Raw genomic sequence first — 40,598 nt, 5'->3', positions numbered from 1 at the left:
AGCCTCGGCCGCGGGGGCCGGCGAGGAAGGCGGCGCCACCCGCTTGCGCGGCGGCGGCGCCGGAGCCGCCTCGGCAGAGCCGCCCGCAGCCACACCCGTACCCGTACCTGGACCTTGGGCCACACGTGCCGGACGCGAGGGCCTCGCTTGCGAGAGAGAAGAAGCAGGCACGCCCGCCCCTTCCCCTGCGGCCGCGGCCGGCGCCGGCAGCGGGAGTCGCGAGGGTGACGCCACGACCGGCGGCGCCTCCGGGAGATCGGCCAGCAGGACATACTGGCGCGTAGACTTCGCCACGCAACCGGCGGTGAGTTTCACCGTGACGACCGGCTCCTCGACGGCGCGCGTGGTACGCAAGCGCACCCTCGGGGCGTCGGGGCTCGGGCCAGGGTCGAGCGAAAGGGTCACCCGCTTGTCGTCCAGACGGGCCTCGCCTTGCAGCACATCCGCTTCAAGGCACAGACTGTCGCCCGACTCGCTGCGATCCAGTTCGAGCGGAATCACCAGGTCCAGCGGCTTGCCTATCCAGGCGCTGCCCGCCGGCCGCCCGATGGTCAGGGCCGAAGACTGGAACGCAGCGCCGATCAAGAGAAGGCCGGCAGTGAGTCGCAAAGCTTGCAAGGGAGCGGACAGTAATAAAAGGTAAACACATTCTGACACGTCGGCCAGCACTTAACACTTACGTAGAGACATTCAAAAAATGACTGTGACCTTTTCCAAGATTGGCGTTGTTGGCGCAGGCGCGATGGGGCGCGGGATTGCCCAGATTGCCGCGCAGGCCGGCAGCGACGTCCTGCTCGTGGACAGCCAGCCCGGCGCGGCCCAGCGTGGCCTCGAGGCCATCACCGCCCAGTGGGCCAGACTCCAGGAAAAAGGCAAGCTGGACGCGGCGACCCAGGCCGCGCTGGCCACCCGGCTCCATGCCGTGGAGTCGATCCAGGCGCTGGCCGAGTGCGACCTGGTGATCGAAGCCGTCGTGGAAAACCTGGAGGTCAAGCGCAACCTCTTTCGCGAACTGGAGTCGGTCGTTTCGGAAGGCGCTGCGCTGGTGACCAACACCTCGTCGCTCTCGGTCACCGCCATCGCGGCCGGCCTGGCGCGGCCGGAGCGCTTTGCCGGCTACCACTTCTTCAACCCGGTGCCGCTGATGAAGGTGGTCGAGGTGGTCGCGGGCTTCAAGACCGAACGCGCCCTGTGCGGCCGGCTGGCCACCTACGCCAAGGAAATGGGGCACAGCGCCGTGCACACGCAGGATACGCCCGGCTTCATCGTCAACCATGCCGGCCGGGGCTACGGCACGGAGGCCCTGCGCATCGCCTCAGAAGGCGTGGCGGATTTCGCCACCATCGACCGCATCCTCAAGGACCAGGCCGGTTTTCGCCTCGGCCCCTTCGAGTTGCTGGACCTGACGGCGCTGGACGTGTCGCACCCCGTCATGGAGTCCATCTACCACCAGTACTATGAAGAGCCGCGCTTTCGCCCCAGCGTGATCACCGCCCAGCGCCTGGCGGCCGGCGCCCTGGGCCGCAAGACCGGCGAAGGTTTCTACCGCTACGTCGACGGTGTGCAGCAGGTCCCGGCCGAGCCGCCCGCGCCCACCCTCGACAAGTTGCCGGCCGTCTGGGTGTCGCCGCGCGCGGCACGCCGGCCGGAACTGCTGCGGCTGGTGCACGACCTGGGCGCCCAGATCGAAACTGGTGCCGGGCCCTCTTCCGCTGCGCTCATCCTTGTGGCGCCGCTTGGCTTCGATGTCACGACTGTGGCGGCCGTCGACCGGCTCGACGCCACGCGCACAGTGGGCATCGACATGCTGGTGGACGACGCCGCCACCAAGCGCCGCGTGCTGGCCGGCACGCCCGCCACCCGCCGCGACATTCGGGAAGCCGCGCATGCCCTGTTCGCGCGTGACGGCAAGGCCGTGAGCGTGATCCGCGACTCCGGCGGCTTCGTCACGCAACGCGTGGTGGCCACCATTGTCAACATCGCGTCCGACATGTGCCAGCAGCAGGTCTGTTCGCCCGCCGACCTGGAAACCGCGGTGCGCCTGGGCCTGGGCTACCCGCAAGGCCCGCTCGCCATGGGCGACCTGTACGGGCCGACCAACATGCTCGAGGTGCTGTTCAACATGCAGACGGTGTACGGCGACCCGCGCTACCGCCCCAGCCCGTGGCTGCGCCGCCGCGGCGCCCTGGGCCTGAGCCTCACCCACCAGGAAGACTGAACAACCGAAGGCAACCCCATGACCGCACAACTCAAGAGCAGCACGCAGGACGGCACCATGGTGCTGACGATTTCCAACCCCTCGCAGCGCAACGCGCTCGGGCCGGAGATCTACGCCGCCGGCATCGAGACACTCAATCGCGCAGGCACCAGCGCCGAGGTGCGCAGCGTGGTGCTGACCGGCGAAGGCCCCTGGTTCTGCGCCGGTGGCTCTTTGCAGCGCCTGCAGGCCAATCGCGAGCGCGAACCCGAGTTCCAGGCGCAGAGCATCGAGAGCCTGCACAACTGGATCGATGCGATGCGGGCCTTTCCCAAGCCGATCATCGCGGCGGTGGAAGGCGCAGCGGCCGGCGCCGGCTTTTCGCTCACGCTGGCGTGCGACTTCATCGTGGCAGCGCGCGACGCCATCTTTGCTGCCTCGTACAGCAACATTGCCCTGTCACCCGACGGCGGCATGAGCTGGCACCTGTCGCAATTCCTGCCGCGGCAGATCGTCAGCGAATGGATGATGCTGGGCGAGCGCATCGGCGCCGAGCGGCTGCACGCGCTGGGCGTGGTCAACCGCCTCGCCGAAAGCGGCCAGGCCTTGAATGATGCACTGGCGCTCGCTGCCCAGTTGAATGGCCGCGCGCCCAATGCGCTGGCCAGCGCCAAGGAACTGCTCAACGAAGGCCGCGGCGCCAGCCTGTCCGGGCAGCTTGATGCCGAGCGCGACCATTTCGTGCGCAATCTTCACCATGCCAACGCCGGCATCGGCATCGCTGCCTTCCTGGCGAAGGAGAAGCCGCGCTACGCCTGAAGAAAAGCCACGAGGTCACCCTCGTGACAAGCACGCAGATTTCAGTCGCGGACAGGACAGACCATGGACGACCCCATTCTTACCATCGAGGAACGTGAAGCGATCAACAGTGGTCGCTGGTTCAGTTCCCTTTCCCCCTCGCTACGGCACGACATTCTTCGATGCGCATTCGTCAAACGCTACAAGGACGGCGAGCTGATCGCCGCGCGTGGCGATCCGCCGGAATCGTGGATCGCCTGCGCCAGGGGCGCCGTGCGGGTGAGTTCGACGGCGGTGTCGGGCAAGCAGATCACCTTCACCTACGTGGAGCCGGGCATCTGGTTCGGCGACGTGGCGATGTTCGACGGAGACCGGCGCACGCACGATGCCTATGCGCACGGCGACACCACCATCCTGTGCGTGGCGCGTGCCGACTTCAACAAGATCCTTGCCACGCACATCGAGCTGTACGAAGCGCTCATGCGGCTGCAGGCGCGGCGCATCCGCCAACTCTTCGGCCTGGTGGAAGACCTCAACACGCTGCCCTTGCGTGCGCGCCTGGCCAAGCAGCTCATCCACCTGGTGCGCAGCTACGGCGTCCCGAACCTCGCGGACGGAAGCCAGATGCGCATCGGCCTGCATCTGGCGCAGGAAGAACTGGCGCAGTTGCTGGGCGCTTCGCGCCAACGGGTGAATCAGGAACTCAAGGCCATGGAGCGCGAGGAAGCCATTCGCATCGAACCGGGTGGACTGGTCGTGCTGGATCGCGCGGCGCTGATGCGCATTTCCGAAGCAGCAGAGCAATAAGAAGCCAGACATGACACAGCAGGACTTCAGCAATTTCATCGGGACGCGCGCCGTTTCCAGCCAGCACGCATTCGATACTGGCGCACTCGCGGCCTGGCTCGACAAAAACCTGCCCGGCTTCAAGGGGCCGCTCACGGTGGAGATGTTCAAGGGCGGCCAGTCCAACCCGACCTACAAGCTCGTCACGCCGACGAAGAGCTACGTGATGCGCGCCAAGCCCGGGCCGGTCGCCAAGCTGCTGCCTTCGGCGCACGCCATCGAGCGGGAGTACAAGGTGATGAGCGGCCTGGCCGGCACCGACGTGCCCGTGCCCGAGATGTACTGCCTGTGCGAAGACGAATCGGTGATCGGCCGCGCCTTCTACGTCATGGAGTTCATGCAGGGCCGCGTGCTGTGGGACCAGTCGCTGCCCGGCATGAGCAATGCCGAACGTGCGGCCCACTACGACGAGATGAACCGCGTCATTTCGGCGCTGCACACGGTGAAGTTCGCCGAACGCGGCCTGGCCGACTACGGCAAGCCCGGCAACTATTTCGAGCGCCAGATCGGCCGCTGGAGCAAACAGTACAAGGCCTCGGCCGACGGCGCCGGCGAACTGTCACAGCCCATCGACGAGATGGAGCGGCTGATCGACTGGCTGCCCGCCAACATGCCCGCCAGCGCACGCGACGAAAGCAAGGTGTCGATCGTGCACGGCGACTACCGCCTCGACAATGTGATGTTCCATGCCACCGAGCCGCGCATCATCGCGGTGCTGGACTGGGAGCTGTCGACGCTGGGCCACCCTCTGGCCGACTTCGCCTACCACTGCATGTCCTGGCACATGCCCCCCACCACGGGCCGCGGCATCGGCGGCGTGGACGTGGCGGCGCTGGGCATTCCGACCGAGAGCCAGTACATCCGCCGCTACTGCGAGCGCACCGGCATCAGCACGCCCGAGGCGCTGGCGCCCGACTGGAACTTCTACCAGGCCTACAACCTGTTCCGCATGGCCGCGATCCTGCAAGGCATTGCCAAGCGCGTCGAGGCCGGCACCGCCTCGAGCGAACAGGCCGTGGCCTCCGCCCGCGGCGCGCGACCCATGGCGCAGATGGCCTGGCAATTCGCCCAGCGCGCCTGACCCCTTCCCCACCTGGAGACATCTCATGGACTTCGACTATTCCGCCAAAACCAAGGACCTGCAGAAGCGCGTCACCGCCTTCATGGAGGACAACATCTACCCCGCGGAAGCCGAATACTCGGCCGAAATGGCCGCCAACACCGCCGCCGGCAAGCGCTGGAGCGCCCTGCAGACGGTGGAAAAGCTCAAGGTCAAGGCCAAGGCGCAAGGCCTGTGGAACCTGTTCCTGCCGGTGGACAGCGCGCATGCGTCGGGCTACGAAGGCGCAGGCCTGACCAACATGGAATACGCACCGCTGGCCGAGATCATGGGCCGCGTGCCATGGGCCAGCGAAGCCTTCAACTGCTCCGCGCCCGATACCGGCAACATGGAGACCATCGCCCGCTACGGCTCGGAAGAGATCAAGGCGCGCTGGCTCAAGCCGCTGCTCGAAGGCGAGATCCGCTCGGCCTTCGCCATGACCGAGCCCGAAGTGGCGTCGAGCGACGCCACCAACATCTGCACCCGCATCGAGCGCCAGGGCGACGAGTACGTCATCAACGGCCACAAGTGGTGGATCTCGGGGGCGGCCGATCCGCGCTGCAAGGTGTTCATCACCATGGGCAAGTCCGATCCGGACGCGCCCAAGCACTCGCAGCAGAGCATGATCATCGTGCCGGCCGACGCCAAGGGCATCCGCATCGTGCGGCCCCTGAACGTGATGGGCTACGACGATGCGCCGCACGGCCACGTCGAGATGTACTTCGAGAACGTGCGCGTGCCCGCCTCCAACATGCTGCTGGGCGAAGGCCGCGGCTTCGAGATCGCGCAAGGGCGCCTGGGCCCCGGCCGCATCCACCACTGCATGCGCCTGATCGGCCTGGCCGAGCGCGCGCTGGAGCTGATGTGCAAGCGCGCCTCCTCGCGCGTGGCCTTCGGCAAGACCGTGGCATCGCAGACGGTGACGCAGGAGCGCATTGCCGAAGCCCGCTGCAAGATCGACATGGCCCGCCTGCTCACGCTCAAGGCCGCCTGGCTGATGGACGTGGCCGGCAACAAGGTCGCCAAGAACGACATCGCCATGATCAAGGTGGTGGCGCCCAGCATGGCCTGCCAGGTGATCGACTGGGCCATGCAGGTGCACGGCGGCGGCGGCATGTGCGACGACTTCCCGCTGGCCAACGCCTACGCCCACGCCCGCACGCTGCGTTTTGCCGACGGCCCGGACGAGGTGCACCGCAACGCCATCGCCAAGTGGGAGCTGGGCAAGTACTCGGCCAACCACAAGGACGAGCCGATGCCCGTCACGCGCTTCTGATCGGCCGGACGCAAAGAAAAAAGGCCCGCAGCGCTCGACGCTGCGGGCCTTTTTCTATTCTCGATCTAGAGCTTCTTCTGCATGAAGGTGGCGGTGCCGAAGCTCGGGTCGAGCTGGTAGCCGGCAAAGCCTTCCCTCTCGTACGACTTCATCGCCTGGGTGTTTCCGGTGAGCACCTCGAGCGTGAGCTTGCAGGCGCCCCGCTCGCGCGCCAGTTCCTCCACCTTGGCCAGCATCATCGGCGCAATGCGCCGGCCCCGGTGGCTTTCGAGCACCACCACGTCGTGCACGTTGACCAGCGGCTTGCTGGCGAAGGTGGAAAATCCCTCGAAGCAGTTGACCAGCCCCACCGCCTGCTCGCCCTCGAAGGCCAGCACGCTGAATGCGTAGGGACGCCGGGCCAGCTCATCCAGCAGATGGCGCCGGACATACTCGCCCAGCGGCGCGCCACCGCCTGCAGGATCGCGGGCATAGGCATCGAGCAAGAACAGCAGCGCCTCGCGATGCGCCGGGTCGGCGTAGTCGGCCAGGCGGACGTCGATCTGCGCCACCTCAGGCCGCCCCGACCGTTGCAGCCAGGCGGCGCGCGCAGGCTTCGGCCTGCTGCGGATCGCGCGCTTCCACCATCACGCGAAGCAGCGGCTCGGTGCCGCTGGCGCGAATGAGCACGCGGCCGCTGTCGCCCAGTTCGTCTTCCACCTTGCGGGTTTCGTCCTGCAGGGCGCCGTTGCGCTGCCAGTCCTGGCCATTGGACATGCGCACATTGATGAGCGTCTGCGGAAAGAGCTGAACGTCGGCCAGCAACTGAGCCACGGTCTTGCCGCTGCGCTGGCAGGCCTGCAGCACCTGCAGCGCGCTGACGATGCCGTCGCCGGTGGTCTGCTTGTCCAGCGCCAGCAGGTGGCCCGAACCCTCGCCGCCCAGAAGCCATCCGCGCTTGTCCAGTTCCTCGAGCACGTAGCGGTCGCCCACCTTGGCGCGCACGAAGTCGATGCCGCGCTCGCGCAAGGCCACTTCCACGGCCTTGTTGGTCATCAGCGTGCCGACCACGCCCGCCACGCGTTCGCCGCGGCCGAGGCGTTCGGACACCATCAGGTACAGCAGTTCGTCGCCATTGAACAGGCGCCCATCCGCATCCACGAGCTGCAGGCGGTCCGCATCGCCGTCCAGCGCAATGCCGTAGTGCGCGCCCTGCGCCTTGACCGCCTCGATCAGGGCTTGGGGGTGCGTGGCGCCGACGCCCTTGTTGATGTTCAAGCCATCCGGCGCACAGCCGATGCTCGTGACATCGGCCCCGAGCTCGTGGAACACCTTGGGCGCCACCTGGTAGGCCGCGCCGTGCGCGCCATCCACCACCAGCTTCATGCCGCGCAGGGTCAGGTCGTTGGCAAAGGTGCTCTTGCAGAACTCGATGTAGCGGCCGGCCGCGTCGTCCAGCCGGCGCGCCTTGCCGAGGTTGGCCGAATCCGCCCACACGGGTGCGTCGTCGAGGATGTCTTCCACCGCCAGCTCCCAGGCGTCGTCGAGCTTGGTGCCCTGGGCGCTGAAGAACTTGATGCCGTTGTCCGGATAGGCGTTGTGGCTGGCACTGATGACCACGCCGAGGTCCGCACGCAGCGCCCGCGTGAGATAGGCCACGCCGGGCGTGGGCAGCGGGCCGAGCAGCACCACATCCACGCCGGCAGAGTTGAAGCCCGATTCGAGCGCGCTTTCCAGCATGTAGCCGGAGATCCGCGTGTCCTTGCCGATCAGCACCTTGGGGCGCGGCTCGCTGCGCTTGAGCACGCGGCCCACCGCGTGCGCCAGCCGGAGCACGAAATCCGGCGTGATGGGGGCGGTGCCCACCGTGCCGCGAATGCCGTCGGTACCGAAGTATTGGCGACTGCTCATCTGGAAGATCCTTCCTGTTGTTGTGTTTGCATGCCGTGGACGGCCCGCCAGACAGCGAGGGCCGCCACCGTTTCCTTGACGTCGTGCACGCGCACGATGCGCGCGCCGCGCTCGACGGCCAGCAGCGCTGCTGCCACGCTGGGCACCATGCGCTCGGCCGCGTTCTGGATGCCGCTGACCGCGCCAAGCGAACTCTTGCGCGACCACCCCGCCAGCAGCGGATAGCCCAGGGCCAGCAGTTCGGCCTGCTTTTCGAGCAGCTCGAAATTCTGCATCACTGTCTTGCCGAAACCGATGCCCGGATCGATGACGATGCGCGATGGGTGCACGCCCGCAGCCCTCAAAGCGGTGGCCCGTTCAGCCAGAAAGGCCTGCACCGCGCCCAGCACCTCGCCGCTCATGGGGGCAGCCTGCATGGTCTGCGGATCGCGGTGCATGTGCATCAGGCAGACGCCGCAGTCGGGGTAGGAGGCGACCGCTTCCAGCGCCCCCGGCTGCCGCAGCGCCCAGATGTCGTTGACGATGTCGGCACCGGCATCGAGCACCTCGCGCATCACCTGCGGCTTGTAGGTATCGACCGAGACTGGCACGCCCAGCTTCACCGCCTCGCGGACCACCGGCATCACCCGGGCCAATTCTTCGTTGAGGGGCACGGCAGGGCTGCCTGGCCGGGTCGATTCGCCGCCGATGTCCAGGATGTGGCAGCCCTCACGCAGCAATTGCTCGCAATGCGCCAGCGCCTGCGACGCGGTGCCGTGCGTGCCGCCGTCGGAAAACGAATCGGGCGTGACGTTGACGATGCCCATCACGCGCGGCTGCGCGAGGTCGATGAGGAAGCGCGAGGTCTGCCAGTTCATGCCCATGCCAATGATCTCGCCGCGCCATGCGGGCGGCCACGAAAAACGGGGCGCGAGGCCCCGTCTTGATTGTCGCTTTTGCCTTCAGGCCACCGTCGGCGACGGGTCGGGCTTGACGGCGGGCGATCCGCCGCTGCCGCCGCCATCCGCCGAAGGCGGCACGCGCGGCGTCCAGTCCTTGGGCGGACGGGGCTCGCGGCCGGCCATGATGTCGTCCAGCTGCTCGGTGTCGATGGTTTCCCATTCCAGCAGGGCCTTGGCCATCGCGTGCATCTTGTCCGAGTTTTCCTCGATCAGGCGGCGCGCCAGGGCGTACTGCTCGTCGATGATGCGGCGTACCTCGGCGTCGACCTTCTGCATGGTCGATTCGCTCATGTTGGTGGTCTTGGTGACCGAACGGCCCAGGAACACTTCGCCTTCGTTCTCGGCGTACACCATGGGGCCCAGCGCCTCGCTCATGCCGTACTTCATCACCATGTCGCGCGCCAGGTTGGTGGCGCGCTCGAAGTCGTTGGAAGCACCCGTGGTCATCTGGTGCATAAACACTTCTTCGGCAATGCGGCCGCCGAACAGCATGCTGATCTGGTTGAGCATGTATTCGCGGTCGTAGCTGTAGCGGTCGTTCTCGGGCAGGCTCATGGTCACGCCCAGCGCACGGCCGCGCGGGATGATGGTGACCTTGTGGACCGGGTCGCACTTGGGCAGCAGCTTGCCGATGAGGGCGTGGCCGGACTCGTGGTAGGCCGTGTTGCGGCGCTCTTCCTCGGGCATGACCATGCTCTTGCGCTCGGGGCCCATGAAGATCTTGTCCTTGGCCTTCTCGAAGTCCTGCATCTCGACCACGCGGGCATTGCGGCGCGCTGCCATCAGCGCGGCTTCGTTGCAGAGGTTGGCCAAGTCGGCGCCGGACATGCCGGGCGTGCCGCGGGCGATGATCGCCGGGTTCACGTCCTGGCCCAGCGGCACCTTGCGCATGTGCACGTTCAGGATCTGCTCGCGGCCCCGGATGTCGGGCAGCGTCACGTAGACCTGGCGGTCGAAGCGGCCCGGGCGCAGCAAGGCGGCGTCCAGGATGTCCGGGCGGTTGGTGGCGGCCACCACGATCACACCCAGGTTGGTCTCGAAGCCGTCCATCTCGACCAGCATCTGGTTGAGGGTCTGCTCGCGCTCGTCGTTGCCGCCACCCAGGCCGGCGCCACGCTGGCGGCCCACGGCGTCGATTTCGTCGATGAAGATGATGCAGGGCGCGTTCTTCTTGGCGTTCTCGAACATGTCGCGCACGCGCGCCGCGCCCACGCCGACGAACATTTCGACGAAGTCGGAGCCGGAAATGGAGAAGAACGGCACCTTGGCTTCGCCCGCGATGGACTTGGCCAGCAGCGTCTTGCCGGTACCCGGGGGGCCGACCAGCAGCAGGCCGCGCGGAATGCGGCCGCCCAGCTTCTGGAATTTGGCCGGGTCCTTCAGGAAGTCGACAACCTCCTTGACTTCTTCCTTGGCCTCGTCGCAGCCGGCGACGTCGGCGAAGGTGACCTGGTTGTTGTTCTCGTCGAGCATGCGCGCCTTGCTCTTGCCGAAGCTGAAGGCGCCGCCCTTGCCGCCGCCCTGCATCTGGCGCATGAAGTAGACCCACACGCCGATCAGCAGCAGCATCGGGCCCCAGCTGACCAGCAGGGTCATGAGCAGGGAGCCTTCTTCGCGCGGCTTGACGTCGAACTTGACGTTGTTGTTGATCAGGTCGCCCACCAGGCCCCGGTCGAGGTAGGTGGCGGTGGTGCGGATCTTCCGGTCGTCCGTGGTGACTGCGACGATCTCGCTGCCGCCCTGGCCTTCCTGGATGGTGGCGCTCTTGATGCGGTTGGAGCGCACCTCTTCAAGGAAATCGGAGTACCCGACATAGCCGGCCCCGGCGGCGCCGCGGGTGTCGAACTGCTTGAACACAGTGAACAACACCATGGCGATGACGAGCCAGACGGCAACTTTGGAAAACCACTGATTGTTCAAACGAAGCTCCAGTCGGGAAAAGCGCGGGCACGCCCAAAATGAGGATGCCGGCATGCCGATAGTCGGCAATTGGCGCTCATTTTAGGCTTTTCAAGCTGCGAAACCTTTGGAAAAGCCCATAGCAGCCATAGGTTGCTCCAGGATTTCAGCACGCCCGGCCCGTATCAATTGGTATCGGCCTTCTTCAGGCCCACCCCCACCAGGAAGGTTTCGGACGACTTGTCCCGCGAAGCCTTGGGCTTGAATGGTTTCACGACGCGGAAATGCACCTTGAAAAGGGCAACCAATTCGTTGTAGCCGCTGCCGTGAAAAACCTTGGCCACCAGCGCGCCCTCGGGCTTGAGGTGGTGCTGGGCGAAATCCACCGCCAGTTCGATCAGGTGCGCCACCCGGGCGGTATCGGCCGACTCGATGCCCGACAGGTTGGGCGCCATGTCCGAGACCACGACGTCGGCCTTGCGCCCGGCCATGGCTTCCTCGAGCTGGCCAAGCACCGCTTCTTCGCGGAAATCGCCGTGGATGAAGTGCACACCTTCGATCGGCTCCATGGGCAGGATGTCCAGCGCGATGATGGTGCCGTGCAGTTCACCCACGGCTGCGCCGGCCGGCGACAGGCGGCGCCGCACGTACTGGCTCCAGGCCCCAGGCGTCGACCCCAGGTCGACCACCACGTGCCCGGGCTTGATCAGGCCCAGCGTCTCGTCGATTTCCTTGAGCTTGTAGGCGGCGCGCGCGCGGTAGCCCTCCCGCGTGGCCAGTTTCACCCACGGGTCGTTGACGTGGTCGTTGAGCCACGCTTTATTGATCTTCTTGCTTTTGGTTTTGACCTTCATCTGCGCCCCGATAATACGGGGATGCCCGCCATTCAACTTACCCCCGCCCAGCGCAAGGTGCACCGTGCCGAAGCGCACCATCTGGATCCGATCGTGATGGTCGGCGGCGACGGGCTCACGCCAGCCGTCAAAAAAGAAGCCGACGCCGCCCTCAAGGCCCACGGCCTGATCAAGATCCGCGTCTTCTCGGACGACCGCCTCGCACGCGACGCCATGCTGCAGACCCTGGCCGACGAGCTCGACGCCGCGCCCATCCAGCACATCGGCAAGCTGCTGGTGCTGTGGCGCCCCAAGCCCGAGAAGGAACGCACGGTCGACGAAGACCGCATGCCCGGCCCGCGCGACGTGAAGATCCTCAAGTACAGCAAGCGCGGCGGCCAGCGCCCCGAAGTCAAGATGCTGCGCGTGCTGGGCAACCAGCGCCTGACGGCCGGCGGCACCATCAAGCGCGCCAAGCCGAAGAAGATCTCGACCAAGAAGCGCCGCCAGGCCGACTGACGACGCATGATGCGCCACATCATCTGCATGAAATGGGGCACGAAGTACGAGCCCTATTACGTCAACAACCTCTATGCGATGGCTCGCCGGCACCTGACCGGCGAGTTTCGCTTCATCTGCCTCACCGACGATGCCAAGGGCATCCGCAGCGAGGTCGAGTGTTTTCCCATTCCGCCGGTGGAGATCGCCCCTGAGGCGGCCGGCGTGCGCGACCGCGCCTGGAAGAAGCTCACCACCTTCAGCCCTGTGCTGAAGGATGAATACGGGCTGGAGGGCACCGCCCTCTTCCTGGACCTGGACGTGGTGGTCGTGGGCAGCCTCGACGACTTCTTCACCCAGCCCGGCGAGTTCCTGATCATCAAGGACTACCGCCGGCCCTGGCGCGTGACGGGCAACTCGTCGGTCTACCGCTTCGAGATCGGCGCCCTGCCCGACGTGCTGCAGTACTTCCGCGACCACGAAGTGGAACTGCGCGAGCGCTTTCGCAACGAGCAGACCTACCTCTCGGACTACCTGCACAACAAGGGCAAGCTCAAGTACTGGCCGAGCGAGTGGTGCCCGAGCTTCAAGTACCACGGCATTCCCTTGTGGCCCAGCAACTACTGGCGCCGCCCCTTCGTGCCCGAGGGTGCGCGCATCGTGATCTTCCACGGGGAATGCAATCCGCCGGATGCGCTGGCGGGGCGCCGCAACCGGCGCTTTCGCTTCATCCGCCCGGCCACTTGGGTGGCCGAGCACTGGCACGAATAAGGCGGAAGAAGGCGCTCAGGCCGGCGGCGGCCTGAGCACGCGCCACAGCACCGTGGCGGCGCAGGCCCACTGGACCAGGTAGGCACCGCTGCCGAGCGCGTGCCAGAACTTGAGGTTCTCGCGGGCGATGATGCGCGGCGCAATGCCGAACTCCCCCACCAGGGCCAGCAGCAAGCCGAGAATCACGAAGAGGATGGCGCGGTCCACCGCCTTGGCCGCATCCCCCATCCGCTCCGAACGCGAAACGCCCAGAAGCAACAGCGCGCAGGCGATCGACACCCAGGCCTGGGCCGTGAAAAGCCGCGCCGCCATGCGCCCCGCCTCGGCCGGCGTCGGCAGGTTCTGGAACAGCATCGGCACCACGATGAAGCCGATGACCGACAGGCTCACCCACCAGAAGGCGGCGGCCAGGGCGGGGAGGCGTGCGCTCAAGGCTTGCCGCGTCTTCAGACGTAGGAAACGCCGACGATCTCGTAGCGCTTGACCCCGCCGGGTGCCTGCACCTCGGCAGTGTCGCCTTCTTCCTTGCCGATGAGGGCGCGGGCGATCGGGCTGCCGACGTTGATGCGGCCTTCCTTCAGGTCGGCCTCGTCTTCGCCGACGATCTGGTAGCGCACCGCCTCGCCGGAATCTTCCTCTTCCAGCTCGACCGTGGCACCGAACACGACCTTGCCGCCGCCGTCGAGCGCGCTGGGGTCGATGACCTGCGCAATGGACAGCTTGCCTTCGATTTCCTGGATGCGGCCCTCGATGAAGCCCTGGCGGTCCTTGGCCGCGTCGTAGTCGGCGTTTTCGCTCAAGTCACCCTGCGCGCGCGCTTCGGCAATGGCGTTGATGACCCAGGGGCGATCGACGGTCTTCAAGCGGTGCAGCTCTTCCTTGAGCTTTTCTGCACCGCGCTTGGTGATGGGAATGGTTGCCATGATTTCTTGTAGCGTCAAAAAGCGAAACCGCCGAACGTCGCCGTTCGGCGGTAACTTGGTTGCGAACTTGTCTCGGGGAAATTCTAGACCAGCGTGCGGCCGGTGAGACGGCTGAGGATGGCCAGCGGGCTTGCACCCGGATTGTATTGGCTGTCAGCCGGCAGGTGCAGGGTCTGTTCCATCATGAATTGCCCTGACATGACGGCGTGCGAGGTCTGGTCGGAGAAGCATACCCACACGGAACCTGCGGGAAATGGCACCGTTTCCTGGACCGAGTCGCGCTGGTAGTCCAGGTCGGACTTCATGCCGTCGTGCAGTTGCAGCATGAGGTGGTCGTACTCGCTGCGAAAGGACTTGGTCACGTGCAGCGCCTGCAGCACCTTGGCCTGCCATGCCGAATAGGGCTTGGCCCGCGGCAGGAAGCGCCTGGCCACGTCCTCGAAAGGCTCGCCGACGCGCCACACGCGCGGTGCGCCGTCGGGATTGACGTTGGTGAAGACGCGCAGGATGCGCTCACCGTAGTTGGGCCGCGACGGAAACGAATCGACGTGCAGCCGGCGGTCGTCCGCGCGCCAGGACTGGACGCGCGTTTCCACTTGCGCCGGCCGAAAGCTCGTGGGCGCCATGCGCAGATGCGGACCGTAGGCCGGCAACAGGCCGTCGATGAGCGCCCTGGCCTGCTGGCGAAAGCGCCCGATCATGGCCGCCACGTCGTGCTGGATCTTTTCGTCGCCCACCACGCCCTTGAGCTTGCCGTTGCCGTCCAGGCTGATGTTGCGCACCTTGGGCGCGAGCAGCCTGGGGTCGAGAAAGGCGCGCTCTTCAGGCTTGAACTCGAAGCCGAGCTTGGGAAAGAAGAGCACCTTGCCCGCCTCGAGCGCCTCGATCCAGGACTCGTTGGGCGTGGGAACGCGCCATTCGTTCAGATCGAGTTCGACGATTTGCGATGCCATGGTGACCTGCTCTCCTGTCGCCTGCCTCAGGCGGCTGCCAACTGGTCGTGCATCTCCTGCACGGAGATCACGCTCAGCTCGTTCATGTGCTTCATGCCTTCCACCGCGGCTTCGGCGCCGAAGATGGTGGTGATGGTGGTCACGCGGGCCAGCAGCGCCGACGTGCGGATCTGGCGCGAGTCAGCAATGGCGTTGCGGCGCTCTTCCACCGTGTTGATGACCAAGGCAATCTCGTTGTTCTTGATCATGTCCACGATGTGCGGGCGGCCTTCGGTGACCTTGTTGACCACTTCGCACTTGACGCCGCCGGCCTGGATGGCCGCCTGCGTCCCCTTGGTGGCGATCAGCTCGAAGCCCAGCGCCGCCAGGCCGCGCGCCACTTCGACGGCACGCGCCTTGTCGTTGTTCTTCACCGAGATGAAGACCTTGCCCGACTTGGGCAGGTGCGTGCCGGCGCCCAGCTGCGACTTCACGAAGGCTTCGCCGAAGGTCTTGCCCACGCCCATCACTTCACCGGTGGACTTCATCTCGGGGCCGAGGATGGTGTCCACGCCCGGGAACTTGACGAAGGGGAACACGGCCTCCTTCACGCTGAAGTAAGGCGGCGTGACTTCCTTGGTGATGCCCTGCTTGGCCAGCGAGGTGCCCGCCATGCAGCGCGCCGCCACCTTGGCCAGCTGGATGCCGGTGGCCTTGCTCACATAGGGCACGGTGCGCGAAGCACGCGGGTTCACTTCGAGCACGTAGATCACGTCCTTGCCATCCACTTCCTGGATGGCGAACTGCACGTTCATCAGGCCCACCACGTTCAGGGCCTTGGCCATGGCAGCGCTCTGGCGCTTGAGCTCGGCCACCGTCTCGGCGCGCAGGCTATAGGGCGGCAGCGAGCAGGCCGAGTCGCCCGAGTGCACACCCGCCTGTTCGATGTGCTCCATCACGCCGCCGATGAGCGTGGCGCCTTCGGCGTCACGCAGGCAGTCGACGTCGCACTCGATGGCGTCGTTCAGGAAGCGGTCCAGCAGCACCGGCGAATCGTTGCTCACCTTGACGGCCTCGCGCATGTAGCGCTCCAGGTCGCGCTGCTCGTGCACGATTTCCATGGCGCGGCCGCCCAGCACGTAGCTGGGACGCACCACCAGCGGGTAGCCCAGCGACGCGGCCTTTTCCAGGGCCTCGGCTTCGGTGCGGGCGGTGGCGTTGGGCGGCTGGCGCAGGCCCAGCTCGTGCAGCAGCTTCTGGAAGCGCTCGCGGTCTTCTGCGGCGTCGATCATGTCGGGCGTGGTGCCGATGATCGGAACGCCGTTGGCTTCCAGGTCGAGCGCGAGCTTCAGCGGCGTCTGGCCGCCGTACTGAACGATCACGCCGGTGGGCTTTTCCTTGTCGACGATCTCCAGCACGTCCTCGAGCGTGAGCGGCTCGAAGTACAGGCGGTCGGAGGTGTCGTAGTCGGTGGACACGGTCTCCGGGTTGCAGTTGACCATGATGGTCTCGTAGCCGTCCTCGCGCATGGCGAGCGCAGCATGCACGCAGCAATAGTCGAACTCGATGCCCTGGCCGATGCGGTTGGGGCCGCCGCCGAGCACCATGATCTTCTTCTTGTTGGTCGGCGCGGCCTCGCACTCTTCCTCGTAGGTCGAGTACATGTAGGCGGTGTTCGTGGCGAACTCGGCCGCGCAGGTGTCCACGCGCTTGTAGACCGGGCGTACACCCAGGGCGCGGCGCTTTTCGCGCACGGCCGTGTCGGTGGTGCGCAGCTGCTTGGCCAGGCGGCGGTCGGAGAAGCCCTTCTGCTTCAGGATGCGCAGCGTGGCAGCGTCGATCTCTTGAAGCGTCTTGGTTTCCAGCTCGAGCTCGATCTTCACGATCTCCTCGATCTGCACCAGGAACCAGCGGTCGATCTTGGTGAGGGCGAACACTTCGTCCACCGTCATGCCTTGTGCGAACGCGTCACCCACGTACCAGATGCGCTCGGGCCCGGGCTCGCCCAGTTCCTTCTCGAGCACTTCGCGGTCCTGCGTCTTCTCGTTCATGCCGTCGACGCCAACCTCGAGGCCACGCAGCGCCTTCTGGAACGATTCCTGGAAAGTGCGGCCCATGGCCATCACTTCGCCGACGGACTTCATCTGCGTGGTCAGGCGCGAATCGGCCTGCGGGAACTTCTCGAAGGCGAAGCGTGGGATCTTGGTGACCACGTAGTCGATCGAGGGCTCGAACGACGCCGGCGTGGCGCCGCCGGTGATCTCGTTGCGCAGCTCATCGAGCGTGTAGCCGATGGCCAGCTTGGCGGCGACCTTGGCAATCGGGAAGCCGGTGGCCTTGGAGGCCAGCGCCGACGAACGCGACACACGCGGGTTCATCTCGATGACGATCATGCGGCCGTCCTTCGGATTGACCGAGAACTGCACGTTGGAGCCGCCCGTGTCCACGCCGATCTCGCGCAGCACCGCCAGCGAGGCGTTGCGCATGATCTGGTATTCCTTGTCCGTCAGCGTCTGCGCCGGGGCCACGGTGATCGAGTCGCCGGTGTGCACGCCCATCGGGTCGAGGTTCTCGATGGAGCACACGATGATGCAGTTGTCCGCCTTGTCGCGGACCACTTCCATCTCGTACTCCTTCCAGCCGAGCAGCGACTCTTCGATCAGCAACTCGTTGGTGGGCGAGGCTTCCAGGCCGCGCTTGCAGATGATCTCGAACTCTTCCGGGTTGTAGGCGATGCCGCCACCGGTGCCGCCCAGCGTGAAGCTGGGGCGGATGACGGTGGGGAAGCCCACGTTCTTCTGCACCGCCCAGGCCTCGTCCATGGAGTGCGCAATGCCCGAACGCGCCGAGCCCAGGCCGATCTTGGTCATCGCGTCCTTGAACTTCAGGCGGTCTTCGGCCTTGTCGATGGCCTCGGGCGAGGCGCCGATCAGCTCGACCTTGTACTTGTCGAGCACGCCGTTGCGCCACAGGTCGAGGGCGCAGTTCAGCGCCGTCTGGCCGCCCATGGTCGGCAGGATCGCGTCGGGGCGCTCCTTGGCGATGATCTTCTCGACCGTCTGCCAGGTGATGGGCTCGATGTAGGTGACGTCGGCCGTGGCCGGGTCGGTCATGATCGTGGCGGGGTTGCTGTTGATCAGGATGACCTTGTAGCCCTCTTCGCGCAGCGCCTTGCAGGCCTGCACGCCCGAGTAGTCGAACTCGCAGGCCTGGCCGATGATGATCGGGCCGGCGCCGATGATGAGGATGCTCTTGATGTCTGAACGCTTAGGCATTCTTGTTCTCCGTCGTCTTGTGCTTTTCCATCAATGCCGCGAAGCGATCGAACAAGTAAGCAATGTCGTGCGGGCCGGGCGAGGCTTCCGGATGGCCCTGGAAGCAGAAGGCCGGCTTGCTGGTGTGGGCCAGGCCCTGCAGCGTGTTGTCGAACAGGCTGATGTGCGTGGGGCGCAGCGTGGCGGGCAGCGACTTCTCGTCCACCGCGAAGCCGTGGTTCTGGCTGGTGATGCTCACGCGGCCGTTGTCCAGGTCCTTCACCGGATGGTTCGCGCCGTGGTGGCCGAACTTCATCTTGTAGGTCTTGGCGCCCAGGGCCAGCGCCATGATCTGGTGGCCCAGGCAGATGCCGAAGGTGGGGATGCCGGTCTCGATGAGTTCCTTGACGGCCGAAATGGCGTAGTCGCAAGGCTCCGGGTCGCCGGGGCCGTTGGCCAGGAAGATGCCGTCCGGCTTGAGCTTGAGCACGTCGGCCGCGGGCGTCTGCGCCGGCACCACCGTGATGCGCGCGCCGCGCTGGGCGATCATGCGCAGGATGTTCTTCTTCACGCCGAAGTCGAAGGCCACGACGTGGAACTTGGGCGTGATCTGCACGCCGTAGCCGGCGCCGAGCTTCCACTCGGTCTGCGTCCACTCGTAGGTTTCCTTGACCGACACCACCTTGGCGAGGTCGAGGCCCGACATGCTCGGCGCGCCCTTGGCCGCCGCGATGGCCTTGTCGATGAGCGCCTGCGTGACCGCTTCGCCGTCCTTCAGGCCCAGGATGCAGCCGTTCTGCGCGCCGTTGGTGCGCAGGTGGCGGGTCAGCTTTCGGGTGTCGATGTTGGCGATGGCCACCGTGTTCCCTGCACGCAGGTACTCGGTCAGCGTGGCCGTCTTGCGGAAGTTGGACGCCACCAGCGGCAGGTCGCGGATGATGAGGCCAGCGGCATGGATCTTGTCGGCCTCGATGTCTTCCTCGTTGACGCCGTAGTTGCCGATGTGCGGATACGTCAGGGTGACGATCTGCTGGCAGTAGCTGGGGTCGGTGAGGATTTCCTGGTAGCCGGTGATGGCGGTGTTGAACACCACTTCACCAACCGTGGTGCCGGCGGCACCGATCGACTGACCGAGAAAGACCGTGCCGTCTGCAAGCGCCAGGATGGCGGGCGGGAAAGTTCCCTGAAGAGACAAAAGCACTGGGTTCTCCGGATGGATGACGCCCACAGCGAACCCAAGATGCCAACATGTCGTGCGACAAGGCGGCGGGGTTGCAACTTTCGTCGAAGGTAGAGCTTGCGTGCGCGGCGGGCTAGGTATGAGCGGGAAAGCCTCTCATTATAGCCAGTGCTTTCGGTGTTTCTACTGAGAAGCCAGTCCGATGGCCGCACTGGCGTGCAGGCATATGGCCGCCGCGGCGGCGACATTGAGCGATTCTTCCCCGCCAGGCTGGGCGATGCGGATCAATTTGGATGCGCGCCGCTGCAATTCGGGCGAAACGCCCTGCCCTTCGTGCCCCATCAGCCAGGCGCAGGGGTTGGGCAGGCTCCGGTTGGCCTGCGCCTCGTGCAGCCACTGGCCGTCGTGCGAGCTGGTGGCCAGCATGGGCAACCGCAACGCATCGAGGGCGTCCAGTGTCACGCCCTCGATCAGCCGCAGGCCGAAATGGGCCCCCATGCCGGCGCGAAGCACCTTGGGCGCCCACAAGGCCGCGGTGCCCTTGAGCGCAACCACCTGCTGGAAGCCGAAGGCCGCCGCGCTGCGCAGGATCGAGCCGACATTGCCGGCGTCCTGCAGGCGGTCCAGCACCACGGTGGCCGCATCGGCCCGAAGTTCGGCCGGTGCCGGCGTGCCGATCACGAAGCCCATGGGCGCCGGCGACTCGAGCCCGCTGACGCCGTGCAGCAGCGCATCGGGCAGCACGACGGTCTTGGGGGCGCAGCCCTCCCACTCGTGGCGCCGCGCCTGCCAGAACGACTCCGTGAACACGGCGATGGCGGGCCGCACGCCGCGTTCGCGCGCCGCCCGGCAAAGATGGTCGCCCTCCAGCCAGACCCGGCCGAGCTTGCGGTATGCGCCGGGATCCTGCGCCAACTTGCGCAAGTCCTTGAGCAGCGGGTTGTCGCGCGAGGTGATCGACGTGATGTCGGGACTGGTCATGGTGCAGCCGGCGAGCCCGCCTTGGCGGCCAGCACGTCGATGGCGATGCCGGGATTCGTCATCACCGCCGCCACAGGGCTGAAGGAGCGACGGTGATGCACGCACGCGCCGTGGACGCGAAGCGCCTCCAGGTGCTCCGGCGTACCGTAGCCCTTGTGGGAGGCAAAACCGTAGCTCGGAAACTGGCTGTGCAGCTCCTCGCAGAGCCGGTCCCGATGAACCTTGGCCAGGATGGAAGCGGCGGAGATCGCCTTGATGCGCGCATCGCCCCCCACCACCGCCTCGGCCAGCACATCGAGCGTCGGCAGGCGGTTGCCGTCGACCAGCACCTTGGCCGGCTTCAGGCGCAGGCCCTCGACGGCGCGGCGCATGGCCAGCATGGTGGCCTGCAGGATGTTGTGCGTGTCGATCTCTTCCACGCTGGCAAGGGCGACCGAGCAGCACAGCGACTTGGCCATGATCTGGTCGTACAGGCGCTCGCGCTGCTTGGGCGTGAGGGCCTTCGAATCGGCCAGGCCGCGAATCGGACGCATGTCGTCCAGGATCACGGCGGCGGCCACCACGGGGCCCGCCAGCGGACCACGGCCCGCCTCGTCCACGCCAGCCACGAGGCCCGGGACGTCCCAGGCCAGCGGGGCCTGCTTAGCCTTCAAGAACTTGCTCGATCGCATCGGCACACAGTGTGGGCGTATCGCGCAGCAATTCGGCATGCAGCGCGGTGAATCTTTGTTGCAATGCCTGCACCTTGTCAGGCGAGCGCAGCCAAGCGAGCGTGGCCTGCGCCAGGGCCTGCGGCGTGGCTTCGTGCTGGATCAGCTCGGGCACCACAAATTCGCGGCACAGGATATTGGGCAGGCCGACCCAGGGCTGTAACTGCTTGCGGATCATCAGCCGCCAGGTCAGCGAATTCATGTTGTAGGCAATGACCATCGGCCGCTTGAACAGCGCCGCCTCCAGCGTGGCCGTGCCGCTGGCGATGAGCGTGGCGTCGCAGGCGGCCAGCACCGCATGTGATTGGCCGTTGAGCAACATCACGTGCTCGGCCATGCCGCTCGCCCGAAGCATTTGCTCGGCCTCGGCGCGAAGGGCGGGCAAGGTCGGCAGCACGAAGCGGATGCTCGGGTCTTCCTTGCGAATCAGCGCTGCAGCCTCCAGAAAGCGCGAAGCGATGTAGCGCAGCTCGGACTGCCGGCTGCCCGGGAGCAGCGCCACCACCGGCGCATCGGCCGGCAGGCCGAGCGCGGCGCGTGCGGCGGCGCGGTCGGGCTCCTTCGGAATCACCTGGGCCAGCGGATGGCCCACGTAGCTGCCGGCCACGCCCTTTTCCGCCAGCAGCGCCGGCTCGAAGGGGAAGATGCACAGCACGCGGTCGGCCGCCGCGCGGATCTTCTCGATGCGTTCGGGGCGCCAGGCCCAGATCGACGGGCAGACGAAGTGCACCGTCTTCACGCCCTGGGCACGCAAGCCCGCCTCCAGGTCGAGATTGAAGTCCGGGGCATCGACGCCGATGAAGATATCGGGCCGCTCGCTCAGCAGGCGCGCCTTGAGTTTTCGGCGGATGCCCGCGATTTCGGGATAGTGGCGCAGCACCTCGATGTAGCCGCGCACCGCCAGCTTTTCCTGCGGCCACCAGCTCTGGAAGCCCCGCTCCAGCATTCGCGGCCCGCCGATGCCCGCCGCCTGCATGCCCGGCCAGCGCGCCTTCAAGCCGTCGAGCATGAGTCCGGCCAGCAGGTCGCCGGATGCCTCACCCGCGACCAGCGCGAACTGTCGCTGCTGCCCCGTGCTCACGGCCGCCTCAGCGCGCGATGCCGCGCGTGGCGTCGGCCAGGAAGCCGCTCATCAGGGCCACGTCGGGCGCGGCCTCCGGGCTCTGGGCGGCCAGTGCGTCGATGGCCTCGCGCGCCTCCTGCAGGGTCTTGCCCTCGCGGTACAGAATGCGGTGCATCTGCTTCACTGCGGCAAGGCGCGCTGCTGAAAATCCCCGGCGCTTGAGGCCCACGGTGTTGAAGCCGCGCACCGCCAGCGGATTGCCATCCACCAGCATGAAGGGCGGCACGTCCTGCGTCACGGCACTGGCAAAGCCGAGCATGGCGTGCGCACCGACTTTGACGAACTGGTGGATGCCGGTGAGTCCGCCCACGGTGACCCAGTCGCCGATCAGCACATGCCCGGCCAGCGTGGTGTTGTTGGCCATGGTCGTGTTGTTGGCGATATGGCAATCGTGCGCAATGTGGCAGTAGGCCATGATCCAGTTGTCGTCGCCGATGGTGGTGCGTCCACCGGCGCCGGGCACGCCGCGATTGAAGGTGCAGAACTCACGCACCGTGTTGCGGTCGCCGATGATGAGTTCGGTGTCCTCGCCCTTGTATTTCTTGTCCTGCGGATCGGCCCCGATCGAACTGAACTGGAAAAAGCGATTGTCCCGGCCAATGGTGGTGCGGCCCTCGACCACGCAGTGCGCGCCAATCGAAGTGCCCGCACCGATGCGCACCTCGGGCCCGACCACGGCATAGGGCCCCACAGAGACCGTCGAGTCCAGCTGCGCCTTGGGATCGACGATGGCCGTCTGGTGAATCTGCGTCATGCGCTCGCGGCCAGGCTCAGCTGATCTGGCGCATGGCGCACATGAGCTGCGCTTCGCACGCCAGCTCCTCGCCCACCAGGGCGCGGCCCCGGAACTTGGAAATGCCGGCCTTCATGCGCTCGATCTCGACTTCCAGGATGAGCTGGTCGCCCGGCTCCACCGGCCGCTTAAAGCGCGCGCCGTCGATGGCGGCGAAGTAATAGATCATGTTGTCGTCTGGGACGATGTCCAGCGAGCGAAACGACAGCAATGCGGCGGCCTGTGCCATCGCCTCGAGCATGAGCACGCCGGGCATCACGGGACGGTGCGGGAAATGGCCGTTGAAGAACGGCTCATTCATCGTCACGTTCTTCAAGGCCGTGATGCGCTTGCCCTTTTCCATGCCGACGACGCGGTCGACGAGCAGGAAGGGATAGCGATGCGGCAGCAGCTTGAGGATCTGATGAATGTCGAGCGTGTTGTCAGTCATGATTTATTGTCTTGCGCGAGGCCCTTCTCCAGCGCCTTGACGCGCTCGCGCAGTGAATGGAGGTGCCGCAGGGTCGCGGCATTCTTCTCCCAGGCCGCATTTTCGTCGATGGGAAACACGCCGGTGTATTGGCCGGGCTTGTGGATGGAGCGCGTGACCAGCGAAGCCGCCGACACATGAACACCTTCGGCCAGCGTCAGGTGGCCCAGCACCATGCCCGCACCCGCAATGGTGCAGTTCGGGCCGATCACCGCGCTGCCCGCGACCGCCGAGCAGCCGGCCATGGCCGTGTTGCGGCCGATGCGCACGTTGTGGCCGATCTGGATCAGGTTATCGAGCTTGACCCCGTCTTCGATCACCGTGTCTTCAAGTGCACCACGGTCGATGCAGGTGTTGGCACCGATTTCCACGTCGTCGCCGATGCGCACCGCGCCCAGCTGCTCGATCTTGACCCATGTCCCCTCGTGCGGCGCCAGGCCGAATCCGTCGGCTCCGATCACGGCACCCGGATGAACCAGGCAGCGCGCACCGATGACGCAGCCTTCGCTGACGGTGACGCGAGACTTGAGCACCGTGCCGGCGCCGATGCGGGCGCCCCGCTCCACCACGCACAGCGGGCCGATCTCGGCCGTGGCGTCGATCACCGCTTCGGGGTGGACCACCGCGCTGGGGTGGATGCGCTCGCCCTTGGGCGGTGCGTGGTGCGCCTTCCAGAGCTGCGTCAGTCGTGCAAAGTAGAGATAAGGGTCCGGCGTGAGAATGAAGTCGCCCCGCGCCGCAGCCGCCTCTTGCACCGCCGGCGAAACGATCACGCAACCGGCACGCGAGGCCGCCAGGTCCTTCACGAACTTGGGGTTGGAGAGAAAGGTGAGCTCGTTCTGGCCGGCCGTCTGCAGGGGCGCGAGCCGCTCGATGGTGCGGCCGCCGTCGCCGTGCAGCTCGCCTCCCAGAGCATCAACGATGGCCGCGAGTTGCAGTGCCACGCCGGTCCGCCAGCTTGCGCCGGGCCTACTTGCCGTTGGTGCCGCCGGGCGCCGGGGAGCCGGTCGGGCCAGAGGCGTTGAGGGCCTTGATCACCTTGTCGGTGATGTCGTGCTTGGGATTGATGTAGATCGCCTCCTGCAGGATGGCGTCGTACTTCTCCGCCTCGGCCACCTGCTTGACGACGCGATTGGCGCGCTCGTACACGGCCTGCAGCTCTTCGTTCTTGCGGGCGTTGAGGTCTTCCTGGAACTCGCGGCGCTTGCGCTGGAATTCGCGGTCCTGCTCGATCAGCTGGCGCTGGCGCTGCGCGCGCTGCGTGTCCGACAGCGTGGGGGCCTCACGCTCGAAGCGCTCGGACGCCGCCTTGAGCTCGGCTCCCTGCGCCTGCAGATCCTTGTCGCGCTTGGTGAACTCCGCCTCCAGCTTGGCCTGCGCGGCCTTGGCCGGCTGCGCCTCGCGCAGCACGCGATCGGGGTTCACGAAGCCGACGCGAAAGGTTTCCTGTGCCTGCGCCGGCATTGCGCAGAGCGCAAAGGCCGGCACCAGCAGTGCCGCGGCGGCACGAAGCAAATGGTTCATTAAAACGAGGTTCCGATCTGGAATTGGATCCGCTGAATTCTATCCTTGGGGATGTAGCCGGGCTGCCCCTGCGTGCCGACCTCTTCGTCCTGGTATTGGATCGGGAAGGCGTAGGCCAGGCGCAGCGGACCGAGCGGGGAAACCCAACTGATGCCGATGCCGACCGAGGAGCGAAGCTTGCGCTGCGCATCCCATTGGGCGTCGGTCATGTCCGTGGTGCGGTCGGCGAACACGTTGCCGATGTCGAAGAAGCTGTACAGGCGCAGCGTGCGGTCATTGCCTGCGCCCGGGAACGGCGCATTGATTTCGGCGTTGAAGACCGCTTTTTTGGTACCGCCCAGCGAAGCGCTGGTGACGCTGTCGCGCGGACCCAGCGAGTTCTGCTCGAAGCCTCGGATGGAACCGAGGCCACCGGCGTAGAAGTTCTTGAAGATCGGGTAGATGTTGTCGCCGTACGCCTTGCCATAGCCCACCTCGGCGTTCATGGCAAAGGTGTACTGCTTGGACAGCGGAATGAACTGCTGGATCTGGTAGCTGCCCTTGTAGTACTTCATGTCGCCGCCGGAGCCGATTTCCAGGTTGGCGCGCTGCAGGCGTCCGCGCGTCGGCACCAGGGCGCTGTCCCGTGCGTCGCGAGCCCATGCGACGGTCAAAGGAATGCCCCAGACGCTGTCGTTGCTGCAACCCGCGATGTAGTTGGGATCCGCCGGCGACAGCGTACAACCGAAGTAATCCCGGTAAGCCTGCGGAATGGCGGTTGCCGCGTTGCTGCCCGGATCGAAGCCGTAGCGCTCCAGACCCACGCCGAAGTACACCGTGTCGACTTCGCTGAACGGCACGCCGAAGCGGATGCTGCCACCCTCGTTGGTCAACGTGTAGTCGCCGTCTTCCACATAGTACGGCCGGGTGGTCCGGTGATAGATATCGAAGGTGCGCGAAATGCCGTCCTGCGTGAAGTACGGATTGGTACTCGTCAGCTGGATGACGCGGTTGTACTTGCTGGTGTTGAGTTGCAGGCCGAGATAGTTGCCCGAGCCGAACACGTTTTCCTGCGAGATGCCGAAGTTGAACGACACCTTTTCGGCCGACGAATAGCCGGCGCCGAGTTGCAGGGCGCCCGTCGGCTTTTCGACCACCGTCATGGCCAGGTCGACCTGGTCCGGCGAGCCGGGCACCTCCGTGGTGTCGACGTTGACATCGGTGAAGTAACCCAGCCGGTCCACCCGGTCGCGCGACAGCTTGATGCGGTCGCCGTCATACCAGGACGCCTCGTACTGGCGGAACTCGCGTCGAATCACTTCATCGCGCGTCCGGTTGTTGCCGCTGACCGAAATGCGGCGAACGTAGACGCGGCGCGAAGGATCGGCCTGCAGCGTCAGGGCGACGCGGTTGTTCACGCGGTCGACCTCGGGGCGGGCCTGCACGCGTGCGAAGGCATAGCCGAAGGTACCGAAATAGTCGGTGAACGCCTTGGTGGTCTGGGTCACCTGCTCGCCGTTGTAGGGCTCGCCCGGCTCGATGGTCACCAGCGACTTGAACTCGTCCTCGCGGCCCAGGAAGTTGCCTTCCAGTTTGACGCCGGACACCACGAACTTCTCGCCTTCGGTGACGTTCACGGTCACCGACAGATCCTGCCGGTCGGGGGAGATGGCCACCTGCGTGGAGTCGATGCGGAACTCCAGATAGCCGCGCTGCAGGTAGTACGAGCGCAGGGTTTCGAGGTCGGCATTGAGCTTGGCACGCGAGTACTGGTTGGACTTGGTGTACCAGCTCAGCCAGCCCCCCGTGTCCTGGTCGAACAGCCCGAGGAGCGTCGACTCGCTGTACGCCTTGTTGCCCACGATCCGGATCTCGCGGATGCGGGCCGGCTCGCCTTCCGTCACGGTGAACGTCAGGTTCACGCGGTTGCGTTCGATCGGCGTGACCGTCGTCACGACCTCGGCGTTGTAGAGGCTGCGGCTCACGTACTGGCGCTTGAGCTCCTGCTCCGCGCGGTCGGCCAGCGCCTTGTCGTACGGACGGCCGTCGGCCAGCCCGACATCGCGCAGCGCCTTCTTGAGCGCATCCTTGTCGAATTCCTTGGCGCCGACGAAGTCGACATCGGCGATGGTGGGTCGCTCCTCGACGATCACCACCACCACGTTGCCGTTCACGTCGATGCGCACGTCCTTGAACAGGCCCAGGTCGAACAGCGCGCGGATGGCCGCCGAGCCGCTTTCGTCGGTGTACGTGTCACCCACGCGGATGGGCATGGAAGCGAAGATGGTGCCGGGCTCGACCCGCTGCAGGCCTTCGACCCGGATGTCTCGAATGGTGAAGGGTTCGACGGCCCAAGCAGCCAGTGTCGAAACCGCCCCGGCAACAAGTACGACGATGCTGCGCAGGCGGAAGCTGCTGAATGTTTTTTTCATCAGAGATTGGGCCGGCGCGACGCGGCCGGGCGAAAGTTAACCAAAGAGCCGAGTCACGTCGTTGAAGAGCGCGATGGACATCATGACCAGCAGCAGCGCAACGCCTCCACGCTGCAGCCTTTCCATCCAGGCGTCTGACACGCTCTTGCCGGTGAGGCCCTCCCAAAGATAATACATCAGGTGTCCTCCATCGAGGACCGGGAGCGGCATGAGGTTCAGCACGCCCAGGCTGACGCTGATCAGGGCGAGAAAGGTCAGGTACTGGGTGAATCCGAGGCTGGCCGACTTGCCGGCGTAGTCGGCAATGGTGAGCGGCCCGCTGATGTTCTTGAGCGAAGCCTCGCCGATGAGCATCTTGCCCATCATTCGAACCGTGAGCGCCGACACCTCCCAGGTACGCACCACGCCGGCCCAGAGGCCGTCCAGCGGGCCCTGGCGCACCGTGACGACTTCCGGCGGCGCGCCCACGTACGCGCCGATGCGGCCGAACTTGCCCGCTGCGTCGCTTCGCACCTCCGGGGCCACCTGCAACTCGACCATCTGGCCGCCACGCTGCACGCGCCAGGCCTGCTCGCGCGGCTGGTCGCCATCGATGGAAGCCCGGATGGCCTCCCGCAGCTGCTGGCCGTCGATGATCTGGGTCGGCCCGACGGACAACACCAGGTCGCCACGCCGAAGCCCTGCCCGTTCGGCCGCACCGCCTGCCATGACGTCGCCGATTTCGGGAAGCGTCAGCGGAACCACGATCCCGATTCGCCTGAACAGCTGCGCATCCGCATCCTTGGCCTCGACATCGCTGAGCGGCAATACCAGGGTTTGAATCCGCCCCCGTCCGTCGGCATCGATCTCCAGCGTCAGGTCGCGGCTCTCCAGCGCGCCTCGGGTGAGGCGCCAGCGCAGATCGTCGAAGGACGCAACGGGCTCCAGTTCACCGTCGAACCCGGCGCGCGTCACCTGCTCGCCGCCGCGCAGGCCGGCCTGCTCCGCCATCGAGCCCGCCACCGGGCGCGCCAGCCGGGCGACCGGCTCATCGACACCGATCCAGTTGACCGTGGCATACAGCACCACCGCCAGCAGCAGGTTGGCCAGCGGCCCCGCGGCCACGATGGCCGCACGCGAACGAAGCGGCTGGGTGTTGAAGGCCCGGTGACGCTCGTGCGGCTCCACAGGTGCCTCGCGCTCGTCGAGCATGCGGACATAGCCGCCCAGCGGGAAGGCGCCGATGACGAACTCGGTTTCCTGGCCCGGGTGCTGCCGCCTGGGCTGCCACCGGTAGAGCACATGGCCGAAGCCGATGGAAAAGCGCAGCACCTTCACGCCGCAGGCCACGGCCACGCGGTAGTGCCCCCACTCGTGCACGGCGATGAGAACGGCCAGGGCGACGATGAAGGCAATGACGGTGAGCATGGCAGCCAGGGCTTGAGGTTGCGCTTCAGGCCGCCATGCGCTGCGCGGCCGCACGGGCCGCACGGCGCGCGCTGGCATCCAGGTCCAGCAGGTCGGCCAGCGATGCCGGCTTGGAGGGCAGCACGGCCTCCAAAGTTTCCAGGTTGACCGCATGAATCCGGTCAAAGCGCAGCCGGCCGTCCAGGAAGGCTTCGACGGCGATCTCGTTCGCGGCATTGAGCACCGCCGTGGTTCCCGATGCCGCGCGCAACGCCTGCCAGGCCAGTTGCAGGCCCGGGAAACGCACCGCGTCGGGTTCCTCGAAGGTCAGCGCCGAGAGGCTGCGGAAATCGAGCCGCGTGGCGCCACTTTCCAGGCGCTCCGGCCAGGCCAGGCCACACGCGATGGGCACGCGCATGTCCGGCGTGCCGAGTTGGGCGATCACCGAGGCATCGGTGAACTGCACCATCGAGTGGATGACGCTTTGCGGATGGATCACCACCTCGATCTGGTCCGGCGACACGCCGAACAGGTAGCGCGCCTCGATCACCTCGAGTGCCTTGTTCATCATGGTGGCCGAATCCACCGAGATCTTGCGGCCCATCACCCAGTTGGGATGGGCGCATGCCTCTTCCGGCGTCACCTCGCCAAGCGTTGCGGGCCTTCGCGTGCGGAAGGGGCCGCCTGAGGCGGTCAGGATGATCTTGTCGATCCGGCGCGGCCAGGTGGCCGGGTCTTCCGGCAGGGACTGGAAGATGGCCGAGTGCTCGCTGTCGATCGGCAGCAAGGAGGCACCTCCCTCCCGGACGGCCGTCATGAACAGGTCGGCGCCGACCACCAGCGCTTCCTTGTTCGCCAGCAGAAGGCGCTTGCCGGCCCGCGCCGCCGCCAGGCAAGGCGGCAGCCCCGCGGCGCCGACGATGGCGGCCATGACGGCGTCCACCTCTTCGTGCGCGGCAATGCGCTCGAGCGCATCGGGCGAATCCAGCACCTGGGTCGGAATATCGTTGTCGCGCAGCTTGCCGGCCAACTGGGCCGCATGCGGCGCGCTGGCCATGACGGCAAAGCGCGGCTTGAAGCGCCGGCACTGCGCCAGCAGTTCGTCCACGCGGGTCGCGGCCGACAGGGCAAAAACCTCGAAGTGCCCGGGGTGGCGCGCGATCACGTCGAGCGTGCTCACGCCCACCGAGCCCGTCGAGCCCAGCACCGTGACGCGTTTTTTCGAAATCGGATTCACAGGAAAGCCAGCATCATCGCTAGAGGGAGGGTTGGCAACAGTGCATCCACCCGGTCCAGCACGCCGCCGTGGCCGGGCAGCAGGTTGCTGCTGTCCTTGGCACCGGCGCTGCGCTTGACCAGCGATTCGATCAGGTCGCCCACGACGCTCATCATGGAGAGAAACACCACGCCCAGGGGCAGCTGCCACCAGCCGCGCTCGGCCAGCCGCGTGTACAGGCTGGCGACGTCGGCGCGCGCTGCGTCGTCGGCCCAGACCCAGGCCAGCGCCAGCACCAGCACACCGACGACGCCGCCCCACACCCCCTCCCAGCTCTTGCCAGGACTGATGGAGGGCGCCAGCTTGCCGCGCGTGAACCGCAGGCCGAAGGCGCGCCCGGCGAAATAGGCGAACACGTCTGCCACCCAGACCAGCACCAGCAGCGACAGCAGGAAGTTGATGCCGACGACGCGCGCCTGCACCGCGGCCAGCCACGCGACCCACAGCGCGAGCAGCCCGCCGACCAGGCGCAGCGCGCGCGGGACCGACGGCCAGCCCGCCACACCGGCACGCAGCAGGAGTCCGCCGCACAGCACCCATGCGCCGCCCGCGACGATCCACACCAAGGGAAGGCGCTGCTGCAACAGGCCCAGCCACCAAGAAAGCCCGCACAGCGCCACCGCCTCGACGCCCAGGAACACCGACAGGCGCGGGCCGCAACCGTTCAGGCGCCCCCACTCCCACGCCGCGGCGCCGATGAGCACCAGCATCACCACCGCGAACGGCACGTAGGACGGATAGAAAAGCGCAGGCAGCAGGATGGCCAGCAGGACGACGGCCGTGATGATGCGTTGCTTGAGCATGTGCGGCTCAGGCGGTACGCAGCGTGTGCGTACCCGAAGTTGCCAGTTGATCCGAGGTCTTGCCGAAGCGGCGTTCCCTGCCCTGGTAGGCGGCAATGGCCTCGTCCAGCGCGGCCTCGTCGAAATCGGGCCAGAGGCGATGGCTGAAGAAGAGTTCGGAATAGGCGCTCTGCCACAGCAGGAAGTTGGACAGGCGCTGCTCGCCGCCGGTGCGGATGAACAGGTCCGGATCGGGCACGTGCGCCAGCGCCAGTTCGCGGTTCAGGGTTTCTTCGGTGATCGACTCGCCCCGGCTCGCCAGCTGCTGCGCGGCGTGGGCGATGTCCCAGCGCCCGCCGTAGTTGAAACAGACGTTGAGCACCAGGCGCGTGTTGTCCGCCGTCGCCGCTTCGGCCTGGACGATTCCCCGGGCGATCTTGTCGGTCCAGCCTTCGCGCGCACCGACAAAATGCAGACGCACGCCATCGTCACGCAGGCGCGGCACTTCGCGCCCCAGGGCCATCACCATCAGTTCCATGAGGCCCGAGACCTCCTCGGCCGGCCGGCTCCAGTTCTCCGACGAGAAGGCAAACACCGTGAGCACACCCACGCCGCGGTCGGCGCAGGCCTTGACGCAACGGCGCAGCGACTCCACCCCTTGCTTGTGCCCCGCGACGCGCGGCAAGAAGCGCTTGGTCGCCCAGCGACCGTTGCCATCCATGACGATGGCGACGTGATGAGGGGGGGCTGCCCCGGTCGAACTGCTCATGGAAAGGCCTAGACGGCCATGATCTCCGCTTCCTTGGCCACGACCAACTTGTCGATCTCGGCGATGTGGCGGTCGGTCACCTTCTGGATCTCGGCTTCGGCGCGCTTCTGGTCGTCTTCGGAAGCCAGCTTGTCCTTGACCAGCTTCTTGACCGATTCGTTGGCGTCGCGGCGCAGGTTGCGGGTGGCGATCTTGGCGTTCTCGCCCTCCGAGCGCACGAGCTTGGTCATTTCCTTGCGGCGCTCTTCGCTCATGGGCGGCATCGGCACGCGGATCAGGTCGCCCATGCTGGCCGGGTTCAGGCCCAGGTCGCTCTCGCGGATGGCCTTCTCGATCTTGGCGCCCATGCCCTTTTCCCAGGGCTGGACGCTGATGGTGCGTGCGTCGAGCAGTGCCACGTTGGCCACCTGGCTCAGCGGCACCATCGAGCCGTAGTACTCCACATGGATGGTGTCCAGCAGCGCCGGGTTGGCGCGGCCGGTACGGATCTTGGTCAGGTTGTTCTGGAATGCAGCCAGCGACTGGTTCATCTTGGCGTCAGTCGCGCTGCGGATCTCGGCGATAGTGGTCATTTCTAGCGTTCCTGAAAGACGGCAGCCGCGCCACCAACACGGCGGCGCGGGCCCATCATTGTGTCAAGCATGCACCAGCGTGCCTTCGTCTTCGCCCATCACGACACGGCGCAGCGCACCGTTCTTGAAGATCGAAAACACCTTGATCGGCAGCTTCTGGTCGCGGCACAGCGCAAAGGCGGTGGCATCCATGATGCCCAGGTTCTGGGCGATGGCCTCGTCGAAGCTCAGCGTGGAATAGCGCGTGGCTTCCGGATCCTTCTTGGGGTCGGCGGTATAGACGCCATCGACCTTGGTGGCCTTCAGAACCAGTTCGGCGCCAATCTCGGCGCCGCGCAGCGCGGCCGCAGTGTCGGTCGTGAAGAAGGGGTTGCCGGTGCCGGCGGCAAACACCACCACCTTGCCCTCCTCGAGGTACTGCAGGGCCTTGGGGCGCACATAGGGCTCGACCACCTGCTCGATGGCAATGGCCGACATCACGCGCGCGGTGAGGCCCTGCTTGTCCATGGCATCGGCCAGGGCCAGGGAGTTCATCACCGTGGCCAGCATGCCCATGTAGTCCGCCGTGGCGCGGTCCATGCCGACCGAGCCGCCGGCCACGCCGCGGAAGATGTTCCCGCCGCCGATCACGACGGCGACCTGCACCCCCATGTTCACCACCTCGGCCACCTCTTCGACCATGCGCACGATGGTCGCGCGGTTGATGCCGAAGGCGTCGTCCCCCATCAGCGCCTCGCCCGACAGCTTCAACAAGATGCGCTTGTGGGCTGGGCGGGTCTGGAGCATGGGCATTTCCTTGAATGTGGCGGGCGGAGTGTAAGGGGTGAGATTGCAGGTTGTCGCGGGCACCCCTCGGGGTGCCGCGACAATTTCCAGGATCAGGCCTGGGCCTTGGCAGCGGCGACCTGGGCGGCGACTTCGGCGGCGAAGTCGTCGACCTTCTTCTCGATGCCTTCGCCCACGATGTACATCGTGAAGCCCTTGATCGAGGTATTGGCGCCCTTGAGCATCGCCTCGACGGTCTGCTTGTCGTTCTTCACGAAGGCCTGGTTGTACAGGGACACTTCCTTGAGGAACTTCTGCACCGCGCCTTCGACGCGCTTGGCCACGATCTCGGCCGACTGCACCGGCTTGCCGGCAGCTTCGGCGGCCTTGCGGTCTTCTTCGGCCTTGCCGGCGGCCACGGCACGCTCTTTCTCGATCAGGTCGTTCGAGACGTCGGCGGTGGACAGGGCCACGGGCTTCATGGCGGCGATGTGCATGGCCACGTCCTTGGCCGCAACGTCGTCACCTTCGTACTCGACCAGCACGCCGATGCGGGTGCCGTGCAGGTACGAGGCCAGCTTGGCGCCCGATGCGAAGCGCTTGAAGCGGCGGAAGGTCATGTTCTCGCCGATCTTGCCGATCAGGCCCTTGCGCACGTCTTCCAGCGTGGGGCCGAAACCGTCCTGCTCGTAGGGCAGCGCGCCCAGGGCAGCCAGGTCGGCCGGATTGTTCTTGGCCACCAGTTCAGCCGCCTTGTTGGCAAAGGCCAGGAAGCTGTCGTTCTTGCTGACGAAGTCGGTTTCGCAATTGATCTCGATCAGGCCACCGGTGGTGCCTTCGACATACGCAGCCACCACGCCTTCGGCGGTGATGCGCGACGACGCCTTGCCAGCCTTGTTGCCCAGCTTGATGCGCAGCAGCTCTTCGGCCTTCTCCATGTTGCCGTCGGCCTCGGTCAGGGCCTTCTTGCATTCCATCATGGGCGCGTCGGTCTTCGCGCGAAGTTCGCCGACCATGCTTGCGGTGATTGCTGCCATTTCTAAATCTCCGTAATCCGTTCAGTATTCAGGTTAAAAAAAAGGGGCAACCAAGCCCCTTTCTTCAGGCTCCAGGGGGAGCAGATCAGGCGGACGCGCCCTCTTCGACTTCGACGAATTCGTCGTCAGCGCCTTCGGCCACGGCCTTGGCGACGTCGGCCACGGCGTTGGCACGGCCCTCGATGATGGCGTCGGCGATGCCGCGGGCGTACAGCGTGACAGCCTTGGACGAGTCATCGTTGCCGGGGATCACGTAGTCGATGCCTTCGGGCGAGTGGTTGGAGTCCACCACGCCGATCAGCGGGATGCCCAGCTTCTTGGCTTCGGCCACGGCGATCTTGTGGAAGCCCACGTCGATCACGAAGATGGCGTCGGGCAGCGCGGTCATGTCCTGGATGCCGCCGATGTCCTTCTCGAGCTTCTCGATTTCACGGGTGAAGGTGAGCTGCTCTTTCTTGCTCAGGTTGTCGAGGCCGGCTTCCTGCTGGGCCTTCATGTCCTTCAGGCGCTTGATCGAGGTCTTGACCGTCTTGAAGTTGGTCAGCATGCCGCCGAGCCAACGGGTGTCGACGAAGGGAACGCCGGCACGGCGCGCTTCGGCGGCGACGATTTCGCGAGCCTGGCGCTTGGTGCCCACCATCAGGATGGTGCCGCGGTTGGCGGTGAGCTGCTTGGCGTACTTCATCGCGTCCTGGAACATCGGGAGCGACTTTTCCAGGTTGATGATGTGAATCTTGTTGCGGCTGCCGAAGATGTAGGGGGCCATCTTCGGGTTCCAGAAGCGGGTTTGGTGGCCGAAATGGACACCGGCTTCCAGCATTTCGCGCATGGTGGTCGACATGTGAATGAACTCCAAAGGTTATGTCTAAAATCCGGCCCGTTTTTGCGCCCCGCCTGCGTTTGCGCGGGATGCAACACCTTGAGTGGGCCGGTTTGCGGATACGTTTCCAGCCGCTTGAGCGCATGCCTTAAATTGGCGTAACGCGCAATCAGCGAAACCCGGCGAGTATAGCACGCGCCCCTCGGCTCCCCCTGTCCTTGTACCCTTCGTGGCCATGCAGCAAGACCTCCACCAAGTCCGCGACGACCTTCGAAACGGCACCCGCAACGCCCGCTCCGACATGGAGCACGCCATCGCCATCGCCCAGTCGCCCGCCTGCGAGCATGTTTTTACCCGGACGATGTTCGACGAAGCCTTGGCGGCAGCCGGCGCCGCCCGCCCCGACCAGCCGCTGGCCGGACTGGCGGTGTCGGTGAAGGACCTGTTCGACATCGCCGGCCAGCCCACCCCGGCCGGGTCGGTGGTGCTGTCGCACGCCCCGTCGGCAGCCAGCGATTCGCCCGCCGTGGCGCGCTTGCGCGCTGCCGGCGGCGTCGTGATCGGGCGCACCAACATGACCGAGTTCGCCTTCTCGGGCGTCGGCGTCAACCCGCACCATGGCACCCCGCCCAACGCCGCCGTGAAGAGCAGCCGCGGGCCGCACGTGCCGGGCGGCTCGTCGTCAGGCGCTGCGGTTTCAGTCGCCACGGGCGCCGCCTTCGTGGGGTTGGGCTCGGACACCGGCGGTTCGATCCGGATCCCGGCCGCCCTCAACGGCATCGTCGGCTTCAAGAACACCGCGCGACTGGTGCCCACCCAAGGCGCCCTGCCCCTGTCGACCACGCTGGACACCGCCTGCGCCATGACGCGCTCGGTTCGCGATGCGGTCCTGGTGCATGAAATCCTGGCCGGTCGCAGCGTGGCGCCGGCTGCCAAGCCGTTGGCGCAATGCCGGTTCGCGGTCGTCAAGGAACTCTTCCAGGACGCGCTCGAACCGAGCGTCGCTGCCGCCTTCGACAAGACGTTGCAGGCGGTGCGCGGCGCCGGCGCCCGCGTCGAGGAAATCTCGCTGCCGCCCCTGGCCGACCTGCCCGCCATCAATGCCACGGGCGGGTTTTCCGCCGCCGAGAGCTATGCATGGCACCGGCAATTGCTGGAGCGCAGCATTGCCGGCTACGACCCGCGCGTGGCCCAGCGCATTCTCAAAGGCGCCGAAATGCGGGCCTTCGAGTACATCGACCTCGTGCACGCCCGCGCCGAATGGATTTCCCGCATGGAGAAAGCGTTGCAAGGCTTTGATGCAGTGCTGTCCCCTACCGTGCCCGTCACCGCGCCGCCCGTCGCGGACGTAGCACCGGGGGCCGAACGCGATGAAGCCTTCTTCCGCCTGAACGGCCTGCTGCTGCGCAATCCCTCGGTGGTCAACATGCTGGACGGCTGCGCCATCTCCCTGCCCTGCCAGGCGCCGGGCGAGGCGCCGGTGGGACTGATGATCTGGCACGCGGCCCTGCACGACGACGACGTCCTCGGAATCGCGCGCCAGGTGGAGGCATTGCTGAAGCACCCCTGACCCCCGAGGCCACGAGGCGCGCTCCTGCGCCATTTGATTTCAATCGATATAATTTCATTTGAAATAATATCGATTGCCATGACGCAACCCTCCCGCCTCGACCGGCTGCTGGCCGGCCGCCCGCCCGAGCTGGCCAACGCCATTGCCGCGTCGCGCATGCTGTTTCGGGTGGCGCATCTGCTGGAGGCGCACATCGACGCCGCCCTGCAGCCCTTCGGCATCGACATGCGCGAGTACCTGGCGCTGGTGCTGATCGCCGACGATGCGATCGAGCCGCTGCGTCCTTCCGACCTGAGCACCACTCTGGATGCCACGCGCACGCAGATCACCCGGCTGCTGGACGGGCTGGAGAAGAAGGGCCTGGCGCAGCGCTTGCCCGGCAGCGGCGACCGCCGCAGCTTTCACCTGGCCCAGACCGACGCTGCGCGCGAGTTGCTGCGCCGTGCGGCGCCGGCCGTGCATGCCGCCTACGAATCCGGCTGGGCCGCCGTAGGGGCCGAGGGCACCGTGCGGGCGCTCCAGGTGCTCAAGCGCCTGCACAAGGACCTGGCACCGCCGGAAACGCCATGACATCGATGGACTGGCGCTGGCACGCCGACAAGAAGCGCCTGCTGATGCTTCTGCTGGGCCTGATCGTCGGGGTCGAGTTCCTCGAGAACGGCATGTTCGTCTTTGCCGCCAGCCACATCGTGGGCGGCATCGACGCGGCGCCGCGCGAGTTCGCACAAGTGCAGGCGGCCTACGCCATCGGCAGCATGACCATGATCGTGCTGCAGCAATGGCTCTCACGCCATTTCGGCTACCGGCGCTACCTCAGCGCCGCGCTGGGCCTGTTCATGGCGGGCGGCTTCGCATGTGCCGCGGCGCAGGACCTGGCCACGCTCACCTTCGCGCGGCTGCTGCAGGGCTTCGGCGGCGGCGCCCTGTTCACCAGCTGCCGGGTGCTGGTGCCCATGCTGTTCACACCGCGCGACCGGCCGCAGGCATTGAAGGACTTCATGCTGGTGGCCTTTGCCATGTCGGCCGCCTCGCCCTTGCTGGCCGCGGCCCTGGTCGACCACTGGGGCTGGCGCTGGGTGTTCCTGGCGGCGCAGCCCCTGGCGGCGCTGGCCATGGCCGGCGCATGGACCCTGATACCGGACTCGGTAGGCCGCGGCGGCGAGCCGGTGCGCTGGGCGGCCGGCCCGTTGCTGCTCTTTGCGCTGGCCGTCACGCTGGTGCAGATGGGCCTGGCCCAGGCGCGCTTCGAGATGTTCGCCCACCCCGCCCGGCTGGCCATCACCGCCCTGTGCGGCCTGGGCCTGCTGGCCTGGTTCTTCGCGCATCAGCTCAAGCATGACGAACCCCTGGTGCGGCTTCGCGAACTGGGCCATCCGGTCTACCTGGCCGGCCTGGGCCTGTACTTCGTTCACTACTGCCTGGCGGGCGCGACCGGCTACGTGTTTCCCATCTACGCCGAACGCGGCCTGGGCATGCCGCTGACCACGGCGGGCTGGCTCAGCACCTTTTCGGCCCTGGTCACGCTCGCCGCCGCCTACGCGTACATCAAGCGCGGCGCGCGGTTGCCCCGCAAGAAGCCGATCATGGCCGCGGGCGCGCTCGCACTGGCGCTGGCCGCATGGCTGCTCGCCGACATGCCGCCGCAGGCACCACCCGGCGCGCTCCTGCTGGCACTGGCCGCCAAGGGCGTGTTCGGTGCGCTCCTCGTGCTCCCCGTGGCCGGCCTCACATTCCGCGACCTGGGCGAAGAGCGTTTCGCCCATGGCTATCAAAGCAAGAACCTGATGCGCCAGGTGGCCGGCACCTTCGCATCCGCACTGGCCGCCATCGGGCTGCAGGACCGGCAATTTGCCAACTACTCGCAGATCGCCGGGCACATCGATGCATCCGGTCCGCAGGCACGCGGCTGGATCGAGGGCGTGCAGGCCACTCTGGCCGCCCAGGGCATGTCGGCCGACGATGCGCGCCACACGGCGCTGGCCACCCTCTCGCACCTGGTCGATCAGCAGGCGCTGCTCATGTCCTGCGAGGACCTCTATCGCCTGCTTGCCGCCCTGGCGCTGGGCGCGGCGCTGATCATTCTGGTGCAGCGCCGGCTGAAGTAAGCCCCCGGGCGCGGGCACGCGCCTTGCGCTCGTCTATGCTCGCAGGAGTTCATCGGCGGGCAGTGCCAGCAAGCACGCCCGCCCCATCCGCAATCCAAGCATCCAAGAATGAAAATCGCGATCGTGGGTGCCGGCATCGTCGGCATCACCACCGCCTGGGAATTGACCGCCGACGGCCACGAGGTATCGGTATTCGACCGGCGCAATTCGGCCGCCGAGGAATCGAGCTTTGCCAACGCCGGCGTGGTGGCGCCCGGCTACGTCACCCCATGGGCGGCGCCGGGCATGCGCGCCAAGGTCCTGCGCTCCCTGTTCTCCACGCACGGGGCTGTCAAGCTGCGCTGGCCGCTGTCCTTTCGCGACCTCGGGTGGATGGCGCAGTTCCAGCGCGCATGCACGCTGGAGGCTTATCTTCAGAACCGTGCGCGCATGCAGCGCCTGGCCTTCTACAGCCGCTTGCGGCTGCATGACATCGTTGCGGCGCGCGAGCTCGAATACGACCGCGGCGAGGGCTACATGGTCCTCTTGCGCGGCAAGCGCGAAGCCAGGATGGCGCAGCCCGGCCTGGAGGTGCTGCGCGCCGCCGGCGCCAAGTTCCGCGAGATCGACGCCGACGAGGCGCGCCGGATCGAACCGGCGCTGAATGCCGACACGGAACTGGCCGGCGCCATCTACCTGCCCGACGACGAGGTCGGCAACTGCCGCCAGTTCGCCCTGCTGCTCAAGCGCGAGGCCGAATCGCTCGGCGCGCAATTCCACTTCGGCTGCGACATCGCGCCGCTCACCCGTTCGGCACCGCGCTCGCTGACCCTGGCGGGCGGCTCGCCGGCGCTGGACTTTGACGCCATCGTCGTCTGCGCGGGCCTGGCCTCGGCGCAGCTGCTGCGTCCGCTGGGCCTGCGCGTGCCGCTCACGCCGGTGTACGGCCACTCGATCAGCGCGCACATCAAGGAATCGCTGCATGCGCCGCGTGGCGCAGTCATGGACGAGCGCTTCAAGGTCGCGATCTCGCGCCTGGGCATGCGAGTGCGGGTGGCGGGCGGTGCGGAACTTGGCGGCCCGGCCGACCGCATCAACCCGGAAGCGCTGAAGACTCTGTACAAGGTGCTGCACGACTGGTTCCCCGGCGCCGTCACCCTTCAACAAGGCGTGCAGCAATGGAAAGGTGCGCGCCCGATGCTGCCCGACGGCCCGCCGGTGCTCGGCGCGAGCGGCATTCCGGGCGTGTGGCTCAACCTCGGGCATGGGTCCAGCGGATGGGCGCTGTCCTGCGGCAGCGCGCGTGTGCTGGCCGACCTGGTGGCCGGGCAGGACCCGGGCATCGACCTCGAAGGCTTCGGCGTCGAGCGCCTGCTTGCCCAGTAGTACCGCTGCCGACCATGCGCCGCATCACCGCCCACAGCCGCGCCGAGTTGTTCGATGTCGCCGCGAGCCGGCGGATTGAACAGGCGGCGGCCGCGCATCTACCGGCGCACACGCTGATGCGGCGCGCCGGCCTGGCGGTGGCGCGGCTGGCCGCGGCACTGGCGCCGCATGCCCGCTGCATCTGGATCGCCTGCGGCCCGGGCAACAACGGCGGCGATGGTTTCGAGGCCGCCACGCAGTTGCACCTGCGCGGCTTCGAGGTGCACGTGAGCTTCGCCGGCGACGAAAGCAGGCTCCCCGCCGATGCGCGCGACGCACTGGAGCGCGCACGACTGGCCGGTCTCGACATCCATGCCGAGGCGCCCGAGCAGTACAACCTGGCTGTCGACGCCTTGCTGGGCCTGGGGCTGGGCGTGGCCCGTGCGCCGGAGGGCCGCATGGCGCAGTGGCTCGCACGGATGTATCACGGCGGCCAGCCGGTGCTCAGCGTCGACCTGCCATCCGGCCTGAACGCCGACACCGGCGCGGCTGGCTTCGACTTCCGGCATGCAGGTGCGCGGCATTGCCTGAGCCTGCTGACGCTCAAGCCCGGCCTGTTCACCGCCCACGGCAGGGACGCGGCAGGCCAGGTCTGGTTCGACGACCTGGGCTGCGCCACGGGCTCCGAGCCACCCGTCGCGCATTTGAATGCACCACCCACCGACGAAGCACGCCCCCATGCCAGCCACAAGGGCAGCTTCGGCGACGTTGCCGTGCTCGGTGGCGCGCCCGGCATGGCCGGCGCGGCGCTGCTGGCGGCC

Annotated in this window: 39 protein-coding genes; 12 read left to right on the top strand and 27 right to left on the bottom strand. The window is 66.6% G+C overall.

What is annotated here, in order from left to right:
- Positions 1-585 (bottom strand): type IV pilus assembly protein FimV (locus VSO01S_RS27155; protein ID WP_373282900.1); only part of this gene is annotated, 585 nt, incomplete at its 3' end.
- A 112-nt stretch (positions 586-697) separates the two neighbouring features.
- Between VSO01S_RS27155 and VSO01S_RS15060 the strand changes: the two genes are divergently transcribed.
- From VSO01S_RS15060 to VSO01S_RS15040, 5 genes are all read left to right on the top strand, one after another.
- Positions 698-2,218: a 3-hydroxyacyl-CoA dehydrogenase gene (locus VSO01S_RS15060; protein ID WP_068643631.1), complete on the top strand. Its 1,521-nt coding sequence runs from the start codon at positions 698-700 to the stop codon at positions 2,216-2,218.
- Positions 2,219-2,236: 18 nt separating this feature from the next.
- Complete coding sequence (locus VSO01S_RS15055) at positions 2,237-3,016, top strand: oxepin-CoA hydrolase, alternative type (protein WP_068643630.1); 780 nt, start codon at positions 2,237-2,239, stop codon at positions 3,014-3,016.
- A 63-nt stretch (positions 3,017-3,079) separates the two neighbouring features.
- Positions 3,080-3,802 (top strand): Crp/Fnr family transcriptional regulator, encoded by a 723-nt coding sequence (locus VSO01S_RS15050; protein ID WP_068643629.1) that lies wholly within the window; start codon positions 3,080-3,082, stop codon positions 3,800-3,802.
- Between the two features lie 10 nt (positions 3,803-3,812).
- Positions 3,813-4,922 carry a phosphotransferase gene (locus VSO01S_RS15045; RefSeq protein WP_068643628.1) on the top strand — a complete coding sequence of 370 codons (1,110 nt, stop codon included), beginning with the start codon at positions 3,813-3,815 and terminating at the stop codon, positions 4,920-4,922.
- A 25-nt stretch (positions 4,923-4,947) separates the two neighbouring features.
- On the top strand, positions 4,948-6,219 hold the full coding sequence (locus tag VSO01S_RS15040) for an acyl-CoA dehydrogenase family protein (protein WP_068643627.1): 1,272 nt from the start codon (positions 4,948-4,950) through the stop codon (positions 6,217-6,219).
- A gap of 65 nt (positions 6,220-6,284) precedes the next feature.
- Here VSO01S_RS15040 and VSO01S_RS15035 read toward each other — a convergent pair whose 3' ends face one another.
- From VSO01S_RS15035 to VSO01S_RS15015, 5 genes are all read right to left on the bottom strand, one after another.
- The gene (locus VSO01S_RS15035) at positions 6,285-6,770 is read right to left on the bottom strand and encodes a GNAT family N-acetyltransferase (protein WP_068643626.1); all 486 of its coding nucleotides are present in this window, start codon (positions 6,768-6,770) and stop codon (positions 6,285-6,287) included.
- Position 6,771: 1 nt separating this feature from the next.
- Positions 6,772-8,109: a phosphoglucosamine mutase gene (glmM, locus tag VSO01S_RS15030; protein WP_068643625.1), complete on the bottom strand. Its 1,338-nt coding sequence runs from the start codon at positions 8,107-8,109 to the stop codon at positions 6,772-6,774.
- A complete protein-coding gene (gene folP, locus VSO01S_RS15025; protein WP_068643636.1) occupies positions 8,106-8,966 on the bottom strand; it encodes a dihydropteroate synthase in 861 nt (286 codons plus the stop codon). The genes glmM and folP overlap by 4 nt, the downstream gene beginning before the upstream one ends.
- An 84-nt stretch (positions 8,967-9,050) precedes the next feature.
- Positions 9,051-10,970, bottom strand: coding sequence for an ATP-dependent zinc metalloprotease FtsH (ftsH, locus tag VSO01S_RS15020; RefSeq protein ID WP_068643624.1), 1,920 nt, complete (start codon positions 10,968-10,970; stop codon positions 9,051-9,053).
- Positions 10,971-11,134: 164 nt separating this feature from the next.
- Positions 11,135-11,803, bottom strand: coding sequence for an RlmE family RNA methyltransferase (locus VSO01S_RS15015; RefSeq protein WP_068643623.1), 669 nt, complete (start codon positions 11,801-11,803; stop codon positions 11,135-11,137).
- A 21-nt stretch (positions 11,804-11,824) separates the two neighbouring features.
- Here VSO01S_RS15015 and VSO01S_RS15010 point away from each other — a divergent pair, with 21 nt between their 5' ends.
- Positions 11,825-12,301, top strand: coding sequence for a YhbY family RNA-binding protein (locus VSO01S_RS15010; protein WP_068643622.1), 477 nt, complete (start codon positions 11,825-11,827; stop codon positions 12,299-12,301).
- Between the two features lie 6 nt (positions 12,302-12,307).
- The gene (locus VSO01S_RS15005) at positions 12,308-13,051 is read left to right on the top strand and encodes a glycosyltransferase (protein WP_068643621.1); all 744 of its coding nucleotides are present in this window, start codon (positions 12,308-12,310) and stop codon (positions 13,049-13,051) included.
- 15 nt (positions 13,052-13,066) lie between these two features.
- On the opposite strand, the gene VSO01S_RS15000 is transcribed toward VSO01S_RS15005, so the two are convergent.
- The 21 genes from VSO01S_RS15000 to rpsB all read right to left on the bottom strand — a co-directional run bounded on the left by VSO01S_RS15000 (position 13,067) and on the right by rpsB (position 34,779).
- Positions 13,067-13,483, bottom strand: a complete 417-nt coding sequence (locus tag VSO01S_RS15000; protein ID WP_068643620.1) for a DUF4149 domain-containing protein — start codon at positions 13,481-13,483, stop codon at positions 13,067-13,069.
- Positions 13,484-13,497: 14 nt separating this feature from the next.
- Positions 13,498-13,974, bottom strand: coding sequence for a transcription elongation factor GreA (greA, locus tag VSO01S_RS14995; RefSeq protein WP_068643619.1), 477 nt, complete (start codon positions 13,972-13,974; stop codon positions 13,498-13,500).
- A gap of 83 nt (positions 13,975-14,057) precedes the next feature.
- Positions 14,058-14,927, bottom strand: a complete 870-nt coding sequence (kdoO, locus tag VSO01S_RS14990; RefSeq protein ID WP_068643618.1) for a Kdo hydroxylase KdoO — start codon at positions 14,925-14,927, stop codon at positions 14,058-14,060.
- A 26-nt stretch (positions 14,928-14,953) separates the two neighbouring features.
- Entirely contained in the window at positions 14,954-18,181 is a 3,228-nt protein-coding gene (carB, locus tag VSO01S_RS14985; protein WP_068643617.1) for a carbamoyl-phosphate synthase large subunit, read from the bottom strand.
- Entirely contained in the window at positions 18,174-19,361 is a 1,188-nt protein-coding gene (gene carA / locus VSO01S_RS14980; RefSeq protein ID WP_068643616.1) for a glutamine-hydrolyzing carbamoyl-phosphate synthase small subunit, read from the bottom strand. The genes carB and carA overlap by 8 nt, the downstream gene beginning before the upstream one ends.
- A 162-nt stretch (positions 19,362-19,523) precedes the next feature.
- Positions 19,524-20,321 carry a TrmH family RNA methyltransferase gene (locus tag VSO01S_RS14975; protein WP_068643615.1) on the bottom strand — a complete coding sequence of 266 codons (798 nt, stop codon included), beginning with the start codon at positions 20,319-20,321 and terminating at the stop codon, positions 19,524-19,526.
- Positions 20,318-20,992 (bottom strand): ribonuclease HII, encoded by a 675-nt coding sequence (gene rnhB / locus VSO01S_RS14970; RefSeq protein WP_068643614.1) that lies wholly within the window; start codon positions 20,990-20,992, stop codon positions 20,318-20,320. Before rnhB ends, VSO01S_RS14975 begins: the two co-directional genes overlap by 4 nt.
- The gene (lpxB, locus tag VSO01S_RS14965; RefSeq protein WP_174544737.1) at positions 20,964-22,112 is read right to left on the bottom strand and encodes a lipid-A-disaccharide synthase; all 1,149 of its coding nucleotides are present in this window, start codon (positions 22,110-22,112) and stop codon (positions 20,964-20,966) included. Before lpxB ends, rnhB begins: the two co-directional genes overlap by 29 nt.
- 7 nt (positions 22,113-22,119) lie before the next feature.
- The gene (lpxA, locus tag VSO01S_RS14960; protein WP_068643613.1) at positions 22,120-22,908 is read right to left on the bottom strand and encodes an acyl-ACP--UDP-N-acetylglucosamine O-acyltransferase; all 789 of its coding nucleotides are present in this window, start codon (positions 22,906-22,908) and stop codon (positions 22,120-22,122) included.
- Positions 22,909-22,924: 16 nt separating this feature from the next.
- The gene (gene fabZ / locus VSO01S_RS14955) at positions 22,925-23,377 is read right to left on the bottom strand and encodes a 3-hydroxyacyl-ACP dehydratase FabZ (RefSeq protein WP_068643612.1); all 453 of its coding nucleotides are present in this window, start codon (positions 23,375-23,377) and stop codon (positions 22,925-22,927) included.
- Positions 23,374-24,360, bottom strand: coding sequence for a UDP-3-O-(3-hydroxymyristoyl)glucosamine N-acyltransferase (gene lpxD / locus VSO01S_RS14950; protein ID WP_068643611.1), 987 nt, complete (start codon positions 24,358-24,360; stop codon positions 23,374-23,376). The genes fabZ and lpxD overlap by 4 nt, the downstream gene beginning before the upstream one ends.
- A gap of 25 nt (positions 24,361-24,385) precedes the next feature.
- Positions 24,386-24,940 (bottom strand): OmpH/Skp family outer membrane protein, encoded by a 555-nt coding sequence (locus VSO01S_RS14945; RefSeq protein WP_068643610.1) that lies wholly within the window; start codon positions 24,938-24,940, stop codon positions 24,386-24,388.
- Entirely contained in the window at positions 24,940-27,351 is a 2,412-nt protein-coding gene (gene bamA / locus VSO01S_RS14940; RefSeq protein ID WP_068643609.1) for an outer membrane protein assembly factor BamA, read from the bottom strand. The genes VSO01S_RS14945 and bamA overlap by 1 nt, the downstream gene beginning before the upstream one ends.
- A 36-nt stretch (positions 27,352-27,387) precedes the next feature.
- Positions 27,388-28,758 (bottom strand): RIP metalloprotease RseP, encoded by a 1,371-nt coding sequence (rseP, locus tag VSO01S_RS14935; RefSeq protein WP_068643633.1) that lies wholly within the window; start codon positions 28,756-28,758, stop codon positions 27,388-27,390.
- 25 nt (positions 28,759-28,783) lie between these two features.
- On the bottom strand, positions 28,784-29,965 hold the full coding sequence (ispC, locus tag VSO01S_RS14930; RefSeq protein WP_068643634.1) for a 1-deoxy-D-xylulose-5-phosphate reductoisomerase: 1,182 nt from the start codon (positions 29,963-29,965) through the stop codon (positions 28,784-28,786).
- A 5-nt stretch (positions 29,966-29,970) separates the two neighbouring features.
- On the bottom strand, positions 29,971-30,816 hold the full coding sequence (locus tag VSO01S_RS14925; protein WP_068643608.1) for a phosphatidate cytidylyltransferase: 846 nt from the start codon (positions 30,814-30,816) through the stop codon (positions 29,971-29,973).
- Between the two features lie 7 nt (positions 30,817-30,823).
- Complete coding sequence (gene uppS / locus VSO01S_RS14920) at positions 30,824-31,564, bottom strand: polyprenyl diphosphate synthase (protein WP_068643607.1); 741 nt, start codon at positions 31,562-31,564, stop codon at positions 30,824-30,826.
- Between the two features lie 8 nt (positions 31,565-31,572).
- The gene (frr, locus tag VSO01S_RS14915; RefSeq protein WP_068643606.1) at positions 31,573-32,136 is read right to left on the bottom strand and encodes a ribosome recycling factor; all 564 of its coding nucleotides are present in this window, start codon (positions 32,134-32,136) and stop codon (positions 31,573-31,575) included.
- Between the two features lie 63 nt (positions 32,137-32,199).
- Complete coding sequence (gene pyrH / locus VSO01S_RS14910; protein WP_068643605.1) at positions 32,200-32,922, bottom strand: UMP kinase; 723 nt, start codon at positions 32,920-32,922, stop codon at positions 32,200-32,202.
- Positions 32,923-33,014: 92 nt separating this feature from the next.
- A complete protein-coding gene (tsf, locus tag VSO01S_RS14905) occupies positions 33,015-33,938 on the bottom strand; it encodes a translation elongation factor Ts (RefSeq protein ID WP_068643604.1) in 924 nt (307 codons plus the stop codon).
- Between the two features lie 85 nt (positions 33,939-34,023).
- Entirely contained in the window at positions 34,024-34,779 is a 756-nt protein-coding gene (rpsB, locus tag VSO01S_RS14900) for a 30S ribosomal protein S2 (RefSeq protein ID WP_068643603.1), read from the bottom strand.
- Between the two features lie 214 nt (positions 34,780-34,993).
- Between rpsB and VSO01S_RS14895 the strand changes: the two genes are divergently transcribed.
- The 5 genes from VSO01S_RS14895 to VSO01S_RS14875 form a co-directional block, all read left to right on the top strand.
- Positions 34,994-36,328: an amidase gene (locus VSO01S_RS14895; RefSeq protein ID WP_068643632.1), complete on the top strand. Its 1,335-nt coding sequence runs from the start codon at positions 34,994-34,996 to the stop codon at positions 36,326-36,328.
- Between the two features lie 78 nt (positions 36,329-36,406).
- A complete protein-coding gene (locus VSO01S_RS14890) occupies positions 36,407-36,898 on the top strand; it encodes a MarR family winged helix-turn-helix transcriptional regulator (protein ID WP_068643602.1) in 492 nt (163 codons plus the stop codon).
- Positions 36,895-38,433 (top strand): MFS transporter, encoded by a 1,539-nt coding sequence (locus VSO01S_RS14885; protein ID WP_068643601.1) that lies wholly within the window; start codon positions 36,895-36,897, stop codon positions 38,431-38,433. The genes VSO01S_RS14890 and VSO01S_RS14885 overlap by 4 nt, the downstream gene beginning before the upstream one ends.
- A 108-nt stretch (positions 38,434-38,541) precedes the next feature.
- Positions 38,542-39,798 (top strand): D-amino acid dehydrogenase, encoded by a 1,257-nt coding sequence (locus VSO01S_RS14880; RefSeq protein ID WP_068643600.1) that lies wholly within the window; start codon positions 38,542-38,544, stop codon positions 39,796-39,798.
- A gap of 14 nt (positions 39,799-39,812) precedes the next feature.
- The coding region (locus tag VSO01S_RS14875) for an NAD(P)H-hydrate epimerase (RefSeq protein WP_084241887.1) at positions 39,813-40,598 on the top strand (786 nt) is incomplete at its 3' end.

It is taken from the genome of Variovorax soli NBRC 106424 (genome assembly GCF_001591385.1).
GTDB lineage: Bacteria > Pseudomonadota > Gammaproteobacteria > Burkholderiales > Burkholderiaceae_C > Variovorax > Variovorax soli.
The sequence above is the reverse complement of the archived record's forward strand: the minus strand, read 5'-3'. Positions and strand labels throughout refer to the sequence as shown.

Excerpts from the sequence above, each read along its gene's own strand:
- VSO01S_RS15060 (WP_068643631.1), top strand. The coding sequence starts at position 698 with ATGACTGTGACCTTTTCCAAGATTGGCGTTGTTGGCGCAGGCGCGATG.
- VSO01S_RS15055 (WP_068643630.1), top strand. The coding sequence starts at position 2,237 with ATGACCGCACAACTCAAGAGCAGCACGCAGGACGGCACCATGGTGCTG.
- VSO01S_RS15050 (WP_068643629.1), top strand. The coding sequence starts at position 3,080 with ATGGACGACCCCATTCTTACCATCGAGGAACGTGAAGCGATCAACAGT.
- VSO01S_RS15045 (WP_068643628.1), top strand. The coding sequence starts at position 3,813 with ATGACACAGCAGGACTTCAGCAATTTCATCGGGACGCGCGCCGTTTCC.
- VSO01S_RS15040 (WP_068643627.1), top strand. The coding sequence starts at position 4,948 with ATGGACTTCGACTATTCCGCCAAAACCAAGGACCTGCAGAAGCGCGTC.
- glmM (WP_068643625.1), bottom strand. The coding sequence starts at position 8,109 with ATGAGCAGTCGCCAATACTTCGGTACCGACGGCATTCGCGGCACGGTG.
- folP (WP_068643636.1), bottom strand. The coding sequence starts at position 8,966 with ATGAACTGGCAGACCTCGCGCTTCCTCATCGACCTCGCGCAGCCGCGC.
- VSO01S_RS15015 (WP_068643623.1), bottom strand. The coding sequence starts at position 11,803 with ATGAAGGTCAAAACCAAAAGCAAGAAGATCAATAAAGCGTGGCTCAAC.
- VSO01S_RS15010 (WP_068643622.1), top strand. The coding sequence starts at position 11,825 with ATGCCCGCCATTCAACTTACCCCCGCCCAGCGCAAGGTGCACCGTGCC.
- VSO01S_RS15005 (WP_068643621.1), top strand. The coding sequence starts at position 12,308 with ATGATGCGCCACATCATCTGCATGAAATGGGGCACGAAGTACGAGCCC.
- greA (WP_068643619.1), bottom strand. The coding sequence starts at position 13,974 with ATGGCAACCATTCCCATCACCAAGCGCGGTGCAGAAAAGCTCAAGGAA.
- kdoO (WP_068643618.1), bottom strand. The coding sequence starts at position 14,927 with ATGGCATCGCAAATCGTCGAACTCGATCTGAACGAATGGCGCGTTCCC.
- carB (WP_068643617.1), bottom strand. The coding sequence starts at position 18,181 with ATGCCTAAGCGTTCAGACATCAAGAGCATCCTCATCATCGGCGCCGGC.
- VSO01S_RS14975 (WP_068643615.1), bottom strand. The coding sequence starts at position 20,321 with ATGACCAGTCCCGACATCACGTCGATCACCTCGCGCGACAACCCGCTG.
- rnhB (WP_068643614.1), bottom strand. The coding sequence starts at position 20,992 with ATGCGATCGAGCAAGTTCTTGAAGGCTAAGCAGGCCCCGCTGGCCTGG.
- lpxA (WP_068643613.1), bottom strand. The coding sequence starts at position 22,908 with ATGACGCAGATTCACCAGACGGCCATCGTCGATCCCAAGGCGCAGCTG.
- fabZ (WP_068643612.1), bottom strand. The coding sequence starts at position 23,377 with ATGACTGACAACACGCTCGACATTCATCAGATCCTCAAGCTGCTGCCG.
- VSO01S_RS14945 (WP_068643610.1), bottom strand. The coding sequence starts at position 24,940 with ATGAACCATTTGCTTCGTGCCGCCGCGGCACTGCTGGTGCCGGCCTTT.
- bamA (WP_068643609.1), bottom strand. The coding sequence starts at position 27,351 with ATGAAAAAAACATTCAGCAGCTTCCGCCTGCGCAGCATCGTCGTACTT.
- rseP (WP_068643633.1), bottom strand. The coding sequence starts at position 28,758 with ATGCTCACCGTCATTGCCTTCATCGTCGCCCTGGCCGTTCTCATCGCC.
- VSO01S_RS14925 (WP_068643608.1), bottom strand. The coding sequence starts at position 30,816 with ATGCTCAAGCAACGCATCATCACGGCCGTCGTCCTGCTGGCCATCCTG.
- uppS (WP_068643607.1), bottom strand. The coding sequence starts at position 31,564 with ATGAGCAGTTCGACCGGGGCAGCCCCCCCTCATCACGTCGCCATCGTC.
- frr (WP_068643606.1), bottom strand. The coding sequence starts at position 32,136 with ATGACCACTATCGCCGAGATCCGCAGCGCGACTGACGCCAAGATGAAC.
- pyrH (WP_068643605.1), bottom strand. The coding sequence starts at position 32,922 with ATGCTCCAGACCCGCCCAGCCCACAAGCGCATCTTGTTGAAGCTGTCG.
- tsf (WP_068643604.1), bottom strand. The coding sequence starts at position 33,938 with ATGGCAGCAATCACCGCAAGCATGGTCGGCGAACTTCGCGCGAAGACC.
- rpsB (WP_068643603.1), bottom strand. The coding sequence starts at position 34,779 with ATGTCGACCACCATGCGCGAAATGCTGGAAGCCGGTGTCCATTTCGGC.
- VSO01S_RS14895 (WP_068643632.1), top strand. The coding sequence starts at position 34,994 with ATGCAGCAAGACCTCCACCAAGTCCGCGACGACCTTCGAAACGGCACC.
- VSO01S_RS14890 (WP_068643602.1), top strand. The coding sequence starts at position 36,407 with ATGACGCAACCCTCCCGCCTCGACCGGCTGCTGGCCGGCCGCCCGCCC.
- VSO01S_RS14885 (WP_068643601.1), top strand. The coding sequence starts at position 36,895 with ATGACATCGATGGACTGGCGCTGGCACGCCGACAAGAAGCGCCTGCTG.
- VSO01S_RS14880 (WP_068643600.1), top strand. The coding sequence starts at position 38,542 with ATGAAAATCGCGATCGTGGGTGCCGGCATCGTCGGCATCACCACCGCC.